Source organism: Pseudoalteromonas sp. A757 (assembly GCF_004103285.1).
Classification (GTDB): Bacteria; Pseudomonadota; Gammaproteobacteria; order Enterobacterales; family Alteromonadaceae; genus Pseudoalteromonas; species Pseudoalteromonas galatheae.
On record NZ_QNQN01000058.1, the window covers coordinates 1 to 57,671 of the forward strand.

Consider the following 57,671-nt stretch of genomic DNA (forward strand, 5'->3'; position numbering starts at 1 on the left):
GTTTTACCGTGGTCAACGTGGCCGATTGTACCTACGTTTACGTGCGGTTTTACGCGTTCAAACTTTTCTTTTGCCATTTTCAAATTTCCTATAAAGAAATTAAAGTCCAGCCCTAAGACCGGACCGAACTAAAATTACTTAACAGCGCGAGCTGCAATTATTGCATCAGCTACGTTTTTAGCCGCTTCAGCATACTTTAGGAATTCCATAGAGTATGATGCGCGCCCTTGTGTAGCGGAGCGTAAGTCTGTTGCATAGCCAAACATTTCAGAAAGTGGGACCTGAGCATTAATTTGCTTCGAGCCACCAAATGCTTCTTCCATGCCTTCAATTATGCCACGACGACGATTTAAGTCGCCTACTACATCACCCATGTTTTCTTCAGGAGTGATTACTTCTACTTTCATGACAGGCTCAAGTAGAACAGGGCTTGCTTCTAGCGCGCCTTTTCTAAAGCCCATCGAACCTGCGATCTTAAACGCCATCTCGTTTGAGTCAACATCGTGGAATGAACCATCAAACAAGGTAGCTTTAACACCCAATAGCGGATAACCTGCAAGAACACCTTGCTTCATCTGCTCTTGAATACCTTTATCAACCGCTGGGATATATTCTTTTGGTACTGTGCCACCAACGATTTCGTTAACGAATTCGTATATTGGTGCATCATCATCAGAAACATCCATTGGTTCTAGCTTCAACCAAACGTGACCATATTGACCACGACCACCAGATTGACGCACAAACTTACCTTCAGCTTCAACAGAAGCTCGGATAGTTTCGCGGTATGCAACCTGAGGCTTACCAACGTTACACACAACGTTAAACTCACGCTTCATACGATCGACAATGATATCTAAGTGAAGCTCACCCATACCAGAGATAATCGTCTGACCTGATTCTTCGTCCGTTTCTACACGGAATGAAGGATCTTCTGCTGCAAGTTTACCAAGTGCAACGCCCATTTTTTCTTGGTCAGCTACTGTTTTAGGTTCTACTGCGACTGAGATTACAGGCTCAGGGAACTCCATACGTTCTAACGTAATTGGCGCTTCTTGAGCACAAAGTGTATCACCAGTAGTTACATCTTTTAGGCCGATAGCAGCCGCGATGTCACCCGCATGAACTTCTTTAATCTCTTCACGCGAGTTAGAGTGCATTTGAACAATACGTCCAAAACGCTCTTTTTTACCTTTAACAGGATTTAGTACCGAATCACCCTGGCTAACTTTACCAGAGTAAACTCGGAAGAAAGTAAGTGTGCCAACGAATGGATCAGTTGCGATCTTAAATGCAAGCGCCGCAAACGGTGCATTATCGTCAGCTTCACGCGTATCTTCGGTTTCGTCTTCTAAGACACCTTGGATAGCTTTTACTTCAGTAGGCGACGGCATGAATTCAATCACAGCGTCAAGCACAGCCTGAACACCTTTGTTCTTGAATGCACTACCTGTCGTCATAGGCACAATTTCATTGGCCAATGTGCGTTGGCGAAGGGCTGATTTAATCTCTTCTTCGCTCAACTCACCATCTTCAAGATATTTTTCCATTAGTTCTTCAGAAGCTTCTGCAGCACTCTCAATTAGATGAGAGCGCCATTCTTCAGCTAGCTCAAGAAGATCTGCTGGGACCTCTTCATAGGTGAAAGTCATCCCCTGGTCTTCTTCATTCCAGTTAATTGCTTTCATCTTAATAAGGTCAATAACACCTTTAAATTCATCTTCAGCACCAATTGGTAACTGAATAGGCACAGGTGTAGCACCGAGACGTTTTTTAACTTGTTCAACTACAGACAAGAAGTCAGCACCTGTACGATCCATCTTATTGACGAAAATCATACGCGGCACTTCGTATTTGTTAGCCTGACGCCAAACGGTCTCAGTTTGCGGTTGCACACCTGATGAAGCACATAACACAACAACAGCACCATCAAGTACGCGCAATGAACGCTCTACTTCGATAGTAAAATCTACGTGTCCTGGAGTATCGATGATGTTAACACGATGCTCATCAAACTGAGCATCCATCCCTTTCCAGAAACACGTTGTTGCAGCAGAAGTGATCGTGATACCACGCTCTTGCTCCTGCTCCATCCAGTCCATAGTTGCGGCGCCGTCGTGTACTTCACCAATCTTATGAGAAAGACCAGTATAAAAAAGTACGCGCTCGGTCGTAGTTGTTTTACCCGCATCTACGTGAGCACATATACCGATGTTACGGTAGCGCTCAATCGGAGTTGTCCGTGCCATAATATCCTCTTAAAAGGTGTTAGCAGATTACCAACGGTAGTGAGCGAATGCTTTGTTCGCTTCAGCCATACGGTGAACGTCTTCACGTTTCTTAACCGCAGTGCCTTTGTTTTCAGCAGCGTCGATCATCTCTTGAGCAAGACGAAGACCCATTGATTTCTCGCCACGCTTACGTGCAGCTTCAACCAACCAACGCATACCTAGTGCGTTACGACGCACTGGACGTACTTCAACTGGTACTTGGTACGTTGAACCACCAACACGGCGAGATTTAACCTCTACCTGTGGGCGAACGTTATCAAGTGCAGCTTCAAAGATTTCTAGGTGCGACTTGCCTGATTTTTCAGCAGCCACGTCTAGCGCACCATATACGATTTTTTCAGCAGTAGATTTCTTGCCGTCAAGCATTACTACGTTAACGAATTTAGCAAGAAGCTCTGATCCGAACTTCGGATCTGGAAGAATTTTACGTTGACCTATTACGCGTCTTCTAGGCATTTTCTTTCTCCGGTATCTTCAGGTCCGTGTTAAACACGGATTCCCAAAACAATATATAAAAATTTAAAACTTAAGTGCTTGGCCTTACTAACGGAGAACCATTAGCCCTTAGGACGTTTTGCACCGTACTTAGAACGAGCCTGTCTACGGTCGTTTACGCCTGCACAGTCAAGTGCACCACGAACAGTGTGGAAACGCACACCTGGTAAGTCTTTAACACGACCACCACGGATTAGGATTACACTGTGCTCTTGTAGGTTGTGACCTTCACCACCAATGTATGAAGTTACTTCGAAACCGTTAGTTAAACGTACACGCGCTACTTTACGTAATGCAGAGTTTGGTTTCTTAGGTGTTGTTGTATATACACGAGTACATACACCACGCTTTTGTGGACAAGCTTTAAGAGCAGCAGAGTTGCTCTTTGTAACCTTGCTACGACGTGGCTTACGCACTAGCTGGTTAATAGTTGCCATTAAATAGCTCCTGAATTAATAAATTACTACTGAAAAATAAAATCTTACCATTTAAGTCAAATCCAGTTTTCTTGAACGACTAAAATGGGTGGCCGAATTTTAATGACCAAAGTTTAACCTGTCAACCAAAAGTCGTCATCAGCATTAAGTAAATGCATACCAATCGGTTGGTTTTGTCTGCGAAACTGTTGAAAGTTAACAAAAGTTAGCAATCACATTGAAAAACCTTTGTTGCAGTATACACATCGATGTGACGCTTTGATGGCAAATCGGACTGCGGAGTTGAGAATGCATAAAAAAGCCGCTGTATTCACACAGCGGCTTTTCAATCAATAAGCTAAATGGTGGGGATTACTCGTTACCACCTAGTAAATCAGCATTCAGTGCATCTGTTAGCGCTTGAGTTGCCTCTTCAGCACTTACAGTTTGTTCTTCAACAGCTGCTTCACCTTGCTTGCGACGGTTGATACGCTCTTCATGGTATGCGAAACCTGTACCCGCTGGGATCAAACGACCCACGATTACGTTTTCTTTCAGACCACGTAGCTCATCGCTCTTACCGTTAACCGCAGCTTCGGTTAGAACACGTGTCGTTTCCTGGAACGATGCCGCAGAAATGAACGATTCAGTCGCAAGTGACGCTTTAGTAATACCCATTAGCTGAATTTCAAACTTAGCTGGGATCTTACCTTGCATTTCTAGCTCACGGTTAGCGATGTTTACACGTGCAACTTCAGCTTGCTCGCCTGCTAGGAATTCACTGTCACCACCATCAAGGATGATACACTTACGAAGCATCTGACGAACGATAGTTTCAATGTGCTTATCGTTAATCTTTACACCCTGTAGGCGGTATACTTCTTGTACCTCGTTAGTGATGTAGTTAGATACATCAGTAACACCACGTAGACGTAGGATATCGTGTGGTGATTCTGGACCATCGGCAATAACTTCACCTTTAGCCACTTGCTCACCTTCGAACACGTTAAGCTGACGCCATTTCGGGATCATTTCTTCGTACGCATCACCCTCGTCAGGTGTGATCACAAGACGCTTCTTACCTTTAGTCTCTTTACCGAAGCTAACAGTACCTGTGATTTCTGCAAGAATTGCAGGATCTTTTGGTTTACGCGCTTCGAATAAGTCTGCAACTCGAGGTAGACCACCCGTGATGTCACGAGTCTTCGAACCTTCTTGTGGGATACGAGCCAATACAGAACCTGGTAGTACTGTTGCACCATCTGTGATTTCAATCGTTGTGAATGAAGGTAGGCGGATCTCTTGAAGACCACGCTCTTCGTTCTCAATGATTAGTTTAGGCTCTTTTGCGTTTACTTTCGCAAGATCCTTAACAACCACACGTGTTAGACCAGTTAATTCATCAGTCTGTGCTTCAGTGTTTGAATCATCGATATCGCTGAACGATACTTTTGACTCATGTTCAATGATGATTGGGTGGCTATGCGGGTCCCAAGTAGCGACGATGTCGTTACCTTTAACGTCAGCACCATCTTGTACAGTTAATACTGCACCATAAGGTACTTTATAACGCTCTTTCTCACGACCGTGCTCATCGATTATCGTGATCTCGGTTGAACGAGATGTGATAACGATTTTGCCATCAGCATTGATTACAAATTTCGCATTGTGAAGTTTCAGATTACCATTGTTCTTAACTTGAACACTGTTCTCTGCAGAAGCTCGTGATGCCGCACCACCGATGTGGAATGTACGCATCGTAAGCTGTGTACCCGGCTCACCGATTGACTGTGCCGCGATTACACCAACTGCTTCACCAGGATTGATGATATGGCCACGCGCCAAGTCACGACCGTAACAGTGTGCACACACACCAAAGTCATTTTGACAGGTGATTACAGAACGTACTTTAACTTCGTCTACTGAGTGTTCTTCTAAAAGATCACACAGTTTTTCGTCAATCATTACGTTACGTGCAACAAGTACTTCAGTAGTACCTGGCTTACATACATCTTCAGCAACAACACGACCTAGTACTCGCTCGCGAAGTGGTTCTACAACGTCACCACCTTCGATTAGCGGCTTCATTACTAGACCTTCTTCGGTACCACAGTCTGATTCGTTGATAACCAAATCTTGTGCTACGTCTACTAGACGACGAGTTAGGTAACCCGAGTTCGCTGTCTTAAGTGCCGTATCCGCTAGACCTTTACGCGCACCGTGCGTCGAGATAAAGTACTGTAGTACGTTTAGACCTTCACGGAAGTTTGCTGTAATTGGCGTTTCGATGATTGAACCATCTGGACGTGCCATTAGACCACGCATACCCGCTAGCTGACGGATCTGAGCAGCACTACCACGAGCGCCCGAGTCTGCCATCATAAACACTGAGTTAAATGACGGTTGCTCTTCTTCGTTGCCTTCAGCGTTGATAACCGTTTCTTTTGAAAGGTTAGCCATCATCTCGCGAGAAAGGTTTTCGTTTACACGTGACCAGATATCGATAACTTTGTTGTACTTCTCACCGGCAGTTACAAGACCTGATTGGAACTGTTGGTTGATTTCTGCAACTTCAGCTTCCGCACGATCGATGATCTCACCTTTAGTTGGTGGGATTACCATGTCATTGATACCGATAGAAACACCAGACTTCATCGCGTAGTGGAAACCGGTATACATCACTTGGTCAGCAAAGATAACTGTATCTTTAAGACCTAGACGACGGTAACACTCATTAAGAAGACCAGAAATTTGTTTCTTACCTAGTGGCTTATTGATCAGTTCAAACGGCAAGCCTTCAGGGATATTCAATGAAAGGATTGCACGACCTACTGTCGTATCTACTAGGTGAGTTAACGTGCCGCGCTCACGTGTTTCTTCGTCGATAGTCACTTCTGTGATACGCACTTTAACACGAGCGTGAAGCTCAGCAGCACCTACACGGTATGCTTTTTCAGCTTCTTTAGCATCTTTAAATACAGTGCCTTCACCTTTACCGTTGATGCGATCGCGAGTCATGTAGTAAAGACCTAGTACAACGTCCTGTGAAGGAACGATGATTGGTTCACCGTTAGCTGGTGCTAGGATGTTGTTAGTAGACATCATCAATGCACGCGCTTCCAACTGCGCTTCAAGCGTCAGTGGGACGTGAACCGCCATTTGGTCACCATCGAAGTCAGCGTTATACGCCGCACACACTAGTGGGTGTAGGTGAATCGCTTTACCTTCGATAAGTACAGGTTCGAACGCTTGGATACCTAGACGGTGAAGTGTTGGCGCACGGTTAAGTAAAACCGGGTGCTCACGGATAACTTCGTCTAGTACGTCCCAAACCTCTGGTACTTCACGCTCAACCATCTTCTTCGCAGCTTTGATGGTTGTCGCCATGCCACGGCGCTCTAGTTTACCGTAGATAAATGGTTTGAATAGCTCAAGCGCCATCTTCTTAGGTAGACCACACTGGTGTAGTTTCAGCGTAGGACCAACGGTGATAACAGAACGGCCTGAGTAGTCAACACGCTTACCTAGAAGGTTTTGACGGAAACGACCTTGCTTACCTTTAATCATGTCTGCAAGCGACTTAAGTGGACGCTTGTTAGAACCCGTAATCGCACGGCCACGACGACCATTATCAAGTAGCGCATCAACCGCTTCTTGAAGCATACGTTTTTCGTTACGTACGATGATGTCTGGCGCAGCTAGGTCAAGAAGACGCTTCAAACGGTTGTTACGGTTGATCACTCGACGGTAAAGGTCGTTCAGATCTGAAGTCGCAAAACGACCGCCATCTAGTGGTACTAGAGGACGTAGATCTGGTGGAAGAACTGGTAGCACACTCATTACCATCCACTCAGGGTTATTACCTGATTGGTGGAACGCTTCCATTAGTTTAAGACGCTTAGTGATTTTCTTACGCTTAGTTTCAGAGTTGATTGTTGGCAACTCTTCACGCATTTCAGCGATTAACTGACCAAGGTCTAGCTCGCGAAGTAGATCAAGTACAGCTTCTGCACCCATCTTCGCTTCAAACTCATCACCGTGCTCTTCAAGTGCATCTAGGTATTCTTCTTCACCTAGTAATTGACCACGCTCAAGCGTAGTCATACCTGGCTCAGTTACCACGAATGATTCGAAATAAAGTACGCGCTCAATGTCACGAAGCGTCATGTCTAGCATTAGGCCAATACGTGACGGAAGTGATTTCAAGAACCAAATATGCGCAACTGGGCTAGCCAGCTCGATGTGACCCATACGGTCACGACGTACTTTTGTTAGCGTTACTTCAACGCCACACTTTTCACAGATAACACCACGGTGCTTCAAGCGCTTGTATTTACCACACAAACACTCGTAATCTTTTACTGGGCCGAAGATACGGGCACAGAATAAGCCATCACGCTCAGGCTTGAAAGTACGGTAGTTGATTGTCTCAGGTTTCTTTACTTCACCGTAAGACCATGAACGCACCATGTCTGGCGAAGCAAGACCAATGCGAATTGCATCGAATTCTTCGGTCTTATTTTGTTGCTTCAGAAACTTAAGTAAGTCTTTCACCTTAGCTCTCCTGTCGGAGGTTAATCTCGAGGGCAAGCCACGCCTGCCCCTACATTCTTTTCAGTCCGGTTGCAGTTATGCAACGCCGCAGCGCACTGCGGCGGTCGGATTAAACTTCTTCCAACTCGATGTTGATACCTAGCGAGCGGATTTCTTTCAACAGTACGTTGAACGACTCAGGCATACCCGGTTCCATCTTGTGGTTACCGTCTACGATGTTCTTGTACATCTTAGTACGACCGTTTACGTCATCCGACTTCACTGTCAACATTTCTTGTAGCGTGTAGGCAGCACCGTATGCTTCAAGTGCCCATACCTCCATCTCACCGAAACGCTGACCACCGAACTGTGCCTTACCACCCAGCGGTTGCTGAGTAACTAGGCTGTAAGAACCTGTTGAACGCGCGTGCATCTTGTCATCAACAAGGTGGTTCAGTTTCAGCATGTACATGTAGCCTACCGTTACTTGACGCTCAAACGCATCACCAGTACGACCATCATATAACGTTACCTGACCACTTCTTGGATAACCACCAAGTTCTAGCATGTCTTTGATTTCAGCTTCACGTGCACCATCAAATGCTGGTGTTGCGATTGGTAGACCACCTTTAAGGTTTTCTGCCAAGCGACGGATTTCATCATCAGAGAAGTTAGCAATATCTACTTTCTGACGGCAGTCACCGATTTCGTAAGCTTTTCTGATGAATTCGCGTAGCTCGTGTATTTCACGTTGCTCTTTCATCATTTCTTCAAGACGTTCACCGATACCACGAGCAGCTAGACCCATGTGAGTTTCTAGGATCTGACCGATGTTCATACGAGATGGTACACCCAGCGGGTTAAGTACGATATCTACAGTACGGCCTTTGTCATCGTAAGGCATGTCTTCAACAGGAACGATAGTTGAGATTACACCCTTGTTACCGTGACGACCCGCCATCTTATCACCAGGTTGGATACGACGTTTAACAGCTAGGTATACTTTAACAATCTTAAGTACGCCAGGCGCTAAGTCATCACCTTGAGTGATCTTACGACGCTTGTTCTCGAAACGCTTGTCGTAGTCAGCTTTAAGCTCGTCATACTGCGCTGCTAGTTGCTCAAGCTCTGCTTGATGCTCTTCGTCAGCAAGGCTTTGTGTCAATAGCTTCTCAGTGTTAAAGCCTGCAAGTTGCTCTTCACTCATACCTGCTTTGATAAGTAGGTTACGAGCGTGAGTCAAGATACCGCCTTCAAGGATTCTGAACTCTTCGTTGAAGTCTTTCTTCGCTTCACGAAGCTGCATATCTTCAACTTCTAGCGCACGTTTGTCTTTTTCAACACCGTCACGCGTAAACACTTGTACGTCGATAACCGTACCAGATACAGAGTTCGGTACACGTAACGAGCTATCTTTAACGTCAGACGCTTTTTCACCAAAGATAGCACGTAGTAGCTTTTCTTCAGGAGTTAGTTGCGTTTCACCTTTAGGCGTCACTTTACCTACAAGGATGTCGCCGCCTTTCACTTCAGCACCAATGTATACAACGCCTGATTCATCAAGCTTACCTAGTGCAGACTCACCTACGTTTGGAATATCCGCAGTGATTTCTTCTGGACCAAGCTTAGTATCACGAGCAATACACTGAAGCTCTTGAATGTGGATAGTCGTTAGACGATCTTCTTTTACAACATTCTCTGAAAGTAGGATTGAATCCTCGAAGTTGTAACCATTCCAAGGCATGAACGCTACGCGTAGGTTCTGACCAAGTGCTAAGTCACCTAGGTCTGTTGAAGGACCATCAGCAAGCACGTCACCACGTACTACCGGCTCACCAACCATACAAGTTGGTTTCTGGTTGATACAAGTGTTTTGGTTTGAGCGTGTGTACTTAGTTAAGTTATAGATATCGATGCCCGCTTCACCTTGGATGCGCTCGTCTTCATTAACGTTAACAACAATACGGCTCGCATCAGCATACTTAACGATACCGCCACGCTTAGCAACGATTGTTACACCAGAGTCTTTCGCTAGTGTACGCTCAATACCAGTACCAACTAGCGGCTTATCAGCACGTAGTGTAGGTACAGCTTGACGTTGCATGTTCGATCCCATCAATGCGCGGTTCGCGTCATCGTGTTCTAGGAATGGAATAAGCGCTGCAGCCACAGAGATTACCTGCTGTGGAGATACGTCCATATACTGAATGCTGTCGCTTGGCATAAAGGTTGATTCACCTTTAAAGCGACATGGAATCAGTTCTTCAGCAAATTGGTTGTCATCAGTTAGCGTTGTATTCGCCTGTGCGATAACGAACTGACCTTCTTCAATTGCTGAAAGGTAATCAACATCGTCTGTAACGATTCCGTCTACTACTTTGCGGTATGGAGTCTCTAGGAAACCATAGTCGTTTGTACGCGCGTAAGTAGATAGCGAGTTGATTAGACCGATGTTTGGACCTTCAGGCGTTTCGATAGGACAAACACGACCGTAGTGCGTTACGTGTACGTCACGTACTTCGAAACCAGCACGTTCACGAGTTAGACCACCCGGACCTAATGCAGAAATACGACGTTTATGCGTCACTTCTGAAAGCGGGTTGTTCTGGTCCATAAATTGTGAAAGCTGTGAAGAACCAAAGAATTCTTTTACTGCTGCAGAAATCGGCTTAGCGTTGATCAAATCCTGTGGCATAACGTTATCTAGGTCACCAAGACTTAGACGCTCACGTACTGCACGCTCAACACGTACAAGACCTACACGGAATTGGTTTTCAGCCATTTCACCTACTGAACGGATACGACGGTTACCTAAGTGGTCGATATCGTCCACATCACCTTTACCGTTACGGATGTCGATCAATACCTTCATCACGCTAACGATATCTTCTTTAGATAACGTACCCTCACCTTCGTCTGAATCATAACCAACACGGCTATTAAACTTCATACGACCTACTGTTGATAGATCATAGCGCTCTTCAGAGAAGAATAGGTTGTCGAATAACGCTTCTGCAGCTTCTTTTGTTGGTGGCTCACCCGGGCGCATCATGCGATAGATTTCCACCAATGCTTCTAGGCGATTATTAGTAGAGTCAACACGTAATGTCTCTGACATGTACGCACCACTGTCTACTTCGTTGATGTAAAGCGTATCGATCTTTGAGTGACCCGCCTTCACCAATTCAGCCATAAGCTCTAGTGATAACTCGGCATTCGCTTCTGCGATCACTTCGCCTGTCGATTCGTCGATGTAGTTTTTAGCAACAACACGGCCGATGATGTACTCATGTGGTACCTCAAGAGTATCTATACCTTGCTTTTCGATGCTCTTAATATGGCGTGCGGTAATACGACGGCCTTTTTCAACCAAGACGTCACCGTTTGCATCTTTAATATCAAATGCAGCAGTTTCACCACGTAGGCGTGAAGGCACAAGTTCCATCAACACTTTGCCATCTTTTACTTCGAAACTTGTTGTTTCAAAGAATAGTGCCAAGATTTCGTCTGAAGTGAATTCTAGTGCACGTAAGATGATAGATGCTGGTAGTTTACGGCGACGGTCAATACGAACGTAAAGGTTATCTTTAACGTCGAATTCAAAGTCAAGCCATGAGCCACGGTAAGGGATCACACGAGCGTTATATAACACTTTACCAGATGAGTGTGATTTACCACGGTCGTTATCAAAGAATACACCAGGTGAACGGTGTAGCTGAGAAACGATAACACGCTCAGTACCATTGATAACAAAAGTACCGGTGTCTGTCATGAGCGGGATTTCGCCCATGTAAACTTCTTGCTCTTTTATGTCTTTGACTGTGCCAGGTGCATCTTTGTCCATTAGCACAAGACGTAGTTTAACGCGAAGTGGAGCAGAATATGTCACACCGCGAATTTGACATTCTTTAACGTCAAATACTGGCTCGCCAATACGATAACTGACGTATTGAAGTTCAGAGTTGCCCGAGTAGCTCTTGATAGGGAATACAGAACGGAATGCAGCTTCCAGTCCAGTATCGCCATCGGCATCAGGCGCAATGAACTTATCGAACGATTCCAACTGCATTTGCAGTAGGAAAGGTATGTCCAAAACCTGTGGACGTTTACCAAAATCCTTACGGATACGTTTCTTTTCAGAATAAGAGTAAGCCATGGGGTTCCTCAGCTTGCTGATCTTTGACCCAACCTGTCCAAAATTGAACAGACTTCACTGGCATCTAAGCCATGATAACAACATCTAAATTGTCACACTAATTTACTCAACTAACGGCTTAAAGGAGCACAATTCAGGCTCTATTCAAATCGTTAATGTTACCAAATCAGTGTTACTTCAAATGCCATTGCGATTTTCAACAAAAACTTCTAAGTTATTGAAAATTACAGTGAAATTCGAAGATTTATGCACGATAGAAATGTATATCTCTATAGCGCAAAAGGGCCGGTGATTAAATAATCACCAGCCCTTGCCTGATTTCTCAGGCAGCGAACCTAGCGGGAGCTAGATTACTTGATCTCAACTTCAGCACCAGCTTCTTCAAGATCTTTCTTAAGCGCTTCAGCTTCTTCCTTAGATACACCTTCTTTGATAGGTGCAGGAGCAGACTCAACTAGCGCTTTAGCTTCTTTAAGGCCTAGACCTGTTGCGCCACGTACCGCTTTGATTGCAGCAACTTTGTTACCGCCAGCAGCAGCTAGGATTACGTCGAACTCAGTCTTTTCTTCAGCAGCTTCAGCAGGACCAGCAGCAACAACAGCAGCAGCTGCAGTTACACCGAACTTCTCTTCCATAGCTTCAACTAGTTCAACAACTTCCATTACTGACATTTCAGCAATAGCGTCAAGGATTTGGTCTTTAGTTACAGACATTTCAAATTTCCTAATTATTTACGAACCCATGCGGTTCAAAAAATTTATTAAAGAAAGGAGCGTTGCTTAGATTAAGCAGCTTGCTCAGCTTTCTGTACACGTACCGCTTCAATTGTTTTACACAATTTGCCAGCAGACGCTTCTTTCATAGCGCTCATTAAGCGTGCAACAGCTTCGTCGTAAGTAGGTAGCTTAGCAAGCATATCTACATCAACGATTTTGCCTTCGAATGCAGCAGTTTTAAGCTCAAATGCTTCGTTCTTTTTCGCGAAATCTGCAAAGATACGCGCAGCAGCACCAGGGTGCTCTGAAGAGAAAGCGATAAGGCTTGGGCCAACTAGTGATTCGTTAAGGCATTCGTAATCAGTGCCTTCAACAGCACGTTTAGCTAGGGTGTTACGAACAACTTTCATCCATACACCAGCTTCACGAGCTTCTTTACGAAGAGCAGTGATTGCACCTACTGTTACACCACGAGAATCAGCAACAACTGCTGAAAGAGCACCTTTGGCAGCTTCGTTGACTTCAGCAACAATTGCTTTTTTGTCTTGAAGATTTAAAGCCATGGGTGTTACTCCTGGTTTATAGAAAAACACATATATGTTTTTCAGTTCTACTCTACCCTGCTAAAAACTTTAGCAGAGATGCTTTTTACGGCGAGAGCCAGAAGATTAGGAAAATCTAGCTGGGATTCACACCGTCTACGTAGGACGATTAAGGCCGAAGCCACCTACGGTCTTGGACGGAAGCGCAATTTATCGATTCATTGTAGACCATGATGGAAACAATTTTCGAAATTATGCGCTTCAACCCGAATTCTTTGCTTTGTAAAGAAGCACACTTCTCTACAAAATGGCGCAAAATTATAGTCTAATTTTTACGCCATGTAAACGCTAAACTCTAAATTATACTACTTGAGTATTTAGAGTAGCTTGGTCTAAAGCAACACCAGCACCCATCGTAGTAGAGATGCTTACTTTCTTCACGAAAGTACCTTTTGCAGTAGAAGGCTTAGCCTTCTTAAGCGCGATGATTAGCGCTTCAAGGTTTTCTTGAAGTTGGTTAGCGTCAAAGTCTACTTTACCGATAGTAGTGTGGATGATACCGTTCTTATCGTTACGGTAGCGAACCTGACCAGCTTTAGCGTTCTTAACAGCTTCTGCAACGTTAGGCGTTACAGTACCTGTCTTAGGGTTAGGCATAAGACCACGTGGACCTAGGATTTGACCTAGTTGACCAACAACGCGCATTGCATCAGGAGAAGCAACAACAACGTCAAAGTTCATTTCGCCTTTCTTAACTTGCTCTGCAAGGTCTTCCATACCTACTAAATCAGCACCAGCTTCTTTAGCAGCTTCTGCATTTGCACCTTGAGTGAATACTGCTACGCGTACATCACGACCAGTACCGTGAGGTAGTACAGTTGCACCACGTACGTTTTGGTCAGATTTACGAGCATCGATACCTAGGTTTACAGCAACGTCAACACTTTCAACGAACTTAGCAGTAGCAAGTTCTTTTAGAAGAGCAACAGCTTCGTTGATTTCGTACTCTTTAGTCGCATCCACTTTCTCGCGGATAGTACGCATACGCTTAGTTAATTTAGCCATTCTCAATTACTCCTCTACGTTCAAGCCCATTGCACGTGCAGAACCTGCAATCGTGCGTACAGCTGCGTCCATATCAGCAGCAGTAAGATCTGGACGTTTCGTCTCAACGATCTCTTCAAGTTGAGCACGAGTAACTGTACCAACTTTTTCAGTGTTAGGACGACCAGAACCAGACTTGATACCAGCAGCCTTCTTAAGAAGGTATGCCGCAGGTGGAGTCTTCATTTCAAAAGTGAAAGAACGGTCACTGTAAACAGAAATAACAACAGGAACAGGTGCGCCTTTTTCGATAGACTCTGTACGTGCGTTAAACGCTTTACAGAATTCCATGATGTTTACACCGTGTTGACCTAGTGCAGGACCTACTGGAGGACTAGGGTTAGCCATACCAGCAGCAACTTGTAGCTTGATTAGAGCTTCAACTTTTTTAGCCATGATAATACCTCAATTGTGGGTCTTTGCCTCGTGCGCGCGAGGACGCGTACTCAAACGGCTTCCCAGTTAAAAAATTCAGTCTTTTTGCCGCATATTTTTGCGTACAACAAAAAGGCCGCTGATTATAGATTAATCAGCGGCCTTTGACAACTTTTTCAAGTTAGAATTTATTTGTCTTTCTCAACCTGACCAAACTCTAGGTCTACAGGCGTTGAACGACCGAAAATAAGTACCGATACTTTCAGGCGACTCTTTTCGTAATCCACTTCTTCAACCACACCATTGAAGTCAGCAAATGGGCCATCTGTAACACGAACCACTTCACCCGGCTCAAATAATGTGGCAGGTTTCGGTGCTTCAGCATTTTCTTGTAGACGGTTAAGAATACGATCCGCTTCTTTTTGACTGATCGGTGCAGGACGGTCTGACGTACCACCAACAAAGCCCATTACACGAGGTGTGCTATTCACCAAGTGCCAAGACGCATCATCCATCACCATTTGAACTAATACATAACCAGGGAAGAATTTACGTTCAGATTTACGTTTCTGACCTGCACGCATTTCAACCACTTCTTCAGTCGGCACAAGGATCTCACCGAATAGGTCTTCTAACCCTTCGATTTTAATATGCTCGATAATGGTTTGTGCTACACGTTTTTCAAAACCTGAAAACGCTTGGATCACGTACCAACGTAATTTCTTTTCTTTGTTCTCATCCGACATGGGATCAGATCTCCAATCCAGTTAAAAAGCCTACTGCACGGAAAAGTATACCATCTAATCCCCATAGGATTAATGCCATAATCACCGTTGCAATGATCACGATGAAAGTAGTGTGAGTCGCTTCCTGACGCGTTGGCCAGATAACTTTACGTACTTCAATACGTGATTCTTTAGCAAAAGCGATAAAGGTACGGCCTTTTTCAGTCGTTACCAAAATGCCCAAAGCCGCAGCGATAGCTGCAACTACACCAACAGCGCGTACTAAAACAGATAAATCGGCATATAGATAATTACCAACTACGGCACCAGTTAGAAGTGCAATAGCAGCTAGCCACTTTACCGTGTCCATCGAGCTTGACGAGTTTTCAACATTAGTGCTCATAATCAATTTTACCTTAAATACAGACACAACAACCCTGCATAGAACAGGGTAAATCCATTCAATCCAAATTTACAAATAAGCGACTTAAGTGGTTTTGGGTCACGTTATTTTAAATGTGGACTTGTTGCTGAATTGGCAGGGGCGGCAGGACTCGAACCCGCAACCATCGGTTTTGGAGACCGCTGTTCTACCAATTGGAACTACGCCCCTGCAAAGTGGATGCCCATTATACTGACGAAGCAAACGAAAACAAGTGTAAAAGATATGCAAAGTAACATTTAATCTAAACTTGGTTTTGCGACGGCTTTAGAAAAGACGCAATAAATCTCCGTGATAAAAATCACAAAGCACCCAAACTTGCTCAAATGGATGACAATCAGGGATCTCCCAAGTGGCTTTTAAGCGCTTAAAATCGTCAAGATGATAAATTGGGCTGGCATTTCGAATTAACAACCAAACACGTTGTGAATCATAGTGTTTTTTGGCTTTTTGATTGAGCAGCCGCTGTAAGCCGATACTCAGTTGATCGGAGTCAGCAGCTTGGCTCATTGCTGCCAGCTCTCTTTGCGTGGAGAGAGACAGCGGACGCCCAAGCACAGCCATCGCTTCTTTCTCACTGGCATAAAAATGGGCTATTTCTATATCAAGCTGTGTTTTTCCTTGATAACAACTGACGTCCGGTTTATTGGGCTCATTGTGCCAAATATGGCGCATATGCACTGCAAACTGCTTTTCATAACTGCGTAAAAACAGTTTAGCCGCGTCATGCTCAAGTTTTACCTTTTCTGCTTCACTCGCTCTGTCCATTCACAACCACTGCTACATCACTCAATAGGCTTGAAGCACCGAATCTAAAATTATTGGCATTGAGCCACTCGGCCCCCATAATTTCTTCCGTCAATCGTAAATATCGCTGCGCTTCAATTACTGACTTTACTCCACCGGCCGCTTTAAATCCAACCGATTTACCGCTGCTTTTGATTGTCTTAAGGATAACTTCTGCCGCTTCTGGTGTAGCATTGACAGCAACCTTTCCTGTACTTGTTTTAACAAAGTCCGCGCCCGCCATAATGGCAAGCTGCGCGGCCTCCGCAATGAGCTTTGGCTTGGCCAATACGCCACTTTCGATGATGACCTTAAGCTTTGCTTTACCTTGACAAGCGAGCTTACTCGAGTGCACATATTGCCAAGGTGTATCTGGATCACCCGCCATCAGCTGCTGATAAGGAAGCACAAGATCGATTTCGTCCGCGCCATCAGCGATTGCTGAATGAGTTTGTGCAAGGACCTGTTGGAGTTTTTGTTCTCCAGATGGGAAGTTGGTCACCGTTGCTACTTTTATCTGCGACCACTCCCGCTTTTCCAACTCTTCTTTTACTAACGTCACAAACTGCGGATACACACAAATCGCCGCTGGTAGTCCTATATCTGGGTTAATGCTATTCAATAACGCGAGAATACTTGCCGGCGTATCGTCCTCTTTCAACGAGGTCAAATCCATTAAACTCAGCGACAACCGAGCATCAGATTGTAAAGTCATTACTGTGTTCCTTTTCACTCTATGTAATAAGCCTAGTTAAATGCATACAGCAACACCAACAATAGGACAAATGTCCGCATACAATTACCTCTCGGACGCTGTTTCTTCTATTGTTCATAAAATGAATATCTCATAACCAAACACTATAATCATAAAATCACGGTAAAATACTGGCTAACTATATGAAATAAAAAGAAACCAAGGTTTAACCACTTTTTTTATAACTTTTGGTTATATGGAGTCGGTTTAAATTATTTTTTCCCACATTTGCAACTCTATATGCTGCGCCCTATTACTAATATCAATCAATATTGATATTAACCGTCGTGATGTTTAGCAGAGGTTATCGTGCAATACTTGCCAATTTTTACCAAACTAGAAAATAAACCTGTATTAATTGTAGGTGGTGGTGAGGTTGCGCTGAGAAAGTGCCGCGCCTTTTTAAAAGCCAACGCAGCAGTCACTTTGGTTTCACCTGAGTTTTGCGCTGAGCTTTTATCACTAGCTGCGGATTCAAGCGTTGCACTTCGACATAAGCCGTTTGATGCATCAGACTTAAACAATGCTATGTTAGTCGTTGCGGCAACGGATATTGAAGCAGTAAATGCAGAGGTGGCAGAGCTTGCTGAAGCTCGCAACCTTTTCGTTAACGTGGTCGACGACCAACCAAAGTGCAATTTTATTTTCCCTTCAATCGTGGATAGAAACCCTATAACGATTGCCATATCCAGTGCTGGAACTGCGCCCGTCCTTGCAAGACGATTACGAGAAAAGTTAGAAACCCTTATTCCACAGCATATTGGTCCGCTGGCAACGCTTGTCGGTCAATTCAGACATAAAGTGAAAGCGCGTTTTAAACACTTTGCTGACCGCCGTCAGTTTTGGGAATCCGTCTTTGATTCAAATGTGGTAAGTGAAGTACAAGCTGGTAACAATGAAAATGCACAAATTCAGCTTGAAGTCATGCTGAAACACACCCCCTCCCCTGAAGGCGAGGTTTATGTCGTCGGTGCAGGTCCTGGCGACCCAGAGCTACTGACACTTAAGGCATTACAACTAATGCAGCAAGCCGATGTTGTGGTTTATGACTACCTGGTATCTGACGAAATCATGGAGCTTGTGCGCCGTGACGCTGATTTAATCTGCGTAGGAAAAAAAGCCGGTAATCATAGTGTTAAGCAAGAACACACCAACAAGATTTTGGTTGATTTAGCCAAACAAGGTAAAAAGGTTTGTAGAATAAAAGGCGGCGACCCATTTATTTACGGTCGCGGTGGCGAAGAAGTCCAAGTATTGGCCGAAAATAACGTGAAATATCAAATTGTTCCGGGTATTACGGCTGCTGCAGGGTGTAGCGCGTACGCTGGTATTCCATTAACTCATAGAGATCATGCTCAAGCTATTCAATTTGTGACAGGGCATTGCAAGCAAGATGGACAAGAACTCGACTGGGAAGGCTTAGCTAAGGCGAATCAAACGCTTGCTGTATACATGGGAGTGATTAAATCGCCGCATATTCAGGCGCAACTACTCGAACATGGTCGCTCGCCGAATACACCTGTAGCAATTGTTGAGAATGGCACGCGCAAATCTCAACGTGTCGTAAGAACACAATTAGATCAACTTGCACAGACCATTACTACGCATGATATTCAGTCACCAGCACTATTGATTATTGGTGAAGTAGCAGCATTACATGAGCAATTAGCTTGGTTTAATAAGAACAATCAAATCAGTAGCTTTGCTCAACCCATTACGCAAGTGGCGTAATTAAAGTACAAGATAGTTAAATTTATAAGTAGGACATTAATCATGGCTTTAACCCATCTCCAGCAACTCGAAGCTGAGAGCATAAAGATCATCCGAGAGGTTGCCGCAGAGTTTGAAAACCCGGTAATGCTGTACTCGATTGGTAAAGACTCGTCGGTACTGCTTCATCTTGCTCGTAAGGCTTTCTACCCTGCGAAGATCCCTTTTCCTCTACTCCATGTTGATACCAATTGGAAATTTAGAGAAATGATCGAGTTTCGCGATAGATTAGCAAAAGAGTACGGATTTGAATTGCTTGTGCACAAAAATCCAGAAGGACTAGAGATGAACATCAGTCCATTTGTTCATGGTTCATCTAAGCATACCGATATCATGAAAACACAAGGCCTGAAGCAAGCGCTAGATCAATATGGCTTTGATGCGGCCTTTGGTGGTGCACGCCGTGATGAGGAAAAATCTCGTGCAAAAGAACGGGTTTATTCATTTAGAGATAAACACCATCGCTGGGATCCTAAAAACCAGCGTCCGGAGTTATGGAATACGTATAACGGTCAAGTGAACCCTGGTGAAAGCATTCGTGTTTTCCCATTATCAAACTGGACTGAACTCGACATTTGGCAATATATCTACCAAGAAAACATTGAAATAGTGCCACTTTACCTCTCTAAACCAAGACCAGTTGTCGAGCGTAACGGAACGTTAATCATGGTCGATGATGACCGTATGCCGCTTGCTGAAGGTGAAGTGCCTGAAATGAAATCTGTACGCTTCAGAACGCTTGGCTGTTACCCACTAACGGGGGCAGTTGAATCAGAGGCTGATACGCTTACCGGAATTATCGAAGAAATGTTGTTATCTACGTCGTCAGAACGTGAAGGTCGAGTGATTGATCATGACTCATCAGGATCAATGGAGAAGAAAAAGCGCGAGGGGTATTTCTAATGTCAACAGCAAATGAAGTGAAAGAATTAGGCATTGAAACCTACTTAGCGCGTCAGCAAGACAAGAGCTTGTTGCGCATGATGACCTGCGGCAGCGTAGATGACGGTAAATCAACGCTGATCGGCCGTTTACTGCACGATAGTCATCAAATCTATGAAGACCAGTTAGCTGCGCTACACAAAGACAATGAAAAAGTCGGCAATGCGGGGGAAGATCTAGATTTAGCGTTACTTGTTGATGGCTTACAAGCAGAGCGTGAGCAAGGTATTACCATTGATGTGGCTTACCGCTATTTCTCAACTGCGAAGCGTAAATTTATTATTGCCGATACGCCGGGACACGAGCAATACACACGTAATATGGTAACAGGTGCTTCGACCAGCGATTTGGCGATTATCCTTGTCGATGCCCGTTATGGTGTACAAGTTCAGACTAAACGCCATAGCTTTATCTGTGATTCACTGGGTATCAGACAGTTCGTTGTCGCGATAAACAAGATGGATATTGTCGACTTTGATGAAGCCGTATTTGAGCGCATAAAAGCTGATTATTTGAAGTTTGCTGAGCAACTGAACGTACGAGATATTCGCTTTGTGCCAATGTCAGCACTTAAAGGCGACAATGTTGTAAACCGCTCAGAAAAAACACCTTATTATCAAGACAAACCATTGCTGGAACTGCTGGAAGATTCTCCTGCAGCAGAGCCTAATCATGGTTTTGAAGCGCGATTCCCGGTGCAATATGTAGTGCGTCCTAACCTAGATTTTCGTGGTTTCCAAGGCACATTAACCTCTGGTAGCTTAAGCGTTGGCCAAGCGGTTAAAGTATTGCCATCAGGTAAGACTTCAACCATCAAAGAACTCGTGACTTTTGATGGCAATCTAACCCAAGTGGAAACCGGGCAAGCATTCACTATCACATTAGCAGACGAAGTCGATGTGAGTCGTGGTGATGTGATTGTGCCTGCTGAGTCCACTGCTCAGGTGACGAACCAGATCACGGCTAAGCTGGTATGGATGCACGAAACACCACTGCAGTTAGGTAAAAGTTATAACCTTAAATTGGGTAGCAAGAAAACTGCGGCAATCGTGAAAAATATCGAGCACACTATCGATGTGAATACACTTGAGCATGGCCAAGCCGATTCATTGTCATTAAATGAAATTGCTATCGTAACCATCGAGCTGACAGAAAATGTCGTTGCGGATGAGTATTTAAATAATCGTGAAACCGGCTCGTTTATCCTAATTGATCGCCTATCTAACCTAACCATAGGTGCAGGTATGGTGGAAACGGTTCAAGCAGCAACAGCAACGTCCTCAAGTCAGTTTAGTGAATTTGAGATTGAGTTTAATGCATTAGTTCGCAAGCACTTCCCTCATTGGCAAGCGCTTGATATTTCGAAGTTAAAATAATGCAATTTAGCCTGTTAGTCGAGGTATGACGTCATTATGGAACAAGTCATTTTAACAGGCATTATGCTAGCGTTAGTCGTGTGTCTTTTTGCCACACGCATTAACGCTGCATGGCTATTCACAGGCGCAATCGCCACCAGTTATTTGACTGGCCTCATCGATCTTGAATCGATGCTGGTGAATTATGCGAATCCGTCTTTAATCACGCTTGTACTACTTATCCTAGTTTCTATTGCGATTGAAAAAACAACCTTAGTCAAAAAACTCGCTCACTCAATGGCGCAAGGTAGTCTCGCAAAAGCGGTGATTAAATTGGGTTTATCCACCGCCTTTTTGTCTTCTTTTACCAATAACACGGCGGTGGTTGCTTCGCTGATCACCACCGTTAAAGAGAGCAAAACACACGCGCCTTCTAAGCTGCTATTGCCGCTTTCTTATACTGCTATTTTAGGTGGTACGTTAACGCTGATAGGTACTTCTACCAATCTTATTGTTAATGGCTTTGCCGTAGAAGCTGGGATGGCGCCGCTGGGTTTTTTTGACTTTACCTTAGTAGGTCTCGCCGTCCTGAGTGTTGGTTTATTGACCATCACGATTATGCTCAAATATTTGCCCGACAACGGCAAAAATAATGATGAGGTCGTGCCGTTTTATTTAGAAGGGAAAGTTGAGCCAAGCTCGAAGCTAGTTGGCCGCACGGTTGAAGAAAACGGCCTGCGCGACCTCAAAGACTTATTTCTTGCTGAAATCATTCGTGGTGAACGACGGATCTGCGCCGTTACGCCACAACAAGAAATTCTTGCTGGTGATGTTCTGCTATTTGTGGGTGACATCAATTCAGTGCCACTGTTACAGCGTTTCGATGGATTAAAGATAGTCCATGATAAACACGAGAAAGATGTTGAGCACTTGGTGGAAGTGGTCGTCAGTCAGTCTTCGCGCTTTCTTGGCAAAACCATTAAAGAGATCCGCTTTAGGGAGCAGTTTCATGCCGCTATTATTGCAATACGTCGTGGTCATGACCGCCTACAAGGTGGGATCGGTCAGGTCGAATTACAAGCAGGCGACTCTTTAATACTTGCCCCAAGCAGCGATTTTTATGCACTCCCCAATCTCAAACGCGAATTTGTGTATATCTCGGGCCTAGATTTACAAACACATCTATCTCGCAATAAGTCCAACACGGTACTTGCGAGTTTTGCGACAGTGGTTGGCCTTAGTATCTTTGGGGTTGTGCCGCTGGTAAAAGGGTTGATTGTGTTACTCGCCGCCCTTGTGGTGCTCGGCACAATTAAAGTCCCAGAGATGAAACGCCGCTTTCCTATCGAGCTTGTCGCTATTGTTGGCAGTGCGATAGGACTAGCTAAGTTAATGATTGAAACCGGACTGGCAGCCGAGATTTCTTCAAGCTTATTGTGGTTGTTAGGGGATTTTGGTCCTTACGGTGCATTTATCGCCATTTTTGTGATGACCGTGATATTTACCGAGCTCATCACTAACAATGCCGCGGCAGCACTTTCATTCCCGGTGGCTTATGCGCTAGCAAGTGGTTTTGGTGTAAACCCACTGCCATTTGTAATGGCGGTAGCCTTTGGCGCATCCGCGAGCTTTATCTCACCTTTTGGCTATCAAACTAACCTCATGGTGTATAGCGCAGGCAACTATCGAATTCGTGATTACGTCACCATGGGACTGCCCTTATCATTGATTTATTCAGCGACGGTACTGACTGTTATTCCACTTGTCTTTCCATTTTCATAGAGCAAAGTATGGACGAAAATATTGTTTGGCATAACTATGCCGTAGATAAAACAAAACGTAGCGAATTAAAAGGTCATAAGCCTTGCGTGCTGTGGTTTACAGGCTTTTCAGGCTCAGGTAAAAGCACCGTGGCCAATGCACTTGAGCATGCATTGCAAGCAAGAGGCATACATACCTACCTCCTTGATGGGGATAATGTCAGGCACGGACTGTGTAAAGACTTAGGGTTCAGCGATGAGGACCGCGTCGAAAACATTCGTCGAGTGGGTGAACTCAGCAAGCTCATGGTCGATGCGGGACTCATGGTACTCACCGCGTTTATCTCTCCTTTTCAAGCAGAGCGAGACATGGTGCGTAACTTAGTCGCAAGCGGCGAGTTTATTGAAGTATATCTAGATACGCCGCTTGCTGTTTGCGAGCAGCGAGACCCTAAAGGCTTGTATAAAAAAGCGCGTGCTGGAGAAATAAAACATTTTACTGGCATAGATTCGGCGTATGAGCCCCCAATTAGTCCAGAAATATGTTTAAATACTTCCGAGCAGTCGCTGGAAGAATCTGTCCAGCAGCTAATACACTATCTACTGTCAAAAAATTTAATAGGGTAAGTCATGAATCATACGGATCTGCTGGAAGAAGTATTAAATCTAAGTATTCGCGCTGGTGAAGCGATTATGGAGATTTATGCCAAGGACTTTAATGTTGAGTATAAAGAAGATGAAAGTCCCGTCACTGAGGCAGATCTCGCTGCACATAAAATTATTGTTGCAGGCCTTAAAACCCTCACTCCCGAAATGCCGATATTAAGTGAAGAAAGCGCGGGAATAGATTGGCAAGAACGCCAACAATGGCAAGAATATTGGCTGGTTGATCCCATTGACGGCACCAAGGAATTCATCAAGAAAAATGGCGAATTTACAGTAAATATTGCACTTATCAATAACGGCGAACCTATTCTCGGTGTTGTTCATGCTCCAGCACTAAATGAGAGCTACCTTGCAGAAAAAAGTATTGGCGCGTTCAAGCAAACGGGTGAAGCTCGCATAGAACTAAAAGTCACAACAAAGCCCAATCAAGGATTAATTAAGGTGGTCGGCTCGCGCTCACACCCTTCACCAGATTTAGCTGAGTACCTTACCCGTTTCGAGCAAGTCGACATGGTGCCTAAAGGTAGCTCACTCAAGTTATGTTTAGTGGCAGAAAGTAAAGCCGATGTTTATCCTCGCCTTGGCCCGACTTCAGAGTGGGACACCGGAGCCGGACACGCAGTGGCAAGTATCGCAGGGGCAAAGGTCAGCCAAGTGAATGGCGAGCCTCTGCGCTACAATCAAAAAGCCGAGTATCTTAACCCCTATTTTGTAGTTTCTAGGTTGGAAGACTAAACGAGACGGTTTTAATAGCTTAAGCTAGTTCACGTAAGACCAGTCGAACTAACGTTCGACTGGTTTGTTGGCTGCGCGAGTTAGAACTTTATCGTATACGCTTTTTAAAACCGCTCTTGGTATTTCAAGCAAAAATACCTCCTTTACGAGCTGCTCCAGCTGGGAAAAGCTCTCTACTGCTGTTTCAGTAACGCTGCCATCGCATTCATGCCATTCAAAATAGCTCTGATTGCGCAGCAAATAGCGATGGCAATCTGTAATTCGAGAAACCACTAGGTTATTCACAAACGCTGCTTCAGGGTGTTGATGGGAATAAAAGTGTGCCACTTCACAATCGGATTCGAACACCTCAGCAAGGTCGACATGATAAAGAGTGAGCGGTGCTTCTCCCTCCTCTAACAAAGTCACTTTGACTGTGTCTGCTGTTTTTTGTACCTGATAAGTCTGCTGACCCTGGATAGTTAAGGCCTGATTGATGTTAATTGGTGCCCGAGGAGATTTCACACCAAAGCCAACATCTACAAGATATTGCTCACCATCTAGCTCTAATAGTGTGATGCGGTGAGAACGAGGGTTGGTTAAACTACCATTCAACATGACTCTTCCCAACACAGGCCTTACATTGAAACCAAGCTGTTGTAGTGCAAGAAATGCTACCTTATTGTGCTCAAAGCAATATCCACCTTGCTTGCCACTTACCAAACGCTCAAAAAGCGGCTGTTCATCAAGGAGTAAGCGCTCTCCGTACATGGCATTGATACTAGAAAAAGAAAAATGAGATTGATGCTTTTGTTGCAGCTCAGTAACAAGCGCAAGCCCCTCTGAACATTGCAAATTCAAACTTTCAAGATATTGATTAATTTTTACTTTTAAATCCATGACTAGCTCCTTAAGTTGATAAGCTTAGGTTAAAACCTCAACCCGACTTTAGGTCAATAGATTATTTTAAAATAATTTTTGGCACTCAAAATGAACCTTAAGTTTAACGTAGCTCAACAAAGCTAAGCATCATTTTTTATTCTCTTTAAGCCTATCAACTGGGCGACTGTAAGCTAACCAAATAATTGATGAACTTCAGCCTTACCTCGAGCCAAACGTTTAGCATTCGCAACACCGAGCGGCTTTGACATAAAATAGCCTTGAGTTTGATGACAATAAAGCCTTGATAACGCATCAAGCTGTGCTGCCGTTTCAATACCTTCGGCTGTCACTACAAGGTTAAAGCTGTTCGCAATGGCACAAATCGCTTCGATCAGTTGCGTCGCCTTACCGCCCTGTTCAATACCTGACATAAATGCCCTATCTATTTTAACGCCATCCACTGGAAGATGATTTAGTCGTGCAAGGCTGCTATAGCCGGTACCAAAGTCATCAATATAAATACCAAATCCCGCTTGATGCAGCTGCTCAAGCGGCCCAATAAGCATATTTTCCTCTGCCATCATAGCGGACTCCGTAAGTTCAAGCTTGATCTGTTCCATCGCAATTCCCTCATCTTTACAACGAGACATTAACCAAGCAGCAAACTCAGGCGATTGGAGCTGCAGTGGAGAAACATTGACAGCTATAAAAAGCATACTGTCCCCTACTTCATTCATAAAACTTAGCGCCTGATCAAACACCCAACGACCAAGCTCCGAAATCTTCGCACATTGTTCTGCAATAGGAATAAATTCCGCGGGACTCACTTCTCCAAGCGTTGGGCTATTCCAACGTAACAGAGCTTCAAATCCTTTTAGATTCTGCCCTTGCTGACAATAGACGGGTTGCAAGTTCAGGCTTAATTCACGTGACATTACCATTGCTTGAAGTGCTTGCTCAATCTGGATTTTTCGACCAGCTTCACAAGCGATTGCATTAGTGAATACATGGTAGGTATTCTTGCCTCGCTTCTTCGCCTCATACATAGCAATATCAGCATCATGTAGTAGTTTCTCAGCATCGTAATTTAGACACGGAACGGTAAAGTGACGTACACCGACACTACCGCTCACAGAATGACTATTGCCCTGGTACAAAAATGGTGCTCGGATCCGCGCAAGAATATCTTCTAATACTCCCTCTATTGGTTGAGGTAGATGTTCATCGTAAATAAGGACGGCGAATTCATCTCCACCAAGTCGAGCAATATCTGCAAAGCTACTAAGCAGCGTGCGCATTCGCGTTGCAAACTCGATAAGTAGCTTATCGCCTGCTTGATGGCCCAAAGTATCGTTTATGAGTTTAAAGCGGTCTAAATCTATATACAGCAGGGTAAATTTTGCGTTTCTACGCTCACGGAGCTTATCAACCAAAGGCACAAAACTTTGGCGATTTAGCAGATCGGTCAAGCTGTCATGTTGCGCTTTATAGTGTAATTGTTCTTGGAATAGTTTCGCCTGAGTTATGTCCGTCACTCTCCCCTCGTATAGGCAACTATCTGGTTGATGCAACCAATTCCCAGAATGTCTAAGCCAGATGTGCTCCCCAGACTCAGCCTTTGCCAGCCACTCCATTTCTTGGTGAGCTCGCTTCATAGCAACAATCTGGTTCCACTGCTCATGACACTCAGGATCTTGCATAAGCACAGCAAAGTTCGTATCAGGCGAAGGAATGCGCCCAGCAAAAAGCAACTGATTGAATGCAGGGTTAGAGTCAATAATATGGCCATGACGATTTAGTACAAACAAACCTTCATGACTATTAAAAAACAAACTTTTATATTTACGCTCTGCAGCGACCTGTTGCTGCAAAGCCCCCAATCGCTTATTAGATTCAATTTGTAATCTGTGGTTCGACACCTCGAGGCTTTTGGTTCTTTCAATCACTAAACTATTGACAGTTTCATTCCGGTTTTTCAGTTGTCTTAGCTGGAGCCACACCAATAAAATACATGCAGCCAAAATAGCTAAAAAGAGTACAATCAGCACACTATGATTATTTAACCAACTTGGATGTAAACACGCCTCATCATACAACTGCATAGTAATAGACAAACCATAAAAATTAATGGTGTGTACCGCACTTGGCGTTAAGCTATTAAGGTCAAAACGTTTCTGCCAATCGGAGCTATAAATAATTTCATTTTTTGAAGAGACCAATATGTGTTGCTTGCGCTGTTGGTAGAGTTGCCCAAATAATGAATCTAGCAACATTGGCAGCTCGAAGCTTAACCCTAATAACGTCTTAAGCTCTCCAAGTCGAGGCTGCTCTATCAAGACACTGAGTTTTTGTCTATCTGGCCAGACATAAGTTGTTAGGTCATTCTCATCTCGCTCTGCAAAAATATCTTGTGCGAGTACACGCGCTTGCCCAACCGTTTGGCCAACTTCAGACACAGGTGCAGCGCGGGTAACCACCAACCACTGTTCAGCCTGTTCCTCTACTTCGCGTCTGACTTTAAAGTCAAAATAACCCCTTTCTCGCTGCACTTTTTCTAAAATAGAGAATTGATCTGGTGAAACCGCCGCGTATGTCTCCATACTCAACCCTAAGTTCGCCGTGGTAAGCTGTGATTGCGCTATCTCGTAAAAGTCAGCATCTTGGTGGGTGTTAAGGTAGGCATCTATCGAATACAGTAGGTGGGCAACGTGCTGCAACTTACCATCTAACAAGTATTCTAAGCGTGTTAATTCTTGTGCCCTTTTACTATCGGACTGATTTTGATAGTAAACATTCACTATCACCCCGACATAAATTAATGTAGCAAATAATAATAATAGCCATAATGCAGGGAAAGCGCGCTTAAAAAGCACTCGAGCTTTAGTGAGCCTGGCGCTTGTAAAAATACGTCGTTTAAGTCTGGACATCTTCATTGAACATTGTATGCTACACCCATTCGATAATAATTCTTATTTGCAATGAATAAAAGTAAACTTTTCCTTTTTTTGCTCTTTTGGGTACATTTTGGTCAAGCGGTTGCGAAGCAGCCCCACACCTCGCAAGTAAACGTCTATTCATTTAGAAAATATGAATTAATTCAACCTGTCCTTAAGGCATTTGAAAAGGAGACTGGGATCACCGTAAACCTAGTAAATGGTAAATCAGCACAACTGCTTGAGCGTCTCAAAAGCGATGGTGCCCACTCAAAGGCCGATGTGTTACTCACCTCCGATCTTATTCAGTTGCATGATTACAAAACACTACTGCGGCCTATCGACAAGATCACAAATTGGCAAGCAGTAAATCATGAACTCAAGGATGATGATAAGCGTTGGATCAGCGTTTCTATAAGGACACGCGCATTATTCCGTAAAAAAGGCGTTTCTACCCCCTTGCCAGAACACTTTTCAGATTTAGATAAAGCACTTTATAAGGGTAAATTTTGCATTCGCCAGTGGTCTCATAGTTATAACTTGACGTTAGCATCGAGCCTCTATGCTTCTTCACATAACAATGACTCCGCATGGCTCAGCCAAGCCAATGCGCTATTAGCAAAGCGCCCTGTTGGAGGAGATAGAGATCAACTGCGAGCGCTTGCACAAGGCCAATGCGAATTCGCGTTGGCAAATCACTACTACTGGAGCATGATGCAGCACTCCGAAAATAAGCGCGACAAGGCCCTTGCCGAACAGCTAGAAATCCACTTTCTGAAAATGCACTCGGGAAAAACGCCTATTTCTACCACGACAGTTGCTATAGCAAAGCACTCACCCAATGCACACAATGCCGAGCTATTTATTGATTTCTTGCTGAAACCGAGTACTCAGTCCATGTATGCTAATTTACTTCATGAATACCCTGTGATTCAGAGCTCGAACACAGTTCCTGCTCCATTTCTTCCCGCCATGCAACAGGTGAAGCTTGGCCTGCAGCAAGTCTCACGAGCCCAGCGAGCCATTAACTCACTCAGCAAAGATCACTTGTAAGTCACAGTTAAATACTGGCACAGGTCCATCGAAAAGCTGCTGCCGGGTAAATGTTTTTGCAGGCTTCGGCCCGTGCAGTGTCTGTACTATATGTTCTCGCTCGGAATACACTTGCTGGTAAGGATGTTGTTCGGGCTTCTCACGCCACGTGAGCGTGAGATATTTACTTTTATAAGTCCAACGCCCCCGATACTCAGTGCCAACTTGCTGCCAATGACCACTAGATTTCAGCTGCAATTGGATAGAATCGTCTTTGCATTGGTGGGCAAATAATAGATCTGGCAATGCTTGAACAGCTCTGTTTTGCACCAAATACAATCCTGCATTATTTGGAGTATAGCGATGCCTTTGCATATTAAATTCAGAGATTGTCAGCGAATCAAAACCAATCTCTCTAACCACATATTCAATCTCCCTATGCCACTTGTCACCTGAAGTCATCGGTGGAATATTCAAGCGTGCATCTTCATATTGTTGAGGTACGGGAAGCTCTGTAAAACGATAATGAATATCTCGCTCTTCTAAAGCTTTAACTAGATCCGCTCTGGTACTGTCATCAAGACCAGACTCAAAAATATGTAGAGTTTGGATGCTACAACCACTCAATAGTAAAGCGGCCATTGCGAAGATACGTTGCATTGTCATCCTTGGTGTTATGCCTCGGTTTGAAATGCACCTAATCTAGGTAGTGCATTTCAACCTCAGTCTTATTAATACCTTAGATTAACACCTAGATAGCCAATTTTGAACAGATGATTTAGGATAGAGAATATCTTTAAACAATCGATGCTGTTGATGACGTAGGTGCTGTTCCTGACTTGGCAGTCCCGCTTGCACCTGACTATGATGCTCATTGAATCGAGAGATGACCGAAAGCTTATCCTTGGCTTGCGTAAGAGACTCATTGACATAGTGACGTACATCATCCGCGGTCATTAGATCAGTCTTATCTACGTTCATAAGCTCTTTTCTTAATGCTGTGCGAATACCCATCGTTGCCTCCATATAATACTGATAAAAACAAATCGCGTGGTCGGCGTGCAAGATACACACCAAATGCTTCAGTAATGTTAAAGACCTCAGATTTAACGAAAAAGTTTCGTCATTCATCGCAGTAATTTTATATACTGTCGTATAAGACAATGAGGCACTGGCCGTGTTAAGTAAATACGGCATGTTGAGGTTAATTAAATGCAAGATGGGTTTATTGAAATTGAGCTTGAAGAAGAGCCAATAGAATTATGTAACCTTTTGAAAGTACTGGACTTAGCAGAAACTGGTGGACATGCTAAGTTACTGATCACTGAAGGTTATGTAGCAGTCAACGATGAAATATGTACGCAAAAGCGTAAAAAGATTTATTCAGGCGATATTCTGCATTTTGATGGTGATGAATTTCATTTAACCTTAACACCTGATGCAACGCCACAACCCCGTGCGGTAGCCACACCACGCGCCGAAACAGCACCAAAATCAAGTAAGAAAAAACGACAAAAGTCAGGAAAATCTTACACACAAGTAGACAAAAATACAGGTCGAAAGCCTATTTCCTTTGGCTGATAATTCCACACGCTGACACACTTAATAACAAAAAGGCTCACCTTTTTAGTGCACTGATCCCCCGTTAAAGTGCACTTCCCCCTTGAAAAAGTACTCAATCAACACTAGGACTATAAGAAGTATAAAAAAGCAGCAAATCTGCAACTGGTACATTCTATGCACCATGTTTTGCATTTTTAGAACCAAACCAATTCGCTTAATTTGATGCTCTACTTCCCTATTAACATAGAGCAAACCTTAAGTGCAGTTGGTATAAGGAAAGGGTCAAGCATGAATAACTCATATAACACCCTGACTCAGCTTACCGTCGGCGAACGTCAGGTCCATATTCACTCACTTCCAGCTTTAAGCGACAGAGCAAGAAGATTACCGTTTTCGCTTAAAATTTTATTAGAGAATTTACTGCGTCATGAAGATGGCAAAAACGTGACTGCTCAAGACATCGATGCCTTACTCAACTGGAAACCGGAAGATAAACCCAGTAAAGAAGTTGCTTTTACGCCTGCGCGCGTTGTGATGCAAGACTTTACAGGCGTACCGGCCATCGTGGATCTTGCAGCAATGCGTGATGCTATGGCTAAACTCGGCGGAGATCCAAATAAAATCAACCCCTTATCACCCGCTGAAATGGTCATAGACCACTCAGTACAAGTAGACGAATATGGCCACGATGGTGCCTTTGATCTTAATGCTAAGTTAGAGTACCAACGCAATAAAGAACGCTATGAGTTTTTGCGCTGGGGGCAAGGCGCGTTTGACAATCTAAAAGTGGTGCCACCCGCAACCGGGATCGTGCACCAAGTCAACCTAGAGTATTTAGCACGTGTGGTATTTGAAAAAGAAATCGACGGTATGCCATTCGCTTACCCTGATACATTAGTAGGAACTGACTCTCATACAACAATGATCAATGGCCTTGGCATTTTGGGTTGGGGCGTAGGTGGCATTGAGGCCGAAGCCGCTATGCTTGGTCAGCCAATTTCACTGCTCATTCCTCAGGTCGTTGGTTTTAAACTTGAAGGGCAATTGCCTGAAGGTACAACCGCAACAGACTTGGTACTCACCGTGACACAAATGCTACGTGAACACGGCGTAGTAGGTAAGTTTGTCGAATTCTTTGGTGATGGTTTAGCAGACTTACCACTTGCTGATCGTGCTACCATCGCCAATATGGCTCCTGAATATGGAGCAACCTGCGGTATTTTCCCCATTGATAACGAAACCCTAGAATATCTGCGATTAACTAATCGTGATGAAGAAAAAATTGCACTGATAGAGGGTTATGCTAAGCATCAAGGTATGTGGCGAGAACCCGGTGATGAACCACTTTACACCGACGTACTGACACTAGACTTAGCGACAGTGGTTCCGAGCCTTGCAGGTCCAAAGCGCCCACAAGATAGAATTCCTCTCAATGACGCAGGCAAAACAATTCAAGCCCATTTAGGTGAATTCCAGCATGAACGCAGTGAAAAAAATGCCGTGTCAGATCAAGATGAAGCTCGCACTGTTGGTGAAGGCGGAACTTCTCGGGTTGCTCAAAATGAGCCCGCAACACTTGGCGTTGGTAAGGTTAAATTTAAAGAGCAAGAGTTTGAATTAGTCGATGGTGCCTGTGTTATTGCCGCTATCACAAGTTGCACAAACACTTCTAACCCAAGTGTTATTCTTGCCGCGGGTCTTGTGGCACAAAAAGCAAAGGCGCTTGGTTTGAAACCTAAGCCTTGGGTGAAAACCTCATTGGCTCCAGGCTCAAAAGTAGTTACCGATTACCTAGAGCAAGCTGACCTTTTAGAACCGCTTGCTGAACTCGGCTTTGACTTAGTCGGCTATGGTTGTACGACTTGTATCGGCAACTCAGGCCCTTTACCAAAAGAAATTAACGAAGCCATCGTTAAACACCAGCTAGTCGTCAGTTCCATTTTATCAGGAAACCGTAACTTTGAGGGGCGGATCCACCAAGATGTAAAAATGAACTTCCTTGCGTCGCCGCCACTTGTCGTTGCCTATGCACTTGCAGGTCGCACTGATATCGATGTCTATAATGAGCCACTGTGCCAAACCGATGATGGCCAAGATGTGTTCTTAAAAGACATTTGGCCATCGGTCTCTGAAGTCAGTGAACTTGTGTCTCAGACAGTCACACAAGCCATGTTTGAGAAGAACTATGCAGACGTTTACCAAGGCGACCAACATTGGCAACAAATCGCGGTAAATCAGAGCGAGCGCTATGATTGGCAAGATAGCTCTACTTATATTCGAAAAGCTCCTTTCTTTGATGATATGAGTAAAGAGCCACCAGGGATCCCCAGTATCAAAGGCGCACGCTGCCTCGCCAAATTAGGCGACTCTGTAACGACTGACCACATTTCTCCAGCAGGTAATATTAAAGCCTCGGCACCAGCAGGGGAGTATTTGCAAGCACAAGGAGTAAAGCAAGCTGACTTTAATTCTTATGGTTCGCGTCGTGGTAACCACGAAGTTATGATGCGGGGTACATTCGCAAATGTACGCTTACGCAATCAATTGGCTCCAGGTACCGAAGGTGGTATTACCCGCCTATTACCCGAGGGCGAACTTATGAGTATTTTCGATGCTGCGGAGCATTACCAACAGCGTAATACGCCACTCGTAGTGCTCGCTGGTAGTGAATACGGTACAGGTTCATCACGGGATTGGGCTGCTAAAGGGTCTTTACTACTTGGTATTAAAGCTGTACTTGCTAAAAGCTATGAACGAATTCACCGTTCTAACCTCATCGGTATGGGGGTACTACCACTGCAGTTTAAATCAGGTGATGGCCACGAGGAACTAGAATTAACAGGTGAAGAAGAGTTCGAAATTGAAGGAATATACGATACATCAACCGAAGTAATAGTCACTGCAACTAATGCGGATGGCAAAGAAGTCAAGTTTTCGGCGGATATCAGGATCGATACCCCCAAAGAGTGGGAGTACTACCAACATGGCGGCATTTTGCAGTATGTATTGAGACAAATGCTTAATTAACCCAACAACATTTAAGGGAGCATAGCGCCGAAGTTGAAAGTCCGCGCTATGCTCTACTTTTATTTCTAGCCTCACAAAAGTTTTTCACTGTTTTCAATCTTGTTACGGTGAAGCAGTACAACCTTAAGTATCAAAGCCGTCCAGTAAAAATAAGTGTAACAGTGTTGAGATCGGCATCGTTTAGATCCGATCCCAAACCAAATCGCAACGCTGTATGAGCGTTAAACCAGTACTCTGTTTGCAGCTCAACAATAGACTCATTAAACTCTTCTTCTTGCAGCCTCGCTGACACCGCAACCTGCCAGTCTTTGGCAAAGTGATAACCAGCTTGCACTTGCCAAAAGTCCGTATCAGCCGCAACTTTTTGCATCTTCACATCCCACCCAACCCCATCCTCAATCTCGGTATACCTAAAAAAGGGAGCTAGTGCTGTTTCAGTGCTACGTTCATCTACACCAAAGCTATCAAACTCTGAGCGCTGACCGATCAATGTTAAACCTAACTGCATATTACGGCTCACAAAACGACCAACTTGTAACAGCGCAATAGTGTCTTTAGTAGAAGTGAAAAATGCTTCATCATCTCTAAATTGGGTTATATCTACCTCAACCCGCCAATGCCGCCCGATAAACAGCTCAGCATCAGCTTGGTACAGTTGCCAATCATCATTTGAGAACCCGCCAAAAGAGAAGTTATCACTTTTTTGTATATATCCCTGTAAGCTGTACGGTGTGCTATTATTTTCCAGAGTTGTCAGATAATGTTTATACTGAACTCCTAAGAATCCGTCCTCAATTTCTAAAAATTCACCAAAACCGATACTTACTTCATGTGAATTGGCTGCACTCACACCTGAATAAAGTAGCAAGCTAAGTATTGGAAGTACTTTCATGTTTTCCCCTTTTCGATAATGCAAAGATTGTAACGATGAGAAAAAATCGCCATAGTAAAAAAGTGTAAGCATATGTATATAAAAGGAGGACAAACATGTCCATATGGTTTAACCCAATTAGTCTTGAGCTATGTAAATCGTTAGAAGAGGGAGCGACGGGAAAAGGCACGCTCATGAAGACGCTAGGAATAGAAATCAGTGAAGTGGGTGACGACTATCTAGTTGCCACTATGCCAGCCATTCCTGAGCATCATAACCCAATGGGTATGGTTCATGGCGGCGCAAACGTCGCTTTGGCGGAGACTGTTGCAAGCTACGCAGCAAATTTTGTTGTAGATACCGAACAATTCTACTGCGTAGGGCAAGAAATAAATGCGAATCACTTAAAGGCATCAAGAACAGGAATACTCACAGCCGTAGCTAAGCCTGTACACCTAGGAAAACGCTCATCTGTGTGGGAAATCCGTATTACTAACAGTCGCAACGAACTATGCTGCATTTCCAGAATGACCGCCGCGGTTGTATCACGCTAAAACTTGATCTATCACAATTACAAAAAATCAAACCCACCTCACTATTATTGCAACACAAAGAATAGTGAGGTGGTAATGTGTCAACTCAAAAGCTTTGGCCTCTTCATACGCTCATCGTAGTGGGATTAATTTTAATTTTCACGGGCCACACCATGTTAACGAGCGACTGGTTGAACGATCTTGGTCCGAGTGGTTTTATTATTGGTGCGAGCTGTGTCGCGCTCGGTCTCATTTGCTCTTTACCGACTAAAATATATCTGACCATTTTGCTGATGCGTCGAGAGCGCCGCGATTAGCGCATACCAGCTTGATATTGGGACGGTTTTACTGCACCCTGAGCGTCTACGTTTATAAAGGTAATCAGTTTGTGGAAAAGGTCGACACCCTAATTATTGGCGCTGGCGTTGTAGGTTTAGCAATAGCGGCAAAGCTCAGCCATAGCCGCAGCGTTATTGTTATAGATAAAGAATCTCGCGTTGGTGAGCATACGAGTAGCCGAAATAGTGAAGTGATCCACGCAGGCATTTACTACCCCCATGGTAGTTTAAAACACCAGCTATGCGTTAGAGGGAAAGCGCTTCTTTATACACACTGTGAGCAGCTAAACATTCCCTATCAGCGACTCGGAAAATTCATTGTCGCGACAAACGACGAGGAAGCGCAAAGCCTAGAAAAAATTAAGACTCGTGCCCATACTAACTCTGTCACAGACATTGACTTTGCTTCATCCAAACTAATCAAGCAACAGCTTAGCTATTTGAAAATACATAGCGCACTATTCTCCCCCTCCACCGGTATTTTAGATAGTCACCAATTTATGTTGTCACTCATCGCTGAGATTGAAAGTAATGGGGGGATTGTCGCAACGCAAAGTGAGTTTATTCACGCACAGCAATTAGACAGTGATTTTATTGTTGCGATGCGCTGCAATGGCGAGCTGTTCGAAATGGGCTGCAGCCAGCTGATAAACAGCGCCGGACTGAACGCGCCAGATGTATTCAATAAAGTTACCGGTGATAGCGACAAAGCCTTCGCCTATTATTGTCGTGGCCGTTACTATCGCTATCAGGGCAAGCACCCTTTTCAACAGCTCATCTATCCTCTACCTAACACGCATGGATTGGGCGTACACGCGACATTAGATTTAGCTGGGCAACTTAAGTTTGGTCCTGATACCGACTATATTGAAAACATTGATTACCAATTTGATGATTCCGAAAAAGCGCGCTTTGTCGCCGCAATAAAACGATACTGGCCAACTCTGGATGAGAGCAGACTAACAGCGGATTACACTGGAATAAGACCCAAGTTAAGCAAAGAAAAGCAAAGTGACTTTGTAATTCAGTTCGAGGCAGCACATGGAATATCAGGCTTTGTTAACTTAATGGCAATTGAGTCACCAGGATTGACTGCGAGTCTCGCCATTGCAGAATATATTGAACAACGACTTTAGCGCTGGTTTTCCTCCAGCGCCTTTTCAAGCTGTTTCTTTCTATCATCCATTAGCTGTTGGACGTTTTTCGCATCTTCCATCACCTGCTTTACCGCTTTTGGATTTAATGCCGTTGGTAATGCCGAAGCGGTTTCTTTACTTGCGACTTGCTCTGGTTGTTTATTCAAAATGCTAGTGTCTTCGGCTGCTACCACGGTAATTTTACGTTCGTCTAATTGGTAATGCTGCGACTCGCCGTTTGGGTTGGGTTTATCTGAGTAATGCCATTGTCCTTTGGCATCCTGCCAACGATACACTTGTAGCAAAGGTGTGGGCTGTTGAGTGTCGTCACTCACTAGTTCCTTAGTGTGTGTCTTCACTTTCTCAAGCGCTGTCACACCTTGATAGGTTAATTCTGTTACCTGCTGCTCAACCTTGTTGGTCAACGAATTTACACTTAACCATGGTTTTCCATCAGGGCGCTTCAATACAAATAAACTGGCTAACGCCACCAGCATTATCATAATCATCAAGTAACTTGCGGCTTTCATCTTCATACTCTGACTTTCCTTAGAGCCCATACTTTAACAGGATCTGCTTAAATTGCTCAGTTTTTTTGAAGTCGGTATAAAAGTGATTAAAGTCATCACACAATTTTTTCGCTCTTTGAGTGCGACCAAACTGCAATTGCAACGGCGCCACATCAGAAACCCCATGCACGCTGATCGTACTTTTGAATACTGGATATTTCAGCTGTAACCAACGCAGTGTTGGTTCGCCAACAATAGAGAAAGCGAGACCTTTGTCACTTCCTCCTGCAAGCACGGACAAGATATCAAATTCTGAGTAATAGTCTTTGCGCTGCAGCAAGTTATTATCAAAAGACAGCTCTAACTGAGGGTAGGTATAGCCAAATCGACCTAAAAATAAACGTTCATTTAAGCCATTTATATCAAATTTCCCACTCTCCTTGTGTGTAACAAATACATCTTCAACCGTATAAATTGGCTCACTCCAACACATTTGCATTGTGCCACGATACCAATGCTCAGACTCCATACGCACATCGACATTCCCTCGTTCAATTGCTATGGAAGAACGCTTTTCTGGATAAACTAGATAATGTGGTTGGTAGTGATATTGAGCCGAAAATAGCTCAAAAATATCGATCAGCACTCCCTGCTCTTGAGCATGCTCAATAATAAAAGGAGGATAATACTGAACTGCAAAATTGATAAACGTTTTGCTCTCTTCTGCTGCTTTAGCCTGCCCGAAAAAAAACAGAGCACAACTAAGTAACAGTCTTGTCTTGGGTAAGTAGATCAAAGCCACCTCCAAGACCTTGAACAAATAATAGACTAAGTATGACCGATCGCAGGGAATTTCCAAGTCAAAAAACCAGCCACACTCAAATCTGCTAAATGGACATTGGGGGTCTAAATACCATCACCATCAATATGCAGCCCACACTCACGATTCAAACCGAAGAAGCGTGTTTCTTCCTCTGCCATGCCGGGCTCAAGCTTACGGGTGGTGTGAACATCCCCCATAGAAACATAACCTTGTTCCCAGAGCGGGTGATAAGGTAAATCAAATTTTGTAAGATATTGATACACATCACGATTATGCCAGTCAATAATAGGGTAAAACTTGACCGTGCCGCGGCTGAGCTCAACGATTGGCTTATCCGCACGTGTTGAGGATTGTTGACGACGTAAGCCACTGAACCAAGTGCCAGCGCTAAGTTCACGCAACGCTTGAGTCATTGGCTCAACTTTATTCAGTGTATTGTATTTTTTAATACCCTCTTCGCCTTGCTCCCATAACTTACCATACACCGCTTCTTGCCAAGCCGGGCTCTGTTTAGCTCGATATACCTTAAGGTTGAGTGCCAAACGCTCTGACAGTGATTCAATAAATTGATACGTCTCAGGAAACAAATAACCTGTATCGGTAAGTACCACGGGAATATCAGGCTGCTGCTGGGTCAAAAGATGTAACATAACCGCAGCTTGAATACCGAAACTAGAAGACAAAAAGTGAGTATCCGGTAAGTTTTCCAGTGCCCAAGCCACTCTCTGCTCGGCAGTTTTATCACTCAGCAGGGCATTAGCATCCGCGAGTAGCATCTGCTGAGTTGCACTGTCCAGAGTCAATATTTGCTTAAAATCACTCATTTTCTCATCCAATGGGCAGCAGAGCTGCCCGTTCTAAATCAAGCGTGGAAATCAGTTTTTGACACTTTGACTTCCGCAACGATTTCTTTGCGGATGACATAGTCACCAAAACATTCGTCTTCGTTGCGCTCACTGACCCACTGACCAATCAACTCATCTAGCGCTGGCAGGAAGACGTCTTCACCAACATTCTCCAAATACAGCTTAGGAATGCGAGTACCGGCACGGTTACCACCTAAATACATATTGTATTTACCAGGACCTTTACCCACGAATCCAACCTCAGCTAGCATCGCTCGACCACAGCCGTTAGGGCAACCAACTACACGAAGGATAATATTCTCTTCAGCAACCTCATGCTTGGCGAGCAACTCTTCTACCTTTGTCACAAGCTCAGGTAAGTAACGCTCTGCCTCAGCCATCGCAAGTGGACACGTCGGTAACGATACACATGCCATTGAGTTCTTGCGCTGCTCTGAATGCTGGTTATCTATCAAACCATGCTCGCGGGCAATTTGTTCGATTTGCGCTTTATCTTCAGCCGCAACTCCCGCAATAATTAAATTTTGATTTGCTGTCATGCGGAAATCCCCTTTGTGGATTTCTGCAATTTTGCGACAACCTGTTTTAAGTGGTTTATCTGGGAAATCTAAAATACGGCCATTTTCGATAAACACCGTTAAGTGATGCTTACCATCAATACCTTCAACCCAACCAAAACGGTCACCACGGTGGGTGAATTCATAAGGACGGCTTGGCTCAAATTTCATACCGGCACGGTTTTCAACTTCCGCTTTAAACGCCTCAGTGCCAAATGTATCTAGCGTATATTTAGTTTTTGCATTTTTACGGTTTACTCGGTTACCCCAGTCACGTTGCACAGAGACCACATGCTCAGCAACGGCAAGCGTGTGCTCAAGCGGAATAAAGCCAAGGTCATCAGCTTTGCGTGGATAGGTATTAACGTCACCATGGGTCATCGCCAAACCACCACCCACAAGCACATTAAAGCCAACTAGCTTGCCCTCATCTGCAATAGCAACAAAGTTGAGGTCATTGGCATGCACGTCTACCTCGTTATTTGGTGGTATGGTTACCGTGGTTTTGAACTTACGTGGTAAATACGTATCACCCAAAATCGGCTCGGCCGTTGTTTCCGTTTTTTCACCATTCAACCAGATCTCAGCGTAAGCTTTGGTTTTTGGTAGCAAGTGTTCTGAAATTTTAGCCGCCCACTCGTACGCTTCTTGGTGTAACTCAGACTCGACCGGGTTAGTTGTACATAACACGTTGCGGTTTACATCACCTGCCGTCGCAATAGAATCAATACCTACGCTATTCAGCAGCTGGTGCATCCCTTTGATGTTTGGCTTCAATACACCGTGGAACTGGAAAGTTTGACGCGTTGTTAGACGAATGCTCCCATACATAGTTTTATCCGCTGCAAACTCGTCAATCGCCAACCACTGATGTGGTTTAATGATACCGCCAGGCATACGAGCGCGAAGCATCACGTTATGCAATGGCTCAAGGCGTTGCTTAGTACGCTCAGGGCGGATATCGCGGTCGTCTTGCTGATACATACCGTGGAAACGGATCAATTGGAAGTTATCCGCAGTAAAGCCACCGGTTAGCTGATCGGTCAGATCCGTTGAAATTGTGCCACGTAAGTGGGCACTTTGTGACTTCAAACGCTCATTATCAGAAAACTTTGCGTTTGCATCGAGCTTACTATTCGGTTTGATTTCAGAGTTGCTCATTGTCTTTCCTACATTAAAATTGGCTGACGGTATAACAAGACGCGTTAGTAAACGTCTTTCTGATAACGGTTTGCGCTACGCAATGCTTTAAGATATTGCTCAGCTTGTTCATCATCTTTCCCTCCATGGGTTTTAATGATGTCGATAAGTGCTTGGTGTACATCTTTGGCCATTCTGCTAGCGTCACCACAGACATAAAAATGGGCGCCCTTTTCAAGCCATGCAAATACAGCTTCGCCCTTCTCGCGCAGTCTATCTTGCACGTAAATCTTTTCTGCCTGATCACGGCTAAATGCCAAATCTACATGTGTTAATAAACCCGACTTTACATACTTTTGAATTTCTACTTGATAAAGGAAATCTTCCGTAAAGTGTGGATTACCAAAGAACAGCCAGTTTTCACCCTCTGCGTCACGCGCCTCACGCTCTTGCAAAAAGGCTCTGAACGGTGCGATACCTGTACCTGGGCCAACCATAATCACAGGTGTGGCATTGTCCGCTGGTAATCTAAAGTTATCGTTGTGCTCACTGAATACCTTCACTTTCGTGCCTTCTTCAGCTCGATTCGCTAAATAACCAGAGCAGCCGCCAAAGTGTTTTTCACCAAAGGTATCAAATTCAACTAACCCTACGGTTAAATGCACCTCTTCTTCCACCTCTGCTTGGCTTGACGCGATAGAGTACAGGCGTGCTTGCAATTTGCGACAGCAATCAACTAGCGCTTGCGCCTCAATGTTCGCAGGGTTTTGCTTAATCACATCAAAGATTTGTCGCTCTTCAATATACGCACGCAATGCCGCTTTATCGTTTGCAAGTGCGCTTAGCTCCTCATTCCCAGTTGCAATCGCATACTTCTCAACGAAACCGGGATATGACTGTGTTAGCTCAAGGTGTTCAATTAATGCTGTTTCTAACGAAACGGTGAGTTCACCTATTTTTACGGTTTGCGCTTTGTCGAGTTTTAAGACATCGATCACCGCTGCCACTTCTTGTGGGTCATTTAAGAAGTACACGCCAAGTGAATCACCCGGCTGATAAGTGATATCGGAACCTTCAAGGGAAATTTCAATGTGACGCACATCTTTGCTTGAGTTTCTGCCGGTGATCTTTTGTACCACACTCAGCTCAGCCGCAAATGGATTTTGCTTTGTATATTGGCTCGCTGCGGCCTGAGGCGCACCAAACGGCATGCTGATAACGTTACCACCACCTGCTTGCTGCTGAGCTTTAAGCGAAGGCTCTAATGCATCTAGCGCCTGTGCGATCCACGCCTCAGCTTCAGCCTCATAATCCACATCTAAGTCAGCTCGCGGCACAACAATTTCAGCGCCAAGCGCAGCCAAGCGCGCTTCAAAATCCTTTGCTGTTTGGCAGAAGAATTCATAACTTGAATCACCAAGGCCAATCACTGCTTGCTTTACACCTTCCAGCTTAGGCGCCTTTTTACCTGCTAAGAATTCATGCAATGCTTCTGCATCTTCTGGTGGCTCACCCTCACCGTAAGTAGAGACAGCAATCACTAAGAACTTCTCTTTCTTCAGGTTGGCAGGTTTGTAGTCAGCCATATTGACTAACTTAGTTGTCAAGCCACGCGCTTCCGCCTGAGCTTTAATTTGGTTTGCAACCCCTTTTGCGTTACCAGTTTGTGAACCAAATAAAATAGTCAGAGGTGCAGACTCGTCAGCGCCCGCTGTTGCTTGTCCAGCAATACCTGATAATGCAGCTGAATTTGCGGTTGCAGCTAAGTAGCCACTCACCCATGCCTGTTGGATTGGATTTAACTCTCCAACTAAGCCTTGTAGTTTTTGCAGTTGTTCATGTGTCAGCGGACTTGCTGCAGCATTAAGTTGACTTAACAACATCATGGATCCCCGTACCCAAAAGGTTTTGCTTGCTCATTGCATCACTGGCTCGCACAGAGCGTAGCCTACTTTTATTAGCGTGAAGCATACGTGGCAAATTGAGAGATCAAAAAGAATAGAATCTGCTTTTATATTCCTTTTAGTTATTGAAGATCGAAAAGTCCAAAGAAAACAGATTAAAAGAAGTTCGATATTTAACCGCCAAAGAGTTTAACATTGCCGTAACAGTTTTGATGCAAAATCAAACTGTCATATACAGACAAACTAATAATATAAATAAACAAAATAATTGAGAGTAACAATGAAACACGGGAAATATAAAAATCTGATTTTCGGTTCATGCTGCGCTTTACTGAGCGTCAACGTTACCGCACAGGTAACAAATGGCAGCTTCGAGAGTTGGAGTGGTCAAGTACCTACTGGGTGGACAACTATAGACTCGGGCATCGCACTTACTTCGGTTAATACACCAGTAAAAAGCGGTAACCTTGCTGCAGCGGTGCAGGTAACCACAGCAACGCAAAGTAGCACTGACTTACAACAGCAAGTAAACGTTGAAGCGGGTAAAAGCTATCAATTTAGCACTTGGGTCTATCATACGGAAGGCGGCGTAAAAGCTCGACTGGTGGTGGATGGCTATCATGGCTATTCAGATCAGTTCAATGTCGGACAGTGGCAACAACTTAGCTATACTTATACCGCAACGGCAACCACGGCGATTAATGTTGGCTTACGCTTTTACGATGGCAGTGGTTTTGACGGCAATGAAACTGTCTACGTTGACGGCTTTGCTCCAACTTCTGCCACACCAGAGCCGCCTCAAAGCTGTCAAAATAATAGTGTCACTCTCGCTTTGATGACCGATAATTATGGTAGCGAAACTAGCTGGAAAATCACTAATACAACAAACACAACCGTTGCTAGTGGTAGTGGCTATAGCAATAACCAATCGGTAAATGAAAACCTATGCCTTAACGACGGCAGTTTTACCTTTACGATTCTAGACAGCTATGGTGACGGAATTTGTTGTACCAATGGTAATGGCCAATACACCTTAACACATGCGGGTACCACACTCGCTTCCGGCGGCCAGTTCGGTAATCGTCAAGATCATGCCTTTACGCTTGGCACAACCACACCTCCCCCTTCTGGCGATGGTTACTATGCCTCCACTGCTGGACTTAGCGGTTATGCACTGAAAACAGAGTTACACCAGATTATTCGTAACCACCAATCACAGGGTTACTCTGCCATTTGGAGCTTTATCGATCAGAACGAGCGCGATCGCCATTTTGAAAAAGATAACAGCATCTTAGATCGCTACTCTGAAAAGCCAACGGCAAATGATAGTATCAACTATGTTTCTACAGGATCCCAGTGCGGCAGTTACAGAAGCGAAGGCGATTGCTATAACCGAGAACACTCATTCCCCAAATCTTGGTTTGGCGGTCAAATAGAACCGATGAATTCGGATATCCATCATATTTTTGCTTCCGATGGCTATGTAAATTCAAAGCGCAGTAACTATCCATTTGGCGAAGTAGGAAGCGCTTCTTATACCTCTAGTAATGGTAGTCGCTTAGGTTCAGCATCTGGCATTAACTACAGCGGTACCGTATTTGAGCCAATTGACAAATTCAAAGGCGATTTTGCTCGTGTCTACTTTTATATGGCAACGCGTTATCAAGATGTGATTGCAAATTGGCAAAACAATACCAGTTACAGCAATGCGGTACTCAATGGCACCCAGCACCAGGTCTTCGAAACTTGGGTCATCAACATGCTAAAAAGATGGCATAACGAAGATCCTGTCGATGCTCTAGAGCAAGCACGCAATCAAGCGGCTTATGAATTTCAGGGTAACAGAAATCCATTTGTAGACCATCCGGAATTTGTCGAAGCAATTTGGTAACGATAAATAAAAAGAAATAAAAAAGGCCAGTTACTGGCCTTTTTTCAATAACATCACTTTGGCTAATATTTAGCGAGGGTTAATTGTAAGTGGCTCAATCGTCACTTTCGCATTACCACTTGCGCCCATATGCCCATTGTAAGTTTGTCCTTCAAACAAGGTGTAAAATACGTCAACGTAGTCATCATCGTTAGTAAACCAGTGGCTTGGCATCGCCTTGATCAATTGATTCGTCAGTTGTGGGATAATCGCATAACCCTGAACATTGGGGTCAGGAATGGCACGCATTACTTGCGTCACAATATCTAAAAACGTCGTAGCTAAGTCTTGGTAATTGGTATTGTCATCTTGCTCCATTAACAATAGATCTGCTGCCTGCCAACGATATCGTTCCCAGTGAATGATAACTTGATTAGGCGTATAGTCCGTACCATCATGATCCAAATAAGGCATATCCACGATATCTAGAATGGGCTCATCTCGAGATGGATTTACCCCAGTCACAATGCCGTAAACTTCCGCAGCCCCAGATACCCAAGGCTCTTCATCGTCATTTAGTCTGATTTTTTTCAATACACTGGTTGAAATCGGCTCCACATCGTCGTTACTCTGCACTTCTATTGATGGCATGACTAAGCCTTGCTTGGCAAACACTTGCCTCATTACCTGCATGCCTTCTTGCTTCACCTTACTACTATCAAGTTCAACAATTAACACCGGCCGCTCAGGCATTGTATGTGCGTCAAGTAAATGTAATTGACCATGCTCATCAAAGGCCTCTACATACTGCCAATGCTTATCATCACCTTTAGGTGCAAAAGCAATTAAAGGCGCTTCACCTTGTTGCCACTTTGTTAGCATTTCGCTAGAAGCAATACGCAACTGGTATAAATTAGAATTATGGTTAGTTAAGCCCTTTAACGAACGAGTGTATTGGCTCGCTTCTGTCATGAGTTGCTGAGCCGCCCCCGAAACTTGTAACTGCTCTAATGAAATAGCATCTTGATATTGGCTAAGTTTAGTTTGAACCTGAGGACCCACACGATTGAGGGATAGCGCTAGCTTTTTCGCAATTTGTTTCTTTATATCAGCCACTTGGACTGGCGCAGCGTTAAATTTATCAAGCTGCTTAAGTGAACTGTAGGTATTAAGGTTAGCCTTGTCTGCAGCTGAGCTTGCGAAAGAGATTCCGCCGAGCATAGCCATCATTAGTGTAGAGATCGTTACATGTTGTTTCATCTTGCGTTCCTAGAAATAATCCGTGTTGTGGAACAAACAAGATAAAACAACAAAATTAAATTATCAACCAGTTAACACCATTAACATATAAAACAATTTAATCTAGCTTTTAGAGTTTTTATACTTCCATTACTAAACACCTGCATTCAGCAAGTATCTGAAAAAGACAAATACAACAAAAGACTCTTTTTATTGACCACCAAAAAACAAAGTAATAACATTTGTATTGAAAAAGAAAACAAATATATCAAATAAGGAACATTAATGAGTATTAGATCTATTTATATTGCTAGTTTGCTCACCATACCATTTACACTGAGTGCAACTGAATCTTCAGAAGTAGAACCATTGACGGTGAAACTTGCTGATTCAGATGCCACAACATTATCATTCGGAGGTGGTTCAGGACCTGTTGCGTGCAGTATTAAAGTTGAATCTGAATCAACACGTACCTGTAAGTATTTATATTGGGGTGACGCAAGAAATCCTTTCACTGGACAATCATTGAGATCACAAAGCGGAAGCGCTGAAGCAAAGCCATCTAACCGTGACTCTCGAGTAGAAACTATTCCCGGCAGATGGATTACAGCTTTTATCGACACAGGTTCTGGGATGAGAACAATTCACGTACCAACTTACACGGAAGGCTCTTTGAATAAAAGCAACTATAACCCAGGTGGAGAAATTCCGTCATGCCCGAGGTTAACCAGCCCTATTGAAGGCAAAAGAACATTTTCTAAGTATCACCCTGGACGGTGGGAAGGCCGTACTTATATCCAGCCTTGGACAGAGTATAAGACAGCGATTTTCACAGCTTATCCGAGCCTAAATAACAATGTAGAAACCAGTCAAGTAGTTACGGACGTATCATTAATAAGCTGTCGAGCTGGTCTCACCAATTGATCTAGAGCTAGGGGGGAGCCATTTCTTCCCCTCTAGTTTCAAAAATAGCAGCGAGTAACTCAGTCCACACTATTTTATTCTAACTTAGCCTAAGACTCGATTGGATAGATAGTGATTTCGATGCTAGCCCCTATTGCCGAAATTCTAAGCAACGTATCAGCATGTAGCGCTTGTGAGAAGCACTTGGGTGACTTGCCTGAATTAAAACCAATATCAAATGTACGCTTGGTACAACCTAGCCATTGCTTTAGTGCCGCTTTAGAGCAAGACTCAATTAACTCACACAGTTGGTTAATCGCTTTATCAGGAGTTAATTCATTGGTATTTGCCTCAATACGAGCCAATTGACGATAGTCATCTTGATCGTAATGCAGCACGATAGCATTTTTCTTTAAATCTGAAACTAGCGCACTGATATCTTGCTTTGACTCCAGTTCCAAATCGACATTTAAAAATTGAATTTCAGACATGTATTAAAAGCTACCTTGTAAAGCTAAATCTAGTAATGGCTTACTTATCGGCGTGATAAGGACATTACTTATTGGACAATGCGACAATTTGTCACATTCTAAGCACCGTGCGTTATAGTTATCATACTCACGAACACCTAGAATAACATATTGTGATGATTAAAAAACTGCTAAAACCCGCTCGTAAACTCCACAAGTATCTTGGCTATTTACTGTTTTTACAGATCTTTGCTTGGCTATTAGGCGGGCTGGTCATGAGCGCGATCCCATTAGAAAAGGTCCATGGTAAACACTTGGCACATAGAAGCTTAGATAATCCCTTTCCCACCGCTGCGTACCGGGCAGACCTCAATCAGTTAGTACAAAACACAGTGCAAGTGCACCAAATCCAGTTAGGCCATTTTCTCGATACTCCCATCATCAAACTCAACCAAGATGAGAATCTCATTTTCAATGGGATAACAGGGGAACCTTTTAGCACTCCAAATCAACAGCAAATAATACAACAGGCCAACCAACACCTATTAATTGCAGCAGATGTAAGCCATATTGAACGACTTGCCACTGCTCCTAGAGAAGCAGGTTACAAGGAAGATGTTTGGCGAGTCGAGTATAACGATATCCTCTCCACCACGCTGTATCTAAGCGCAACCAGTGGCGAGGTTGTGACGGTTCGTAGCACGTTGTGGCGCATCTTTGATTTTTTTTGGATGTTACACATTATGGATTACGACGAACGTGAGGATTTTAATAACCCCTTGCTCATTTCCTTCGCTGCAACGAGTGTACTCTTTTGTCTAACCGGCATATTGTTATTATTGCAATCTACACCTTGGCAAAAGCGCCGCCCAGCACGGAATAAATAAAAGGGTTGCCTTATACCCCTGTTGGTATTAATGACTTTTTTGATATAGTGACATTCCCTGTATTCCACCATTTGGTGAGAGGTTATGTCACGGTATTACTATATCTTAGCGCTTAGCTTATTTGTATTAACAGCTAACGCTCAAGAATTCACGTCTTTCTCAAAAGCAAAGAAACATTTATCACAACAAGTTACCGACAATACCCGTACGCTTTATTGTAATTGTAATATCAAAAAGCAAGGCAAAAAGCTGGTGCCGGACTCTGCAAGTTGTGGTTATACCCCGAGGTTACCTTACACTCGCAACGGCAAAGAAAACGCCCGTGCTCAGCGCATTGAGTGGGAGCATATCGTGCCCGCGTGGGAGTTTGGACATCAGTTACAGTGCTGGCAAGATGGGGGTAGAAAGAACTGCCGTAAGGTTAGTGAACAATTTAGGAAGATGGAAGCCGATATTCACAATCTCGCCCCAGCAATTGGTGAAATTAATGGGGATCGCTCTAATTTTCGTTTCGGCATGTTACCAAGCACTGAAGCAAACTATGGCGCATGTCCAGTAAAGATAGACTTTAAATTACGCCGAATTGAACCGCCAGAATATGCAAGAAAACGCATCGCTGACGCGTATTTTTACATGGAAAGAACCTACGGACTAAAAATCTCCCCACAACAGCGGAAATTATTCACAGCTTGGCAAAAACAGTGATTGCGAGATAACCCAAGCGGTGCTAGTTTTTAGTCATACAACTAAAACAGGAACGTGAATACGATGCAACGTATTACTCTAGTTTTCGCATCAACAGCAATGAGCTTGTTATTAGCCGCTTGTGGTGGCGGTGGTAGCGATTCGTTAGGCACCGATAACCCAGGTAATAACACTGGACAAACCGAGCCGCCCACTTGGACGTTCAATCAATTTCCTGCATCAAGTCAGTTTATTAACTATTGCGCCTCCCCAAGAACGGGTATAGACAAATATAACAACAACCAACCTTATCCCGATAAGGTTGGTACAGCGATGCATGAAAAGATGTGGCTCCGCTCTTTTACCAATGAAACTTACCTTTGGTACGATGAAGTACTAGACAACGACCCAACACAATTCGATACCGTTATCGATTACTTTGAGCAATTAAAAACAAACCAAACAACAGCATCGGGTAATGCCAAAGATCAATTTCACTTCCACGAATCTTATGAAAGCTTCCAAAAAGAAGCACAGTCGGGCGTTGCAACTGGTTATGGCATTCGCTGGGCGGCCATTGCCACATCACCACCCCGTAATTTTACTGTCGCCGCAGTAGAGCCCAATTCACCAGCCGCGAATGCAGGGATCGTACGTGGAGATAAAATCCTTTCGATAGATGGCATCGACTTTATTTCAAGCGATAATAGCGCTGCACTGAATGCGGGCCTATCACCAAAGCAAAGCGAGCCTCATACCTTTGTATTTGAAGATAAAGCAGGCAACGAAAAATCCATTACCCTGACTTCAGTCGATATTGAAACCTCACCGGTGCAAAACGCCAAAGTCATTAGCTATGGCGAGAAGCAGGTTGGGTATGTGCAGTTCAATCAATTTATTCCAACAGCCCAAGAAGGATTAATTGAAGCATTTGATCTATTTAAAACACGACAAATAGACGACTTAGTGCTCGACATGCGTTACAACGGTGGAGGTCGCGTCATTATGGCAGCGCAATTAGGCTATATGGTTGCGGGCAACAGCAGCCTAAACAAAACCTTCACTTATAGCACATTGAATGACAAGCGTACTGCAGAAGAAGAACGAACTGAATTTGAGTCTAGAGCAATAAACTGGGCTGAAAACAAGTTTACAACCACCTCTTTACCCACGGTAACCTTACCTAGAGTGTATATACTCTCAACACGAGGCACAGCCTCTGCCAGTGAAAATGTGATTAATGGCCTGCGCGGCATTGATGTTGACGTATTTTTGATCGGCGGTACCACTCGAGGCAAGCCCTATGGCTTTGTACCCGCGCAAAACTGCGGCACGGTTTACTATACCATCCAATTTGGTTCAGAAAACGCGAAGGGCTTTGACGCTTACGCAGATGGCTTCACCCCATCAGGCGCTTCGAGCAGTGGCGAAATTGGCCTAAGCGCGCAAGTGCCAGGTTGTATTGTCGCAGATGACTTCTCAGAACCGTTAGGCAGTGAAAATGAAGGACTCTTAGCCGCAGCACTTACGCATATAGATACCGGTCGTTGCCCAAATGTAGCGCAATTTGCGCCTAACGCTCAGCCACAGTATCAAAATAAGGAGCATGCGGTTACGCTTCCAGTTTATCCACTGCGGGAAAATGCCATTTTGATGAAGCCTAAGGAGTCGCAATAATGGCGCTACTAAAAGCGGCGAAAATCACCGTTTTGGCTTTATTGCTGCAAGCGTGCAATAGCACGCCTGCAGCAACTTCGGTAAATGAGGCTGTACTCTCAACATCTTCGCCCGAAGTGTTATCACAACTCAAGCAAGCTATAGTAAAACTCAAAGGCGGCGTACCACCGACTCTCGCAAGCACCGCTTTTCAACGTAGTCCAACACTACTGCTTGAGCATGGCCAAAGCCTAGATGGCAATGGCAGTCCAATTTTAGGCGCCCATAATCTCGCTTATGAGAGTTTCATTTTGCAGCTTCGCGACACCCAGTGTGTGCTCTACTACCCGAAAAAGGATACCTATGTCGTGCTCAGTAAGGTTAGCTGTAAAAAGCTGGAAAAATAACGCCAGCCGCAATTCTCTTAACCTCAGTTCAGGTTAGCAAAATGGCGCTTTAACACGTCACATAATGCCTGTACTTTGGCCGTTCGGTGAACCAGTACATGGGTAACTAGCCAAACTTGGCTTAACCATTTTAACTCATCACGCAACACTGGCTGTAAATCTGGGTAACGTTTTGCTACATCGTGCTGTAGCCCACCAATACCTAAACCATTAACTATGGCACGCGACGCGTCTGACGTTTCAGACACCCTAAGCGTCACTTGCGTCTCAGGAATATGCTCATCTACCCAAGCGAAATATGGCACTCTTGCATTAAACCCGGCCACACCAGAGACAAAGTAATGTGCTTGTAACGCTTCAAGTGTTCTGGGACTCCCCATACGCTTGATATAACTAGAAGACGCGTACAAACCAGCTTCCAAGGTATTTAGATGCTGCACTATGTAGTCAGGCTCATCGGGCTTTGGCCCTGCCCTCACCGCAACATGCGCCTGCCCATGATCTAAGCGTAAACGCTTTTGGTCGAGAATGACTTCAAGTTGCACTTGTGGGTGTAATTGTTGAAAAGTCAAACAAGGCTCCGACAGCATATCCATAAAACCACTGACCGTCGTAACTAATAGCTTACCTCTGAGCTGGCTGTCCGAAGCAACAATAGAAGTACTCAACTCCATCAAACGCTCGTCTATTTGACTCGCAGTCGTAAGCAGCTTTTCTCCTGCCTGTGTTACTTGGTAACCTCGGGCATGGCGGTGAAATAACCGCGTCCCCAAGGCTTCCTCTAGGCTATTTATTCGCCTCAGTACCGTACTGTGGTGGATCTCTAAGTGCTCAGCCGCCGCTGATAAGGTGCCAAGCTTAGCAACCATATAGGCGACCTTAAGATCCTGCCAATCTGTGAATTTATCCATAATTACCTCTGTGCATATATGCACAAAAGCTTTGCGTTTATTTCGGTTTTGTGCAAGTAAAATTTTGCTACTATCATTTTAACGAAACAAAATAAGGTATCAGCAAGATGACTACAGCAAAAATTATCGCACTAGCAGGCAGTTTAAGAAAAGACAGCTACAACCAATTACTCATCCAAGCCGCGGCAAACTTTGCACTAGAAAGTGGTGCAGAAGTAGAAGTGATCAAGTTACAAGATATAGATATTCCAATGTTTGATGAAGATCTTGAAGCACAAGGCACACCAAAAGGTGCCCAGCTTTTAAAAGACAAGCTACGCGATGCCGATGGTATTCTATTAGCAAGCCCAGAATACAATGGTTCTTTCACTGCTGTGCTCAAGAACGCAATAGACTGGGCATCTAGAACAGAACAAGGTGCGGTGCCCGCATTTAGAAACAAAGTAGTCGCACTCTATGCAGCCTCACCAGGCGGTTTAGGTGGGTTACGCGGCCTAAACCATGTCCGTGATGTGTTGTCTGGCATTGGCAGTTTAGTACTCGCAGACCAATTGGCTGTTCCTAGCGCATTTAATGCGTTTGATGATCAAGGTAAAATTAAAGACCCAGAACTTGCTGAAAAAGTATCAAGCCTCGCTCTGCAACTGGTGTCAGTTGCGAGTAAGTTAAAATAACTTTCAATCTCTCGTTCATATCTTGCTATGGACGCTTAGCTCATGCACACTAAGCGTCCAAAGCGAATTAGAGGCGCAATACCAGCCTTTTAATAATGGATATGAATAACGGGAGTCAGCTTTGCAAAGTACTCAGAGTCACCTATTTACCCCCTACCTCTCACACCATTTTCATTGTATTCAGTTTGATCCTGACAGCTTTGACGCGCTTTCCTTTGAACAGCAAAATATACTGCTGCCCGCTTCACTTGATAAAGCGGTAGCGAAAAGGCGAGCCGAGTTTTTAGCGGGACGAATATGCGCCAAAACCTGCCTAGCACAATTTGGACAAGGTGACTTTACGCTGCTTAACGGCTCCGATCGTGCCCCTATCTGGCCTGCTAATATTGTTGCCAGTATCACGCATACTCGAGGGATTGCGGCTGCGATTGCTACAGATGATATCGCCGTGAAAGGCTTAGGCATTGATATCGAAAGAGATATGAAACCGAAGCAGGAAATCGAACTACAACGACAAATTTTACATCCTGAAGAAGTTGAAGTTTTTGCGCTTTTTGGCGAGCAAGTGCACTGTCCATTGACGGTTATTTTCTCAGCCAAGGAAAGCATATTTAAGGCACTTTATAGTACGGTACAAAAGTTCTTTGGCTTTGATGCAGTCAAACTGAGTCAGTTTGATGACAAGAAACTTATTTTCACTTTGATGAAAACGCTACACGATGATTTAAGCGAAGGACAACAAGTGGAAGTATATTACCAATGCAAAAACGCCTTAGTGCTGACCGAATGTGAATATATCGCACAGTAAAATCATACCTATTTGACTTAATACTTACACGATTTGAAGAAGTAAATCTGACGCTAATTGGGTTAAAAATTTCTCATTTATAACTAAAAACGCCCACTTGGGGCGTTTAATCTGAAGTTTGAATAGGGATTCACTTACCCATTTTCACAAGCCAGCTTACTGAAACACAACGTTTTCACTACCAGCAGCCGCTTTAAAGCGCGCTATCAGCTTTTCGCAGTCCTGTAAGATCTCCGCTTCTAGGCGCTCTTCAGCACGCCAACGCTGGCTATCCATTTTGAAAATCTCTTTTTTAGAATACTTCTTACGCGCATCATGAGTTGGCATTTCTTTGACTTCATCATACATCTGATAAACACCAGGGTAACTCTGCTGTAAGTCAACTTCCTCATCAAAACTATATTGCGAAATAAGCACCCAAACTCGTAAGCATCCTTCAGAATATTCACATTGTTTTTCTTTCATCGCGCGCGCGAGTAAGTTAACGCTATCCGCAATTTTTTCGTTGCGCTTCTGGCGTGACTTTTCGAGCTCAGCAGCTTTTTGCTCGCGATGTTTGGCAATCTGCTCTTTTTGCACCTTCAGCTGCCATAGTAATTTACCCGCGTAAAACGCCAGTCCAGCAATAATCAGGGCACCAATAATGATTGCGATGATCCATGCAGTATTCATTACTTATCATCTTCCTCAAAGTCGTCGTCTAACCATTCATTTGCTAGATCATTACTCATAAACTGATCCATTGGATCATTTTCTAACATCTCGCCTTCTTCAAACTCATCATCAATACCTAAGATCTCACACAGCTCCTGATGACGCGCAATGCCGCGATTAAAATACTTGGCGTCTTTTCCTGTTAGCAGTTCACCGCGCTCATGGCGTTCAAGTAGCGCCATCAAACGTTCATCATTTTCTAACTGCTCTAGCTCTTGTTCTGGAGTAAGCGTTTCTATCGCCGTAGTTAACTGAACTTGTGGTTGCAGATGACGCTTCATCTCAGGCTGGGTATTCGACTTAGCCGGTTGTGGCTCTGCAACCAAAGAAATTGGCTTTTTGCTACCAACACGCGGATCTTTATTGGTCGACGTGTTTGGTTGCTCTTTCGCTAGGATCTCAGGTGCATTTCTAGAACCTGGCTTTTTACCTTTGGTTTTTTTGCTACGCTGCTCTTTTAGTGCACGTAACGCTTGTAGCTTTTCTTTACTCAGCCTTGGTGTTCCATTGGCTGCAACTTTACGTGTCTTTTTCTTTCTAGTCATAATTGGTTATCCAAAATTCTCGCGTTAACTACGCTTGGTGAGAATGATGACATCATTCCCAATAAATTCTAAATCACAATCCTGCTGCGCGGCAAAATACGCAAAACTTTCCCGGCTAAAAAATGAAATGTGCGTTAGGTCATTTTTATAGTGCCAATTCGCAAAGCGTGCTTTATCGATGACAAGTTTGGTCATCAAGGCCAGCGGTTTACCCACTTTTAAGAGTGCTAACAATTGCGCTAATACTTTTGCAGGCTCTGCTAAATGTTCTACCACTTCTGTGCTCACGATAAAATCATACTGACGACTCAGTACACTGGCATCATTAGCATAGTACAGGTCAAACAAAGCTACCTGATGTCCTGCTTCTTCAAGCATTTTTGCAAGCAGCGGCCCAGGCCCACAGCCAAAGTCTAAGCCTTGGCTTGGTGTCACCAAACGTGCCAACAGTGGATCCGCCACTCGTGCTAGAAAGCGACGATAGCCTTCATCGGCCAGGTCGTTTTCATGGCTATCATAGATAGCCTTTTCTTGAGCTGGTGTTAATCTCGACTTGGGATCAACCATCACCAACTGGCAGGTTTGACATTGCCAGTACAGTCGATATTTGTCTTGATGGTAGGTTTCAAGCTGATTACCTTGGCACAGGCCACAACTGAATAGAGTTGAATCTTGCAACGGTCAACAGTGATTGTTTAATAAGGCGGCTATTGTATCAGGTATAATAGAGGCAACCAAATAAAAAGGCGGCAGAGATCACTCTCTACCGCCTACTAATCTGAGCGTCACAACTGGACACTTCTCCCTTCGACTTTTAAGTCTTATTATTATTCTTTTTATTTTATTGTCGTCCGTATTGTTTTTATTTTAGACTTCCGTGACACTTTCCATATTGTTTTTATTATGAGACTTCCGTGATTTTCTTATTCTCGGTCTTCCTGACTCTTTCTTGATAATCCTTTGTATCCAACTAGATACATAACTTTGCCACCTACGCTTCCGTATCGAATTGTCCCTTTTTTTGTATTGCTTGGCGACAACGAATAATCTACGCTCCTGAGCTTGAGTTACAACTGTTTAATAACAAATTTCTTACCTTAATTTTTTTAATTAAACAGAAAAAAGATGAATTACATAAACTTACACTGAACAAAAACTTAAAAATAAGCTAAAACTCACATATAGCCCAAGCAGATATCTTACAAGAAAAGTGAGATATATCTCACAAAGGTAACAACAAAAAAAGGCAGCCTATGCTGCCCTTTTTTCAATAGTAAGAGTTTACCCTGAGAGAGGTAAACTCACTATACGACTTTAGTGTAGACCACCTAAGTACTTAGATAATACTTCGATGTCTTTGTCTGTCAGCTTCTTCGCGATATCACGCATCATACCGTTCATATCATTGTTGCGAGTACCATCACGGAACTTTTCAAGCTGTGCCTTGATGTATTCTGGATGCTGGAATGACACTTTAGGGAATTTAGCTAAAGAAGTACCGTTACCACGAGGACCGTGACATGCAGCACAAGATGGAATGCCACGTTCTGCATCACCAGCTTTATAAAGCTGCTGACCCGCAGCAACAACATCTTCAGGCGTTGAACCCGCAGACATAGATAAAGAAGAGAAATACGCAGCTAAGTCTTTCATATCTTGATCTGATAGCGGCATAGCCATACCACTCATCACAGGATCCATGCGCCCTTCTTTACCACCAGACGTCATACCTAGCTTAAACTCTTGTAGCTGCTTGTAGATATAATCTGCATGCTGACCTGCGATTTTAGGATACATAGTCACAGGGGCATTGCCATCTGGACCGTGACATGCTGCACACGTTGCAGACTTTGCTTTACCTGCTTCTGCGTCACCATCGAATGCCGATGCGTTGCTTGCTGACAACGTACCAAGCAACATTGTTAAAGTTAATGCTATTTTTTTCATGGTAAATTCTCTGTTTCCGACCCTGTAATTTGTACCCTCGCGAACAAAGTCGCTCTCTTTATTGCTCGGGCAAATAATACCAATCAGTACTAATTAGGTTGTTATGTTAATCAGATGAATCATACATGCAAACTTAGCAAATATAACGCCAAACAGCACCGATCCATCTAAATACGCCTTGCTCAGTAGTGACTACTGATAGGTATACACTTTAGATTGACATTGCAATTCCTACATTCTACACGATATTACTTTCTCTGGCACGTTTTCTGCCCATATTAAGCTTATAATTTATAGGGACTTGACCTAGATTAATTAATATTAGGGCGAGGCTTCGGCCAATTTGCGATAAAAGCAGCGTTTAGAACAAACCCCACAGTACTTTTGGTTTCCGCCATACTGTTATAAAATACGCAATTCCATCCGCGAAAGTTTAATCAGTTAGGAGTCAGCGTGCTAAAATCTCGCGTAAAATACAATCAGGCACAATTTATCACAAGTGCCCCAGATATCAGTAAACTGCCACCAGACACTGGAATTGAAGTTGCTTTTGCGGGTCGTTCTAATGCTGGTAAGTCGAGCGCACTCAATACGCTTACAGACCAAAAACTGGCACGCACCAGTAAAACACCTGGTCGAACTCAACTTATAAATACTTTTTCTCTAGGCGAAGATCAGCGTTTGATTGATTTACCGGGCTATGGCTTTGCGAAAGTCCCATTAGAGATGAAGAAGAAATGGCAAAAAGCGCTAGGTGAATATTTACAACGCCGCAAATGCCTAAAAGGAATTGTGGTATTGATGGATATTCGTCACCCTCTCAAAGATCTCGATATGGATCTCATCAATTGGGCAACCAGCAGTAATATACCGGTATTGGCCTTGTTGACTAAAGCCGATAAGCTAAAGCAAGGTAAACGTAAAGCAGAAGTACTACAAGTACGTCGTGCTCTATCTGAAATCGACGGTGACATCACCGTTCATGCGTTTTCTTCTTTAAAGGGCATTGGATTAAACGAACTGGCGTGGAAATTGGATGATTGGTACTTAGGTCCGTTTGTGAAAGAAGCTCAAGAGGAAGCGAGCGAATAATCAAAACGTAAACACAGGGCGCGCTTAGCTAAGATAAAAGCGCGTCTTGGCCGACATCAGATAAAAGCCTTTTTCATCTTCCTCGAGCAATTCAGCCCACTGATAATAGACATTTCGTGAAACTCTAGCAGTTAAACCATAATTGAGTGTGAGAAATGGAATATCTCCCCCATTAACTTGCTCAAGCGCCAATGGAAACACATCACAG

Annotated in this window: 52 protein-coding genes, 1 tRNA gene and 1 pseudogene (1 of these 54 running past the window's edge); 21 read left to right on the forward strand and 33 right to left on the reverse strand. The window is 44.0% G+C overall.

Annotated elements, in window-relative coordinates; genetic code table 11:
* The 15 genes and pseudogenes from DRB05_RS04140 to deoC form a co-directional block, all read right to left on the reverse strand.
* Nucleotides 1-77, reverse strand: a pseudogene (locus DRB05_RS04140) (elongation factor Tu); the annotation flags it as partial.
* A gap of 57 nt (nt 78-134) precedes the next feature.
* Entirely contained in the window at nt 135-2,249 is a 2,115-nt protein-coding gene (gene fusA / locus DRB05_RS04145; protein ID WP_128725815.1) for an elongation factor G, read from the reverse strand.
* A gap of 27 nt (nt 2,250-2,276) precedes the next feature.
* On the reverse strand, nt 2,277-2,747 hold the full coding sequence (gene rpsG, locus DRB05_RS04150) for a 30S ribosomal protein S7 (protein ID WP_099031881.1): 471 nt from the start codon (nt 2,745-2,747) through the stop codon (nt 2,277-2,279).
* Nucleotides 2,748-2,848: 101 nt separating this feature from the next.
* Nucleotides 2,849-3,223, reverse strand: a complete 375-nt coding sequence (gene rpsL / locus DRB05_RS04155) for a 30S ribosomal protein S12 (RefSeq protein WP_010367657.1) — start codon at nt 3,221-3,223, stop codon at nt 2,849-2,851.
* 351 nt (nt 3,224-3,574) lie between these two features.
* The gene (gene rpoC, locus DRB05_RS04160; protein ID WP_128725816.1) at nt 3,575-7,756 is read right to left on the reverse strand and encodes a DNA-directed RNA polymerase subunit beta'; all 4,182 of its coding nucleotides are present in this window, start codon (nt 7,754-7,756) and stop codon (nt 3,575-3,577) included.
* A 109-nt stretch (nt 7,757-7,865) separates the two neighbouring features.
* Entirely contained in the window at nt 7,866-11,891 is a 4,026-nt protein-coding gene (rpoB, locus tag DRB05_RS04165) for a DNA-directed RNA polymerase subunit beta (RefSeq protein ID WP_128725817.1), read from the reverse strand.
* A gap of 350 nt (nt 11,892-12,241) precedes the next feature.
* Complete coding sequence (gene rplL / locus DRB05_RS04170) at nt 12,242-12,604, reverse strand: 50S ribosomal protein L7/L12 (protein ID WP_070982798.1); 363 nt, start codon at nt 12,602-12,604, stop codon at nt 12,242-12,244.
* A 71-nt stretch (nt 12,605-12,675) separates the two neighbouring features.
* Entirely contained in the window at nt 12,676-13,170 is a 495-nt protein-coding gene (rplJ, locus tag DRB05_RS04175) for a 50S ribosomal protein L10 (protein WP_128725818.1), read from the reverse strand.
* Nucleotides 13,171-13,509: 339 nt separating this feature from the next.
* The gene (gene rplA, locus DRB05_RS04180) at nt 13,510-14,214 is read right to left on the reverse strand and encodes a 50S ribosomal protein L1 (protein ID WP_010376228.1); all 705 of its coding nucleotides are present in this window, start codon (nt 14,212-14,214) and stop codon (nt 13,510-13,512) included.
* Nucleotides 14,215-14,220: 6 nt separating this feature from the next.
* Entirely contained in the window at nt 14,221-14,649 is a 429-nt protein-coding gene (gene rplK, locus DRB05_RS04185) for a 50S ribosomal protein L11 (protein ID WP_010376229.1), read from the reverse strand.
* A 167-nt stretch (nt 14,650-14,816) separates the two neighbouring features.
* Nucleotides 14,817-15,374, reverse strand: coding sequence for a transcription termination/antitermination protein NusG (nusG, locus tag DRB05_RS04190; protein WP_010376230.1), 558 nt, complete (start codon nt 15,372-15,374; stop codon nt 14,817-14,819).
* 4 nt (nt 15,375-15,378) lie between these two features.
* A complete protein-coding gene (gene secE, locus DRB05_RS04195) occupies nt 15,379-15,756 on the reverse strand; it encodes a preprotein translocase subunit SecE (RefSeq protein ID WP_010376231.1) in 378 nt (125 codons plus the stop codon).
* A gap of 133 nt (nt 15,757-15,889) precedes the next feature.
* Nucleotides 15,890-15,966, reverse strand: a tRNA-Trp gene (locus DRB05_RS04200).
* Nucleotides 15,967-16,062: 96 nt separating this feature from the next.
* Nucleotides 16,063-16,563 (reverse strand): hypothetical protein, encoded by a 501-nt coding sequence (locus DRB05_RS04205; protein ID WP_128725819.1) that lies wholly within the window; start codon nt 16,561-16,563, stop codon nt 16,063-16,065.
* On the reverse strand, nt 16,547-17,296 hold the full coding sequence (gene deoC / locus DRB05_RS04210) for a deoxyribose-phosphate aldolase (RefSeq protein WP_128725820.1): 750 nt from the start codon (nt 17,294-17,296) through the stop codon (nt 16,547-16,549). Before deoC ends, DRB05_RS04205 begins: the two co-directional genes overlap by 17 nt.
* A gap of 348 nt (nt 17,297-17,644) precedes the next feature.
* Here deoC and cysG point away from each other — a divergent pair, with 348 nt between their 5' ends.
* From cysG to cysQ, 6 genes are read left to right on the forward strand one after another with little or no spacing between them, the layout of a single operon-like run.
* A complete protein-coding gene (gene cysG, locus DRB05_RS04215; RefSeq protein ID WP_128725821.1) occupies nt 17,645-19,066 on the forward strand; it encodes a siroheme synthase CysG in 1,422 nt (473 codons plus the stop codon).
* A 42-nt stretch (nt 19,067-19,108) separates the two neighbouring features.
* Nucleotides 19,109-20,008 carry a sulfate adenylyltransferase subunit CysD gene (cysD, locus tag DRB05_RS04220; protein ID WP_128725822.1) on the forward strand — a complete coding sequence of 300 codons (900 nt, stop codon included), beginning with the start codon at nt 19,109-19,111 and terminating at the stop codon, nt 20,006-20,008.
* Nucleotides 20,008-21,423, forward strand: coding sequence for a sulfate adenylyltransferase subunit CysN (cysN, locus tag DRB05_RS04225; protein ID WP_128725823.1), 1,416 nt, complete (start codon nt 20,008-20,010; stop codon nt 21,421-21,423). The genes cysD and cysN overlap by 1 nt, the downstream gene beginning before the upstream one ends.
* A gap of 33 nt (nt 21,424-21,456) precedes the next feature.
* Nucleotides 21,457-23,184 carry an SLC13 family permease gene (locus DRB05_RS04230; RefSeq protein WP_193554556.1) on the forward strand — a complete coding sequence of 576 codons (1,728 nt, stop codon included), beginning with the start codon at nt 21,457-21,459 and terminating at the stop codon, nt 23,182-23,184.
* Nucleotides 23,185-23,192: 8 nt separating this feature from the next.
* Complete coding sequence (cysC, locus tag DRB05_RS04235) at nt 23,193-23,789, forward strand: adenylyl-sulfate kinase (protein ID WP_128725825.1); 597 nt, start codon at nt 23,193-23,195, stop codon at nt 23,787-23,789.
* A gap of 3 nt (nt 23,790-23,792) precedes the next feature.
* A complete protein-coding gene (gene cysQ / locus DRB05_RS04240; RefSeq protein WP_010376240.1) occupies nt 23,793-24,563 on the forward strand; it encodes a 3'(2'),5'-bisphosphate nucleotidase CysQ in 771 nt (256 codons plus the stop codon).
* A gap of 48 nt (nt 24,564-24,611) precedes the next feature.
* On the opposite strand, the gene DRB05_RS04245 is transcribed toward cysQ, so the two are convergent.
* Complete coding sequence (locus DRB05_RS04245; RefSeq protein ID WP_128725826.1) at nt 24,612-25,442, reverse strand: arylamine N-acetyltransferase; 831 nt, start codon at nt 25,440-25,442, stop codon at nt 24,612-24,614.
* Nucleotides 25,443-25,615: 173 nt separating this feature from the next.
* A complete protein-coding gene (locus tag DRB05_RS04250) occupies nt 25,616-28,222 on the reverse strand; it encodes an EAL domain-containing protein (protein WP_239965624.1) in 2,607 nt (868 codons plus the stop codon).
* 180 nt (nt 28,223-28,402) lie between these two features.
* On the opposite strand from DRB05_RS04250, the gene DRB05_RS04255 reads away from it, so the two are divergent.
* A complete protein-coding gene (locus tag DRB05_RS04255) occupies nt 28,403-29,410 on the forward strand; it encodes an extracellular solute-binding protein (protein ID WP_128725828.1) in 1,008 nt (335 codons plus the stop codon).
* Here the strand turns inward: DRB05_RS04255 and DRB05_RS04260 are convergent.
* Together DRB05_RS04260 and DRB05_RS04265 are read right to left on the reverse strand one after the other, a co-directional pair.
* The gene (locus DRB05_RS04260) at nt 29,387-30,049 is read right to left on the reverse strand and encodes a hypothetical protein (protein WP_128725829.1); all 663 of its coding nucleotides are present in this window, start codon (nt 30,047-30,049) and stop codon (nt 29,387-29,389) included. The two genes, DRB05_RS04255 and DRB05_RS04260, sit on opposite strands and share 24 nt — an antisense overlap.
* A gap of 84 nt (nt 30,050-30,133) precedes the next feature.
* Nucleotides 30,134-30,403 (reverse strand): hypothetical protein, encoded by a 270-nt coding sequence (locus DRB05_RS04265; protein WP_128725830.1) that lies wholly within the window; start codon nt 30,401-30,403, stop codon nt 30,134-30,136.
* Nucleotides 30,404-30,601: 198 nt separating this feature from the next.
* Here DRB05_RS04265 and DRB05_RS04270 point away from each other — a divergent pair, with 198 nt between their 5' ends.
* Both DRB05_RS04270 and acnA read left to right on the forward strand, forming a co-directional pair.
* The gene (locus tag DRB05_RS04270) at nt 30,602-30,970 is read left to right on the forward strand and encodes an RNA-binding S4 domain-containing protein (RefSeq protein ID WP_128725831.1); all 369 of its coding nucleotides are present in this window, start codon (nt 30,602-30,604) and stop codon (nt 30,968-30,970) included.
* 270 nt (nt 30,971-31,240) lie between these two features.
* Nucleotides 31,241-33,979: an aconitate hydratase AcnA gene (gene acnA, locus DRB05_RS04275; protein ID WP_128725832.1), complete on the forward strand. Its 2,739-nt coding sequence runs from the start codon at nt 31,241-31,243 to the stop codon at nt 33,977-33,979.
* Between the two features lie 130 nt (nt 33,980-34,109).
* Here acnA and DRB05_RS04280 read toward each other — a convergent pair whose 3' ends face one another.
* Complete coding sequence (locus DRB05_RS04280; protein ID WP_128725833.1) at nt 34,110-34,871, reverse strand: hypothetical protein; 762 nt, start codon at nt 34,869-34,871, stop codon at nt 34,110-34,112.
* A gap of 95 nt (nt 34,872-34,966) precedes the next feature.
* On the opposite strand from DRB05_RS04280, the gene DRB05_RS04285 reads away from it, so the two are divergent.
* From DRB05_RS04285 to DRB05_RS04295, 3 genes are all read left to right on the forward strand, one after another.
* The gene (locus tag DRB05_RS04285; RefSeq protein ID WP_128725834.1) at nt 34,967-35,404 is read left to right on the forward strand and encodes a hotdog fold thioesterase; all 438 of its coding nucleotides are present in this window, start codon (nt 34,967-34,969) and stop codon (nt 35,402-35,404) included.
* Between the two features lie 77 nt (nt 35,405-35,481).
* On the forward strand, nt 35,482-35,700 hold the full coding sequence (locus DRB05_RS04290; RefSeq protein WP_128725835.1) for a hypothetical protein: 219 nt from the start codon (nt 35,482-35,484) through the stop codon (nt 35,698-35,700).
* Nucleotides 35,701-35,771: 71 nt separating this feature from the next.
* Entirely contained in the window at nt 35,772-36,857 is a 1,086-nt protein-coding gene (locus DRB05_RS04295) for an NAD(P)/FAD-dependent oxidoreductase (RefSeq protein WP_128725836.1), read from the forward strand.
* On the opposite strand, the gene DRB05_RS04300 is transcribed toward DRB05_RS04295, so the two are convergent.
* The 5 genes from DRB05_RS04300 to DRB05_RS04320 all read right to left on the reverse strand — a co-directional run bounded on the left by DRB05_RS04300 (nt 36,854) and on the right by DRB05_RS04320 (nt 42,635).
* On the reverse strand, nt 36,854-37,393 hold the full coding sequence (locus DRB05_RS04300; protein WP_128725837.1) for a DUF4124 domain-containing protein: 540 nt from the start codon (nt 37,391-37,393) through the stop codon (nt 36,854-36,856). The two genes, DRB05_RS04295 and DRB05_RS04300, sit on opposite strands and share 4 nt — an antisense overlap.
* Before the next feature lie 13 nt (nt 37,394-37,406).
* The gene (locus tag DRB05_RS04305; RefSeq protein ID WP_128725838.1) at nt 37,407-38,168 is read right to left on the reverse strand and encodes an amino acid ABC transporter substrate-binding protein; all 762 of its coding nucleotides are present in this window, start codon (nt 38,166-38,168) and stop codon (nt 37,407-37,409) included.
* 104 nt (nt 38,169-38,272) lie between these two features.
* The gene (locus DRB05_RS04310) at nt 38,273-39,013 is read right to left on the reverse strand and encodes a phosphoadenylyl-sulfate reductase (protein ID WP_128725839.1); all 741 of its coding nucleotides are present in this window, start codon (nt 39,011-39,013) and stop codon (nt 38,273-38,275) included.
* A gap of 38 nt (nt 39,014-39,051) precedes the next feature.
* Nucleotides 39,052-40,773, reverse strand: a complete 1,722-nt coding sequence (gene cysI / locus DRB05_RS04315) for an assimilatory sulfite reductase (NADPH) hemoprotein subunit (RefSeq protein ID WP_128725840.1) — start codon at nt 40,771-40,773, stop codon at nt 39,052-39,054.
* Between the two features lie 44 nt (nt 40,774-40,817).
* On the reverse strand, nt 40,818-42,635 hold the full coding sequence (locus tag DRB05_RS04320; protein ID WP_128725889.1) for an assimilatory sulfite reductase (NADPH) flavoprotein subunit: 1,818 nt from the start codon (nt 42,633-42,635) through the stop codon (nt 40,818-40,820).
* A 301-nt stretch (nt 42,636-42,936) separates the two neighbouring features.
* Here DRB05_RS04320 and DRB05_RS04325 point away from each other — a divergent pair, with 301 nt between their 5' ends.
* Complete coding sequence (locus tag DRB05_RS04325) at nt 42,937-44,547, forward strand: endonuclease (RefSeq protein ID WP_128725841.1); 1,611 nt, start codon at nt 42,937-42,939, stop codon at nt 44,545-44,547.
* Nucleotides 44,548-44,616: 69 nt separating this feature from the next.
* Here DRB05_RS04325 and DRB05_RS04330 read toward each other — a convergent pair whose 3' ends face one another.
* Nucleotides 44,617-45,786, reverse strand: a complete 1,170-nt coding sequence (locus DRB05_RS04330; protein ID WP_128725842.1) for a DUF3103 family protein — start codon at nt 45,784-45,786, stop codon at nt 44,617-44,619.
* A gap of 264 nt (nt 45,787-46,050) precedes the next feature.
* On the opposite strand from DRB05_RS04330, the gene DRB05_RS04335 reads away from it, so the two are divergent.
* Complete coding sequence (locus DRB05_RS04335; protein ID WP_128725843.1) at nt 46,051-46,689, forward strand: hypothetical protein; 639 nt, start codon at nt 46,051-46,053, stop codon at nt 46,687-46,689.
* A gap of 89 nt (nt 46,690-46,778) precedes the next feature.
* On the opposite strand, the gene DRB05_RS04340 is transcribed toward DRB05_RS04335, so the two are convergent.
* Nucleotides 46,779-47,159: a hypothetical protein gene (locus DRB05_RS04340; protein ID WP_128725844.1), complete on the reverse strand. Its 381-nt coding sequence runs from the start codon at nt 47,157-47,159 to the stop codon at nt 46,779-46,781.
* Between the two features lie 155 nt (nt 47,160-47,314).
* On the opposite strand from DRB05_RS04340, the gene DRB05_RS04345 reads away from it, so the two are divergent.
* The 4 genes from DRB05_RS04345 to DRB05_RS04360 all read left to right on the forward strand — a co-directional run bounded on the left by DRB05_RS04345 (nt 47,315) and on the right by DRB05_RS04360 (nt 50,772).
* Nucleotides 47,315-48,025 (forward strand): hypothetical protein, encoded by a 711-nt coding sequence (locus DRB05_RS04345; RefSeq protein ID WP_128725890.1) that lies wholly within the window; start codon nt 47,315-47,317, stop codon nt 48,023-48,025.
* A gap of 84 nt (nt 48,026-48,109) precedes the next feature.
* Nucleotides 48,110-48,730, forward strand: a complete 621-nt coding sequence (locus DRB05_RS04350; protein WP_128725845.1) for an endonuclease — start codon at nt 48,110-48,112, stop codon at nt 48,728-48,730.
* 63 nt (nt 48,731-48,793) lie between these two features.
* Nucleotides 48,794-50,386 carry a S41 family peptidase gene (locus tag DRB05_RS04355; RefSeq protein WP_128725846.1) on the forward strand — a complete coding sequence of 531 codons (1,593 nt, stop codon included), beginning with the start codon at nt 48,794-48,796 and terminating at the stop codon, nt 50,384-50,386.
* Complete coding sequence (locus DRB05_RS04360) at nt 50,386-50,772, forward strand: hypothetical protein (protein WP_128725847.1); 387 nt, start codon at nt 50,386-50,388, stop codon at nt 50,770-50,772. The genes DRB05_RS04355 and DRB05_RS04360 overlap by 1 nt, the downstream gene beginning before the upstream one ends.
* A 23-nt stretch (nt 50,773-50,795) precedes the next feature.
* On the opposite strand, the gene DRB05_RS04365 is transcribed toward DRB05_RS04360, so the two are convergent.
* Nucleotides 50,796-51,686, reverse strand: coding sequence for a LysR family transcriptional regulator (locus DRB05_RS04365; RefSeq protein WP_193554557.1), 891 nt, complete (start codon nt 51,684-51,686; stop codon nt 50,796-50,798).
* A 104-nt stretch (nt 51,687-51,790) separates the two neighbouring features.
* Between DRB05_RS04365 and DRB05_RS04370 the strand changes: the two genes are divergently transcribed.
* Both DRB05_RS04370 and DRB05_RS04375 read left to right on the forward strand, forming a co-directional pair.
* Nucleotides 51,791-52,357, forward strand: coding sequence for an NAD(P)H-dependent oxidoreductase (locus DRB05_RS04370; protein WP_128725849.1), 567 nt, complete (start codon nt 51,791-51,793; stop codon nt 52,355-52,357).
* Between the two features lie 121 nt (nt 52,358-52,478).
* Nucleotides 52,479-53,165 carry a 4'-phosphopantetheinyl transferase superfamily protein gene (locus DRB05_RS04375; protein ID WP_128725850.1) on the forward strand — a complete coding sequence of 229 codons (687 nt, stop codon included), beginning with the start codon at nt 52,479-52,481 and terminating at the stop codon, nt 53,163-53,165.
* A gap of 156 nt (nt 53,166-53,321) precedes the next feature.
* Here the strand turns inward: DRB05_RS04375 and DRB05_RS04380 are convergent, their stop codons facing one another.
* From DRB05_RS04380 to DRB05_RS04395, 4 genes are all read right to left on the reverse strand, one after another.
* Complete coding sequence (locus DRB05_RS04380) at nt 53,322-53,837, reverse strand: DUF2489 domain-containing protein (RefSeq protein WP_128725851.1); 516 nt, start codon at nt 53,835-53,837, stop codon at nt 53,322-53,324.
* A complete protein-coding gene (yihI, locus tag DRB05_RS04385) occupies nt 53,837-54,424 on the reverse strand; it encodes a Der GTPase-activating protein YihI (protein ID WP_128725852.1) in 588 nt (195 codons plus the stop codon). Before yihI ends, DRB05_RS04380 begins: the two co-directional genes overlap by 1 nt.
* Before the next feature lie 24 nt (nt 54,425-54,448).
* Nucleotides 54,449-55,102, reverse strand: coding sequence for a class I SAM-dependent methyltransferase (locus DRB05_RS04390; protein WP_128725853.1), 654 nt, complete (start codon nt 55,100-55,102; stop codon nt 54,449-54,451).
* Between the two features lie 636 nt (nt 55,103-55,738).
* Nucleotides 55,739-56,371 (reverse strand): c-type cytochrome, encoded by a 633-nt coding sequence (locus tag DRB05_RS04395; RefSeq protein WP_128725854.1) that lies wholly within the window; start codon nt 56,369-56,371, stop codon nt 55,739-55,741.
* A gap of 453 nt (nt 56,372-56,824) precedes the next feature.
* On the opposite strand from DRB05_RS04395, the gene yihA reads away from it, so the two are divergent.
* Nucleotides 56,825-57,463 (forward strand): ribosome biogenesis GTP-binding protein YihA/YsxC, encoded by a 639-nt coding sequence (gene yihA, locus DRB05_RS04400; protein WP_128725855.1) that lies wholly within the window; start codon nt 56,825-56,827, stop codon nt 57,461-57,463.
* 24 nt (nt 57,464-57,487) lie between these two features.
* Here yihA and DRB05_RS04405 read toward each other — a convergent pair whose 3' ends face one another.
* On the reverse strand, nt 57,488-57,671 hold the end of the coding sequence (locus tag DRB05_RS04405; protein WP_128725856.1) for a DUF1285 domain-containing protein. Its footprint extends 347 nt past the window's final position; 184 of the gene's 531 nt are visible here — the last part of the coding sequence; its start codon lies off the right edge, out of view — the gene reads right to left on this strand; the stop codon is at nt 57,488-57,490.

What these genes read in the sequence shown, in the direction of transcription:
- fusA (WP_128725815.1), bottom strand. Translation starts at nt 2,249, where the DNA reads ATGGCACGGACAACTCCGATTGAGCGCTACCGTAACATCGGTATATGT.
- rpsG (WP_099031881.1), bottom strand. Translation starts at nt 2,747, where the DNA reads ATGCCTAGAAGACGCGTAATAGGTCAACGTAAAATTCTTCCAGATCCG.
- rpsL (WP_010367657.1), bottom strand. Translation starts at nt 3,223, where the DNA reads ATGGCAACTATTAACCAGCTAGTGCGTAAGCCACGTCGTAGCAAGGTT.
- rpoB (WP_128725817.1), bottom strand. Translation starts at nt 11,891, where the DNA reads ATGGCTTACTCTTATTCTGAAAAGAAACGTATCCGTAAGGATTTTGGT.
- rplL (WP_070982798.1), bottom strand. Translation starts at nt 12,604, where the DNA reads ATGTCTGTAACTAAAGACCAAATCCTTGACGCTATTGCTGAAATGTCA.
- rplJ (WP_128725818.1), bottom strand. Translation starts at nt 13,170, where the DNA reads ATGGCTTTAAATCTTCAAGACAAAAAAGCAATTGTTGCTGAAGTCAAC.
- rplA (WP_010376228.1), bottom strand. Translation starts at nt 14,214, where the DNA reads ATGGCTAAATTAACTAAGCGTATGCGTACTATCCGCGAGAAAGTGGAT.
- rplK (WP_010376229.1), bottom strand. Translation starts at nt 14,649, where the DNA reads ATGGCTAAAAAAGTTGAAGCTCTAATCAAGCTACAAGTTGCTGCTGGT.
- nusG (WP_010376230.1), bottom strand. Translation starts at nt 15,374, where the DNA reads ATGTCGGATGAGAACAAAGAAAAGAAATTACGTTGGTACGTGATCCAA.
- secE (WP_010376231.1), bottom strand. Translation starts at nt 15,756, where the DNA reads ATGAGCACTAATGTTGAAAACTCGTCAAGCTCGATGGACACGGTAAAG.
- DRB05_RS04205 (WP_128725819.1), bottom strand. Translation starts at nt 16,563, where the DNA reads ATGGACAGAGCGAGTGAAGCAGAAAAGGTAAAACTTGAGCATGACGCG.
- deoC (WP_128725820.1), bottom strand. Translation starts at nt 17,296, where the DNA reads ATGACTTTACAATCTGATGCTCGGTTGTCGCTGAGTTTAATGGATTTG.
- cysD (WP_128725822.1), top strand. Translation starts at nt 19,109, where the DNA reads ATGGCTTTAACCCATCTCCAGCAACTCGAAGCTGAGAGCATAAAGATC.
- cysN (WP_128725823.1), top strand. Translation starts at nt 20,008, where the DNA reads ATGTCAACAGCAAATGAAGTGAAAGAATTAGGCATTGAAACCTACTTA.
- cysC (WP_128725825.1), top strand. Translation starts at nt 23,193, where the DNA reads ATGGACGAAAATATTGTTTGGCATAACTATGCCGTAGATAAAACAAAA.
- cysQ (WP_010376240.1), top strand. Translation starts at nt 23,793, where the DNA reads ATGAATCATACGGATCTGCTGGAAGAAGTATTAAATCTAAGTATTCGC.
- DRB05_RS04245 (WP_128725826.1), bottom strand. Translation starts at nt 25,442, where the DNA reads ATGGATTTAAAAGTAAAAATTAATCAATATCTTGAAAGTTTGAATTTG.
- DRB05_RS04255 (WP_128725828.1), top strand. Translation starts at nt 28,403, where the DNA reads ATGAATAAAAGTAAACTTTTCCTTTTTTTGCTCTTTTGGGTACATTTT.
- DRB05_RS04260 (WP_128725829.1), bottom strand. Translation starts at nt 30,049, where the DNA reads ATGCAACGTATCTTCGCAATGGCCGCTTTACTATTGAGTGGTTGTAGC.
- DRB05_RS04265 (WP_128725830.1), bottom strand. Translation starts at nt 30,403, where the DNA reads ATGGGTATTCGCACAGCATTAAGAAAAGAGCTTATGAACGTAGATAAG.
- DRB05_RS04270 (WP_128725831.1), top strand. Translation starts at nt 30,602, where the DNA reads ATGCAAGATGGGTTTATTGAAATTGAGCTTGAAGAAGAGCCAATAGAA.
- acnA (WP_128725832.1), top strand. Translation starts at nt 31,241, where the DNA reads ATGAATAACTCATATAACACCCTGACTCAGCTTACCGTCGGCGAACGT.
- DRB05_RS04280 (WP_128725833.1), bottom strand. Translation starts at nt 34,871, where the DNA reads ATGAAAGTACTTCCAATACTTAGCTTGCTACTTTATTCAGGTGTGAGT.
- DRB05_RS04285 (WP_128725834.1), top strand. Translation starts at nt 34,967, where the DNA reads ATGTCCATATGGTTTAACCCAATTAGTCTTGAGCTATGTAAATCGTTA.
- DRB05_RS04300 (WP_128725837.1), bottom strand. Translation starts at nt 37,393, where the DNA reads ATGAAGATGAAAGCCGCAAGTTACTTGATGATTATGATAATGCTGGTG.
- DRB05_RS04310 (WP_128725839.1), bottom strand. Translation starts at nt 39,013, where the DNA reads ATGAGTGATTTTAAGCAAATATTGACTCTGGACAGTGCAACTCAGCAG.
- cysI (WP_128725840.1), bottom strand. Translation starts at nt 40,773, where the DNA reads ATGAGCAACTCTGAAATCAAACCGAATAGTAAGCTCGATGCAAACGCA.
- DRB05_RS04320 (WP_128725889.1), bottom strand. Translation starts at nt 42,635, where the DNA reads ATGTTGTTAAGTCAACTTAATGCTGCAGCAAGTCCGCTGACACATGAA.
- DRB05_RS04325 (WP_128725841.1), top strand. Translation starts at nt 42,937, where the DNA reads ATGAAACACGGGAAATATAAAAATCTGATTTTCGGTTCATGCTGCGCT.
- DRB05_RS04330 (WP_128725842.1), bottom strand. Translation starts at nt 45,786, where the DNA reads ATGAAACAACATGTAACGATCTCTACACTAATGATGGCTATGCTCGGC.
- DRB05_RS04335 (WP_128725843.1), top strand. Translation starts at nt 46,051, where the DNA reads ATGAGTATTAGATCTATTTATATTGCTAGTTTGCTCACCATACCATTT.
- DRB05_RS04340 (WP_128725844.1), bottom strand. Translation starts at nt 47,159, where the DNA reads ATGTCTGAAATTCAATTTTTAAATGTCGATTTGGAACTGGAGTCAAAG.
- DRB05_RS04345 (WP_128725890.1), top strand. Translation starts at nt 47,315, where the DNA reads ATGATTAAAAAACTGCTAAAACCCGCTCGTAAACTCCACAAGTATCTT.
- DRB05_RS04350 (WP_128725845.1), top strand. Translation starts at nt 48,110, where the DNA reads ATGTCACGGTATTACTATATCTTAGCGCTTAGCTTATTTGTATTAACA.
- DRB05_RS04355 (WP_128725846.1), top strand. Translation starts at nt 48,794, where the DNA reads ATGCAACGTATTACTCTAGTTTTCGCATCAACAGCAATGAGCTTGTTA.
- DRB05_RS04360 (WP_128725847.1), top strand. Translation starts at nt 50,386, where the DNA reads ATGGCGCTACTAAAAGCGGCGAAAATCACCGTTTTGGCTTTATTGCTG.
- DRB05_RS04370 (WP_128725849.1), top strand. Translation starts at nt 51,791, where the DNA reads ATGACTACAGCAAAAATTATCGCACTAGCAGGCAGTTTAAGAAAAGAC.
- DRB05_RS04380 (WP_128725851.1), bottom strand. Translation starts at nt 53,837, where the DNA reads ATGAATACTGCATGGATCATCGCAATCATTATTGGTGCCCTGATTATT.
- yihI (WP_128725852.1), bottom strand. Translation starts at nt 54,424, where the DNA reads ATGACTAGAAAGAAAAAGACACGTAAAGTTGCAGCCAATGGAACACCA.
- DRB05_RS04395 (WP_128725854.1), bottom strand. Translation starts at nt 56,371, where the DNA reads ATGAAAAAAATAGCATTAACTTTAACAATGTTGCTTGGTACGTTGTCA.